Source organism: Paenibacillus kribbensis, assembly GCF_001705305.1.
In the GTDB taxonomy this organism is placed as follows: Bacteria; Bacillota; Bacilli; order Paenibacillales; family Paenibacillaceae; genus Paenibacillus; species Paenibacillus kribbensis_B.
On sequence record NZ_MCBP01000004.1, the window covers coordinates 402,835 to 459,719 of the forward strand.

The 56,885-nt window shown below is 47.0% G+C and carries 60 protein-coding genes and 1 pseudogene (2 of these 61 only partly in view); 46 read left to right on the forward strand and 15 right to left on the reverse strand.

The window, feature by feature from the left end; all coding sequences use genetic code 11:
• The 7 genes from BAZ21_RS10500 to BAZ21_RS10530 form a co-directional block, all read left to right on the forward strand.
• Positions 1-546: the final stretch of a DHA2 family efflux MFS transporter permease subunit gene (locus BAZ21_RS10500; protein WP_068499702.1), read on the forward strand. Its footprint begins 972 nt before the window's first position; the window shows 546 of its 1,518 coding nt (coding positions 973-1,518); the start codon falls outside the window, past its left edge; its stop codon occupies positions 544-546.
• A gap of 70 nt (positions 547-616) precedes the next feature.
• Positions 617-2,083 carry an efflux RND transporter periplasmic adaptor subunit gene (locus BAZ21_RS10505; protein WP_068499705.1) on the forward strand — a complete coding sequence of 489 codons (1,467 nt, stop codon included), beginning with the start codon at positions 617-619 and terminating at the stop codon, positions 2,081-2,083.
• A 279-nt stretch (positions 2,084-2,362) separates the two neighbouring features.
• Positions 2,363-3,205 (forward strand): STM4015 family protein, encoded by an 843-nt coding sequence (locus tag BAZ21_RS10510; protein WP_068499707.1) that lies wholly within the window; start codon positions 2,363-2,365, stop codon positions 3,203-3,205.
• Positions 3,206-3,223: 18 nt separating this feature from the next.
• Positions 3,224-4,564 (forward strand): STM4014 family protein, encoded by a 1,341-nt coding sequence (locus BAZ21_RS10515; protein WP_068499710.1) that lies wholly within the window; start codon positions 3,224-3,226, stop codon positions 4,562-4,564.
• On the forward strand, positions 4,557-5,339 hold the full coding sequence (locus BAZ21_RS10520; RefSeq protein ID WP_068499712.1) for an STM4013/SEN3800 family hydrolase: 783 nt from the start codon (positions 4,557-4,559) through the stop codon (positions 5,337-5,339). The genes BAZ21_RS10515 and BAZ21_RS10520 overlap by 8 nt, the downstream gene beginning before the upstream one ends.
• Before the next feature lie 47 nt (positions 5,340-5,386).
• Entirely contained in the window at positions 5,387-6,814 is a 1,428-nt protein-coding gene (locus BAZ21_RS10525; protein WP_068499714.1) for an STM4012 family radical SAM protein, read from the forward strand.
• The gene (locus tag BAZ21_RS10530) at positions 6,811-7,668 is read left to right on the forward strand and encodes an STM4011 family radical SAM protein (protein WP_068499716.1); all 858 of its coding nucleotides are present in this window, start codon (positions 6,811-6,813) and stop codon (positions 7,666-7,668) included. The genes BAZ21_RS10525 and BAZ21_RS10530 overlap by 4 nt, the downstream gene beginning before the upstream one ends.
• A 163-nt stretch (positions 7,669-7,831) precedes the next feature.
• Here BAZ21_RS10530 and BAZ21_RS10535 read toward each other — a convergent pair whose 3' ends face one another.
• From BAZ21_RS10535 to BAZ21_RS10550, 4 genes are all read right to left on the reverse strand, one after another.
• Positions 7,832-8,110: a YxcD family protein gene (locus BAZ21_RS10535; RefSeq protein ID WP_068499719.1), complete on the reverse strand. Its 279-nt coding sequence runs from the start codon at positions 8,108-8,110 to the stop codon at positions 7,832-7,834.
• Between the two features lie 3 nt (positions 8,111-8,113).
• On the reverse strand, positions 8,114-8,569 hold the full coding sequence (locus tag BAZ21_RS10540) for a hypothetical protein (RefSeq protein WP_068499722.1): 456 nt from the start codon (positions 8,567-8,569) through the stop codon (positions 8,114-8,116).
• A gap of 158 nt (positions 8,570-8,727) precedes the next feature.
• Positions 8,728-9,300, reverse strand: coding sequence for a PadR family transcriptional regulator (locus BAZ21_RS10545; protein WP_068499725.1), 573 nt, complete (start codon positions 9,298-9,300; stop codon positions 8,728-8,730).
• Positions 9,301-9,635: 335 nt separating this feature from the next.
• Positions 9,636-10,199 (reverse strand): beta-class carbonic anhydrase, encoded by a 564-nt coding sequence (locus BAZ21_RS10550; RefSeq protein WP_068499727.1) that lies wholly within the window; start codon positions 10,197-10,199, stop codon positions 9,636-9,638.
• A gap of 257 nt (positions 10,200-10,456) precedes the next feature.
• On the opposite strand from BAZ21_RS10550, the gene BAZ21_RS10555 reads away from it, so the two are divergent.
• The 5 genes from BAZ21_RS10555 to BAZ21_RS10575 all read left to right on the forward strand — a co-directional run bounded on the left by BAZ21_RS10555 (position 10,457) and on the right by BAZ21_RS10575 (position 16,043).
• Positions 10,457-11,974 carry a carboxypeptidase M32 gene (locus BAZ21_RS10555; RefSeq protein WP_068499730.1) on the forward strand — a complete coding sequence of 506 codons (1,518 nt, stop codon included), beginning with the start codon at positions 10,457-10,459 and terminating at the stop codon, positions 11,972-11,974.
• Between the two features lie 237 nt (positions 11,975-12,211).
• On the forward strand, positions 12,212-13,300 hold the full coding sequence (locus BAZ21_RS10560; protein ID WP_068499733.1) for an ABC transporter substrate-binding protein: 1,089 nt from the start codon (positions 12,212-12,214) through the stop codon (positions 13,298-13,300).
• Positions 13,297-14,109, forward strand: a complete 813-nt coding sequence (locus BAZ21_RS10565; protein WP_068499736.1) for an ABC transporter ATP-binding protein — start codon at positions 13,297-13,299, stop codon at positions 14,107-14,109. Before BAZ21_RS10560 ends, BAZ21_RS10565 begins: the two co-directional genes overlap by 4 nt.
• Positions 14,110-14,117: 8 nt before the next feature.
• A complete protein-coding gene (locus tag BAZ21_RS10570; protein WP_068499739.1) occupies positions 14,118-14,951 on the forward strand; it encodes an ABC transporter permease in 834 nt (277 codons plus the stop codon).
• Between the two features lie 135 nt (positions 14,952-15,086).
• Positions 15,087-16,043 carry an aromatic acid exporter family protein gene (locus tag BAZ21_RS10575; protein ID WP_068499741.1) on the forward strand — a complete coding sequence of 319 codons (957 nt, stop codon included), beginning with the start codon at positions 15,087-15,089 and terminating at the stop codon, positions 16,041-16,043.
• Between the two features lie 25 nt (positions 16,044-16,068).
• Here the strand turns inward: BAZ21_RS10575 and BAZ21_RS10580 are convergent, their stop codons facing one another.
• Positions 16,069-17,382, reverse strand: coding sequence for an amino acid permease (locus BAZ21_RS10580; protein ID WP_068499744.1), 1,314 nt, complete (start codon positions 17,380-17,382; stop codon positions 16,069-16,071).
• 115 nt (positions 17,383-17,497) lie between these two features.
• Between BAZ21_RS10580 and BAZ21_RS10585 the strand changes: the two genes are divergently transcribed.
• The 16 genes from BAZ21_RS10585 to glnA all read left to right on the forward strand — a co-directional run bounded on the left by BAZ21_RS10585 (position 17,498) and on the right by glnA (position 37,812).
• Positions 17,498-18,394: a LysR family transcriptional regulator gene (locus tag BAZ21_RS10585; protein WP_068499748.1), complete on the forward strand. Its 897-nt coding sequence runs from the start codon at positions 17,498-17,500 to the stop codon at positions 18,392-18,394.
• A gap of 126 nt (positions 18,395-18,520) precedes the next feature.
• Positions 18,521-19,078 (forward strand): outer spore coat protein CotE, encoded by a 558-nt coding sequence (locus BAZ21_RS10590; RefSeq protein ID WP_068499751.1) that lies wholly within the window; start codon positions 18,521-18,523, stop codon positions 19,076-19,078.
• A 121-nt stretch (positions 19,079-19,199) separates the two neighbouring features.
• Complete coding sequence (locus BAZ21_RS10595) at positions 19,200-20,465, forward strand: putative amidoligase domain-containing protein (RefSeq protein WP_068499753.1); 1,266 nt, start codon at positions 19,200-19,202, stop codon at positions 20,463-20,465.
• 105 nt (positions 20,466-20,570) lie between these two features.
• Complete coding sequence (gene mutS, locus BAZ21_RS10600; RefSeq protein ID WP_068499756.1) at positions 20,571-23,396, forward strand: DNA mismatch repair protein MutS; 2,826 nt, start codon at positions 20,571-20,573, stop codon at positions 23,394-23,396.
• Between the two features lie 67 nt (positions 23,397-23,463).
• Complete coding sequence (gene mutL, locus BAZ21_RS10605) at positions 23,464-25,677, forward strand: DNA mismatch repair endonuclease MutL (RefSeq protein ID WP_068499760.1); 2,214 nt, start codon at positions 23,464-23,466, stop codon at positions 25,675-25,677.
• Positions 25,678-25,689: 12 nt separating this feature from the next.
• The gene (locus tag BAZ21_RS10610) at positions 25,690-26,541 is read left to right on the forward strand and encodes a class I SAM-dependent methyltransferase (RefSeq protein ID WP_068499763.1); all 852 of its coding nucleotides are present in this window, start codon (positions 25,690-25,692) and stop codon (positions 26,539-26,541) included.
• Positions 26,525-27,505, forward strand: coding sequence for a tRNA (adenosine(37)-N6)-dimethylallyltransferase MiaA (gene miaA, locus BAZ21_RS10615; protein ID WP_068499766.1), 981 nt, complete (start codon positions 26,525-26,527; stop codon positions 27,503-27,505). The genes BAZ21_RS10610 and miaA overlap by 17 nt, the downstream gene beginning before the upstream one ends.
• A gap of 20 nt (positions 27,506-27,525) precedes the next feature.
• Positions 27,526-27,771 (forward strand): RNA chaperone Hfq, encoded by a 246-nt coding sequence (hfq, locus tag BAZ21_RS10620; RefSeq protein WP_007430690.1) that lies wholly within the window; start codon positions 27,526-27,528, stop codon positions 27,769-27,771.
• 184 nt (positions 27,772-27,955) lie between these two features.
• Positions 27,956-30,616, forward strand: a complete 2,661-nt coding sequence (locus BAZ21_RS10625) for a PBP1A family penicillin-binding protein (RefSeq protein ID WP_068499770.1) — start codon at positions 27,956-27,958, stop codon at positions 30,614-30,616.
• A 164-nt stretch (positions 30,617-30,780) separates the two neighbouring features.
• Entirely contained in the window at positions 30,781-31,338 is a 558-nt protein-coding gene (locus BAZ21_RS10630; RefSeq protein ID WP_068499773.1) for a DUF402 domain-containing protein, read from the forward strand.
• Positions 31,335-32,030: a YdcF family protein gene (locus tag BAZ21_RS10635; protein WP_176718134.1), complete on the forward strand. Its 696-nt coding sequence runs from the start codon at positions 31,335-31,337 to the stop codon at positions 32,028-32,030. Before BAZ21_RS10630 ends, BAZ21_RS10635 begins: the two co-directional genes overlap by 4 nt.
• Before the next feature lie 115 nt (positions 32,031-32,145).
• Positions 32,146-33,129 carry an AAA family ATPase gene (locus BAZ21_RS10640; RefSeq protein ID WP_007430686.1) on the forward strand — a complete coding sequence of 328 codons (984 nt, stop codon included), beginning with the start codon at positions 32,146-32,148 and terminating at the stop codon, positions 33,127-33,129.
• A 120-nt stretch (positions 33,130-33,249) separates the two neighbouring features.
• Positions 33,250-34,536 (forward strand): GTPase HflX, encoded by a 1,287-nt coding sequence (gene hflX, locus BAZ21_RS10645; protein WP_010345913.1) that lies wholly within the window; start codon positions 33,250-33,252, stop codon positions 34,534-34,536.
• A gap of 112 nt (positions 34,537-34,648) precedes the next feature.
• Positions 34,649-35,902 (forward strand): methionine gamma-lyase family protein, encoded by a 1,254-nt coding sequence (locus BAZ21_RS10650; RefSeq protein ID WP_068499777.1) that lies wholly within the window; start codon positions 34,649-34,651, stop codon positions 35,900-35,902.
• An 83-nt stretch (positions 35,903-35,985) separates the two neighbouring features.
• A complete protein-coding gene (locus tag BAZ21_RS10655) occupies positions 35,986-36,399 on the forward strand; it encodes a MerR family transcriptional regulator (RefSeq protein ID WP_007430683.1) in 414 nt (137 codons plus the stop codon).
• 84 nt (positions 36,400-36,483) lie between these two features.
• On the forward strand, positions 36,484-37,812 hold the full coding sequence (gene glnA, locus BAZ21_RS10660; RefSeq protein WP_068499780.1) for a type I glutamate--ammonia ligase: 1,329 nt from the start codon (positions 36,484-36,486) through the stop codon (positions 37,810-37,812).
• Positions 37,813-38,063: 251 nt separating this feature from the next.
• Here glnA and BAZ21_RS10665 read toward each other — a convergent pair whose 3' ends face one another.
• The 3 genes from BAZ21_RS10665 to fabG form a co-directional block, all read right to left on the reverse strand.
• Positions 38,064-38,606, reverse strand: a complete 543-nt coding sequence (locus BAZ21_RS10665; protein ID WP_084011568.1) for a GNAT family N-acetyltransferase — start codon at positions 38,604-38,606, stop codon at positions 38,064-38,066.
• A 157-nt stretch (positions 38,607-38,763) separates the two neighbouring features.
• Positions 38,764-39,069 (reverse strand): transposase, encoded by a 306-nt coding sequence (locus BAZ21_RS10670; RefSeq protein WP_444939610.1) that lies wholly within the window; start codon positions 39,067-39,069, stop codon positions 38,764-38,766.
• Between the two features lie 75 nt (positions 39,070-39,144).
• Positions 39,145-39,915: a 3-oxoacyl-ACP reductase FabG gene (gene fabG / locus BAZ21_RS10675; protein WP_068499783.1), complete on the reverse strand. Its 771-nt coding sequence runs from the start codon at positions 39,913-39,915 to the stop codon at positions 39,145-39,147.
• A gap of 488 nt (positions 39,916-40,403) precedes the next feature.
• Between fabG and BAZ21_RS10680 the strand changes: the two genes are divergently transcribed.
• The 5 genes from BAZ21_RS10680 to BAZ21_RS10695 all read left to right on the forward strand — a co-directional run bounded on the left by BAZ21_RS10680 (position 40,404) and on the right by BAZ21_RS10695 (position 43,328).
• On the forward strand, positions 40,404-40,859 hold the full coding sequence (locus BAZ21_RS10680; RefSeq protein ID WP_068499786.1) for a phage holin family protein: 456 nt from the start codon (positions 40,404-40,406) through the stop codon (positions 40,857-40,859).
• Positions 40,837-41,793 carry a GH25 family lysozyme gene (locus BAZ21_RS10685; protein ID WP_068499790.1) on the forward strand — a complete coding sequence of 319 codons (957 nt, stop codon included), beginning with the start codon at positions 40,837-40,839 and terminating at the stop codon, positions 41,791-41,793. The genes BAZ21_RS10680 and BAZ21_RS10685 overlap by 23 nt, the downstream gene beginning before the upstream one ends.
• Before the next feature lie 2 nt (positions 41,794-41,795).
• Entirely contained in the window at positions 41,796-42,356 is a 561-nt protein-coding gene (locus tag BAZ21_RS10690) for a phage holin, LLH family (RefSeq protein WP_068499793.1), read from the forward strand.
• 405 nt (positions 42,357-42,761) lie between these two features.
• Positions 42,762-42,869: a sporulation protein YjcZ gene (locus BAZ21_RS27825; protein ID WP_084011570.1), complete on the forward strand. Its 108-nt coding sequence runs from the start codon at positions 42,762-42,764 to the stop codon at positions 42,867-42,869.
• Positions 42,870-42,995: 126 nt separating this feature from the next.
• On the forward strand, positions 42,996-43,328 hold the full coding sequence (locus BAZ21_RS10695; RefSeq protein ID WP_305953035.1) for a hypothetical protein: 333 nt from the start codon (positions 42,996-42,998) through the stop codon (positions 43,326-43,328).
• Here BAZ21_RS10695 and BAZ21_RS28940 read toward each other — a convergent pair.
• Entirely contained in the window at positions 43,309-43,449 is a 141-nt protein-coding gene (locus tag BAZ21_RS28940; RefSeq protein ID WP_167383755.1) for a hypothetical protein, read from the reverse strand. The two genes, BAZ21_RS10695 and BAZ21_RS28940, sit on opposite strands and share 20 nt — an antisense overlap.
• A gap of 47 nt (positions 43,450-43,496) precedes the next feature.
• Positions 43,497-43,658, reverse strand: coding sequence for a hypothetical protein (locus tag BAZ21_RS28945; protein ID WP_162833907.1), 162 nt, complete (start codon positions 43,656-43,658; stop codon positions 43,497-43,499).
• A 173-nt stretch (positions 43,659-43,831) separates the two neighbouring features.
• Here BAZ21_RS28945 and BAZ21_RS10700 point away from each other — a divergent pair, with 173 nt between their 5' ends.
• The gene (locus BAZ21_RS10700) at positions 43,832-44,029 is read left to right on the forward strand and encodes a hypothetical protein (protein WP_068499795.1); all 198 of its coding nucleotides are present in this window, start codon (positions 43,832-43,834) and stop codon (positions 44,027-44,029) included.
• 27 nt (positions 44,030-44,056) lie between these two features.
• On the opposite strand, the gene BAZ21_RS10705 is transcribed toward BAZ21_RS10700, so the two are convergent.
• Entirely contained in the window at positions 44,057-44,266 is a 210-nt protein-coding gene (locus BAZ21_RS10705) for a YqaE/Pmp3 family membrane protein (RefSeq protein ID WP_068499799.1), read from the reverse strand.
• A 286-nt stretch (positions 44,267-44,552) separates the two neighbouring features.
• Between BAZ21_RS10705 and BAZ21_RS10710 the strand changes: the two genes are divergently transcribed.
• The 5 genes and pseudogenes from BAZ21_RS10710 to BAZ21_RS29575 all read left to right on the forward strand — a co-directional run bounded on the left by BAZ21_RS10710 (position 44,553) and on the right by BAZ21_RS29575 (position 46,922).
• On the forward strand, positions 44,553-44,867 hold the full coding sequence (locus BAZ21_RS10710; RefSeq protein ID WP_068499802.1) for a DUF2500 domain-containing protein: 315 nt from the start codon (positions 44,553-44,555) through the stop codon (positions 44,865-44,867).
• 531 nt (positions 44,868-45,398) lie between these two features.
• Positions 45,399-45,488, forward strand: a pseudogene (locus BAZ21_RS30095) (YolD-like family protein); the annotation flags it as partial.
• 108 nt (positions 45,489-45,596) lie between these two features.
• On the forward strand, positions 45,597-46,319 hold the full coding sequence (locus tag BAZ21_RS10715) for a hypothetical protein (RefSeq protein ID WP_256020494.1): 723 nt from the start codon (positions 45,597-45,599) through the stop codon (positions 46,317-46,319).
• A complete protein-coding gene (locus BAZ21_RS30205; protein ID WP_176718135.1) occupies positions 46,270-46,800 on the forward strand; it encodes an accessory gene regulator ArgB-like protein in 531 nt (176 codons plus the stop codon). The genes BAZ21_RS10715 and BAZ21_RS30205 overlap by 50 nt, the downstream gene beginning before the upstream one ends.
• Complete coding sequence (locus BAZ21_RS29575) at positions 46,791-46,922, forward strand: hypothetical protein (protein WP_256020496.1); 132 nt, start codon at positions 46,791-46,793, stop codon at positions 46,920-46,922. The genes BAZ21_RS30205 and BAZ21_RS29575 overlap by 10 nt, the downstream gene beginning before the upstream one ends.
• A gap of 227 nt (positions 46,923-47,149) precedes the next feature.
• Here BAZ21_RS29575 and BAZ21_RS28950 read toward each other — a convergent pair whose 3' ends face one another.
• From BAZ21_RS28950 to lexA, 3 genes are all read right to left on the reverse strand, one after another.
• Positions 47,150-47,290, reverse strand: coding sequence for a hypothetical protein (locus BAZ21_RS28950; protein ID WP_176718136.1), 141 nt, complete (start codon positions 47,288-47,290; stop codon positions 47,150-47,152).
• 51 nt (positions 47,291-47,341) lie between these two features.
• Complete coding sequence (locus tag BAZ21_RS28955) at positions 47,342-47,503, reverse strand: hypothetical protein (RefSeq protein WP_176718137.1); 162 nt, start codon at positions 47,501-47,503, stop codon at positions 47,342-47,344.
• A 326-nt stretch (positions 47,504-47,829) separates the two neighbouring features.
• Positions 47,830-48,456, reverse strand: a complete 627-nt coding sequence (lexA, locus tag BAZ21_RS10720) for a transcriptional repressor LexA (RefSeq protein ID WP_007430665.1) — start codon at positions 48,454-48,456, stop codon at positions 47,830-47,832.
• A gap of 189 nt (positions 48,457-48,645) precedes the next feature.
• On the opposite strand from lexA, the gene BAZ21_RS10725 reads away from it, so the two are divergent.
• From BAZ21_RS10725 to BAZ21_RS10740, 4 genes are all read left to right on the forward strand, one after another.
• Positions 48,646-49,026: a LysM peptidoglycan-binding domain-containing protein gene (locus BAZ21_RS10725; protein ID WP_068499968.1), complete on the forward strand. Its 381-nt coding sequence runs from the start codon at positions 48,646-48,648 to the stop codon at positions 49,024-49,026.
• A 107-nt stretch (positions 49,027-49,133) separates the two neighbouring features.
• Positions 49,134-49,340, forward strand: coding sequence for a DUF896 domain-containing protein (locus BAZ21_RS10730; RefSeq protein WP_007430663.1), 207 nt, complete (start codon positions 49,134-49,136; stop codon positions 49,338-49,340).
• A 124-nt stretch (positions 49,341-49,464) separates the two neighbouring features.
• Positions 49,465-49,974: a hypothetical protein gene (locus BAZ21_RS10735; RefSeq protein ID WP_068499807.1), complete on the forward strand. Its 510-nt coding sequence runs from the start codon at positions 49,465-49,467 to the stop codon at positions 49,972-49,974.
• 162 nt (positions 49,975-50,136) lie between these two features.
• Positions 50,137-50,931, forward strand: coding sequence for an HAD family hydrolase (locus tag BAZ21_RS10740; RefSeq protein WP_218061421.1), 795 nt, complete (start codon positions 50,137-50,139; stop codon positions 50,929-50,931).
• A 105-nt stretch (positions 50,932-51,036) separates the two neighbouring features.
• On the opposite strand, the gene BAZ21_RS10745 is transcribed toward BAZ21_RS10740, so the two are convergent.
• Complete coding sequence (locus BAZ21_RS10745) at positions 51,037-51,579, reverse strand: 1,2-dihydroxy-3-keto-5-methylthiopentene dioxygenase (RefSeq protein WP_068499813.1); 543 nt, start codon at positions 51,577-51,579, stop codon at positions 51,037-51,039.
• Between the two features lie 282 nt (positions 51,580-51,861).
• Between BAZ21_RS10745 and metH the strand changes: the two genes are divergently transcribed.
• The 3 genes from metH to BAZ21_RS10765 all read left to right on the forward strand — a co-directional run.
• Positions 51,862-55,302: a methionine synthase gene (gene metH / locus BAZ21_RS10750; protein ID WP_068499815.1), complete on the forward strand. Its 3,441-nt coding sequence runs from the start codon at positions 51,862-51,864 to the stop codon at positions 55,300-55,302.
• 78 nt (positions 55,303-55,380) lie between these two features.
• Entirely contained in the window at positions 55,381-56,310 is a 930-nt protein-coding gene (rnz, locus tag BAZ21_RS10755) for a ribonuclease Z (protein WP_068499818.1), read from the forward strand.
• A gap of 520 nt (positions 56,311-56,830) precedes the next feature.
• Positions 56,831-56,885: the 5' end (the start) of a TIGR01457 family HAD-type hydrolase gene (locus tag BAZ21_RS10765; protein WP_084011576.1), read on the forward strand. It continues 752 nt past the right edge of the window; the window shows 55 of its 807 coding nt (coding positions 1-55); it begins with the start codon at positions 56,831-56,833; its stop codon lies off the right edge, out of view.

The following is a 56,885-nucleotide window of genomic DNA, read 5'->3' on the forward strand; positions in this document are numbered from 1 at the left end:
ATGCCTATTGCCGGGCGGCTGTTTGATAAGTTTGGTATTGTGCCTCTGGGTCTTGTAGGTCTGACGCTAACCAGCTTTATGACGTATCACCTTCATCAGCTTACGCCAGATACTTCGCATGCCTGGCTGGAAACGGTAATGGCGTTACGGGGGCTGGGAATTGGTATCTGTATGATGCCATTATCCACGGTCGGCATGAACGCTGTTCATCCGAGCAAGGTAGCCAATGCATCTACAGCATCCAATCTGGTACGCACCGTGGCTGCATCTATGGCGATTGCGGTGCTGACCGCGATTATGCAAAGCCGTTCGGCAGCTCATGCCCAACAAATTTCCGAGTCCATTACACAAGACTCGGCTCATACGCTACAAGCGACACTGGGCAGCTCATGGATGTCATCCATAAGTAGTTTAATCACACTGGATGCTACATCGAGAGGAATTGGGGATACGTTCCTTATTTCATCTATACCGCTGTTTTGCACGATTCCACTCATCTTTTTGTTTATTCAGAGGAAGAAAGCAAAGACACAGCCGGAAGCTTAATCAAAGAAGTACAAAAATATCGACTGAATGGCTTACATTATTTCCACGGACAGAAAGAAAGGGAATTATCATGAAAATATTGAGAGTAGAAAGTACATTAGCGGCTTTGGTCCTCGGCGGCGCAGTGTTGGCAGGCTGCTCCAGTAATAGCGGAGCAGCGCAGGACATGGTTGTTCCGGTTAAGATCAGCCAAGCACAGCAGGGTATCATCGGACAGGGAAACATCTATACAGGTACTGTCACACCTTCGGAGACGGTGAATATCGTGCCTAAAGTAGGCGGTAAAGTGGTTGAACTGCCTGTAGATATCGGCTCGGAGGTCAAACAAGGTCAAGTGTTGTTCAAACTTGATGATAAGGATATGCGGAACAATGTTGCGAAAGCCCGTGCAGCAGCAGCAGCAGCGGCAGCCGGGGTAAGCAGTGCTCAAGCATCCCACGAATCATCCTTGGTTCAAGCCAACTCTGGCGTGGTACAGTCCAAGAGCGGTGTGATTCAATCCCAAAGTGCAATCAATCAGGCGCAGGGCGCTATTAATCAGGCCACTACAGCAGTAGAACAGGCGACACATGGTGTCTCCTCGGCAGCCAATACGGTGAAACAAACACAGCAAGCTTTGGCAGATGCTCAGAAAAATGTGACACGTACACAAAGCCTGTTTGATGCAGGTGCAAGCACCCAAGCTCAATTAGAACAAGCAAAAACAGCTGTCGTGAACGCGCAAACGGCTTACGAAAATGCACAAAATGCACAAGCTAATGCTCAAGATCAGCTGGTAGCTGCTCAAAAGGCACTCACTACAGCTCGTAACAGCTATGATACGGCAAAAAATAGCTACAGTAATGCCAACAGCGGCTATAGCAATGCGCAAAATCAGCTTAAGGTATCTCAAAATACTGCGGTCATTGAGTCCAGTCAGCAATCTTTCAAACAGGCCCAACTGAATGTTAGTATTGCGCAAGATGCACTGGACGACACCGTAATTACATCACCGATTAACGGTATTGTAGGTACAAAGAATGCAGAAGTTGGCGAAATGGTATCCGCTCAGGCTCCTGCGCTGGTCATTGCCAATCTGAGTACAGTCAATACACTGATCTATGTTCCAGCTGAACAGATCAACAATGTTAAAGTGGGTGACAAGGTACAGGTTCGTGTAGCAGCATCCAATATTGTAACAACAGGTACAGTTAAAAGTGTAAGCCCGTTAGATGCCAGCGGCAAAGGCTACCCTGTGAAAATCTCGGTAGCGAACCCGGATATGAAATTGAAATCCGGTATGTTGGCTGATATCAGCTTCGTCGCTGCCAATGCGCAAGAAGGCATTGTTGTTCCTACCGCAGCAGTTCAAAAGGATCAAGGTAAAGAATATGTATATGTTGTAAACGGAGACCATGCAAAACGCAAGGAAGTGAAATCCGTTCAAACATCAGGCTCGCAAACACTGGTTACCAGCGGCTTGAGCAATGATGAGAATGTAATTGTGAATAACCTGGCGCTGCTATCCGACAATTCACCAATTACAATCAGCCAGTAACTTGGTTCTGAAATCTAAGTTTTGTTTTTCGTACTATATATTCTTACTATATAAATAGTAGTAGAGATTTATGATGAAGTACATGAGCAGGCCAGATCGATACAACTTATCGGTCGGCCTGTTTTTATTTTATGACGCATATTTTACATAGGATTAATGTCGGAAAGAGGCTATTTTTGACGAACATTGGTATGATAGGATAGACTAAATTGGAAATAGATAGTCTACTAGACAGGGATTTATTACATTCTCAGATGAACGATCGGAGGAATTGTAACAATGGAAGTAAAATTGGTAGTGGATTTTGATGCTTATGAGAGTGGACAAACGATGGCTAAATTGATTGAAGAGCTGGCAACCAAGCCGGAGAGCGCGGAAATTACAGATCTGATTATTGGGGATTGGGGCGGAGCCTATGAAAATTCACCTGAGGATTTTATCCCGGTGCTGGTGAAGCATAAAGATCAATTTCCGAAGCTACGCAAGCTGTTTATCGGTGATATGGAATATGATGAGTGTGAGGTTTCGTGGATTAATCAAACGAATCTGTCCCCGCTGCTAGAAGCGTTTCCAGCATTGAAGTCTTTTTATGTCAAAGGAAGCCAGGATCTGAGCTTGGAGCCGCTTCATCATAGCCACCTTCAGGAATTGGTTATTATTTGCGGTGGTCTGCCTGCCAGCGTCCTCCAGCAAATATATCATGCCGAACTGCCTGAGCTGTGTAAGCTGGAGCTGTATTTGGGTGTGGATGAATACGGTTTTGACGGCGGTCTGAAGGATGTTTTACCGTTTTTGGACAACAATCCTTTTCCCAAGCTTACATATTTGGGGCTAAAGGATAGCGAATTACAGGATGAAATTGCGATTGCAGCAGCGAATGCCCCAGTGATCGGACAACTGGAAGTGCTGGATCTGTCCCAGGGTACGTTGTCAGATCAAGGAGCAGAGGCTCTATTGGCTAGTGAGAGTATCAAAGGATTGAAGCATCTGGATTTGAGCTATCATTATATGTCCAGTGAAATGATGCAGCGCTGGAAAAGCTCTGGATTATCTGTGAACGTGGATGATCAGCAGGAAGCAGACGAGGAAGATGATTGGCGTTATCCATCATTGACGGAGTAATTCTATTGAGGTGGCTTTATGGTTGAGATATCAAACAGTAGTGCCAGCGAGCCGTTTATTTTGTTCGGAAATCCGGGTAATCGTCGGACCACGGGACTACAAGCGGCGCGTAGCAAATTGAAGCTTTCCCCCGCGGTGGAGGTTTCCTATAGAGATGTGCTGCGAGCCATTCGGGAGAAACGCAGTCTGGGTGAGCTGATGGTTCAAATAGCAGCACAAGCTACATCAGATCACGTGCATGGCAGTGTGCATGTGCAACAAAGCATCGTTCGAGTACTGGCGGGGCAGGCGGGCAGTAGTCCGCTGCTCCGACTGGATGCACCAGGGGAAAGCTTTGAGGTAGAGCGTGAGCTGATCGCTCTTGGCGCCCCGGATGCTGAAGGGGATGATTCACTGTTGCCATGCTCGGAATGGACACAAGGTACAGGTATTTCGACGGCAGAAGCGCGGCGTCTGCAGGAGCAGCACGGCCGTATTTGGCACCCGGCGCAATGGTTCCGGGGCTATTGTCGTCTGCTGGCCTGGCTGCGGCATGAAGCGGCGCTGCTATGGCCCTTGTCACGCTGGATGAATGATCCGGCGGAAGTGGCAGTGATGTTCGATAAGCGACGTTGCAGCGTCATATTAGGCAAGGCGGGCATAAGGGTTCCGCCAGTGCTTTTACCCTCAGATGGAGTATTTCGTGATACTTCCGATCTGCATACGGCAATGAAGGTGAGCGGATTTCACCGTGTATTTGTGAAAATATTTTGTGGCTCCGGAGCATCTGGAGTGATGGCTTATCAGGTACATCCCCAGACTCAGGCAGAGCTGGCGGTGACCACGATTGGAACGGAAATCGTACAAGGCCAACGAGTGTATTACAATGTGGGACGCCTGCGCCGTTATACAGACAAGCAGGATATTCATGCCATCCTGACCTGGCTATGCATGGAAGGGGTACATGTGGAGCGCTGGATTCCCAAAGCAACCCTGAATGGGCGCGTGTATGATGTGCGCCAGCTCGTATGCGGAGCAGAGGCTTGCCATGCGGTTTTACGTTTGAGCCGCAGCCCCATCACGAATCTGCATTTACGTAATGAGCGGCTTTTGCTGGAGGAGGCTGGCTTGTCACCAGGCACGGTGGAATCGATCCGGCTTACTGCGGAAGCCGCCATGAGTGTTTTTCCGGCTTCCAGCGTCGCTGGGCTAGACGTGCTGGTTCCAGCTCATGGCGGTCGTCCCTATGTGCTGGATGTTAATCCGTTCGGGGATTTACTGTACCGGGTACAACATCAGGGCTGGAATCCGTATGAATGGGAAATGCTGCAGCTGACCAATGGAAGTGCGGCTTTGAAAGGAAAGACTGATGATGACTAATATGAACCAAATTGTCGGCTCTCATGATATTGTCATGATTACGCTTGATACGCTGCGATATGATGTAGCGAAGCTGGAGGAAGAGAACTGCCCGAATTTATGCGGCTCTGGACCGTGGGAAAAACGCCATACACCCGGAAGCTTTACCTATGCCGCACATCATGCTTTTTTTGGCGGATTTTTGCCGACGCCTGCGAATACGGATAAGGGTTCGCATATCCGGTTGTTTCACACCAAGGATACAGGACTGCGCACGCATCCAAACACCTGGCTGTTTGATGCTCCGGATATCGTGTCCGGGCTGGAAAACGAGGGCTATCGGACCATCTGTATCGGTGGTGTTATTTTTTTCACTAAGAAAAATAAGCTGGCCAAGGTGCTGCCGGGGTATTTTCAAGAAAGCTACTGGCGTATGACCTTTGGCGTGACGAATCCCCGCTCGACGGAGCATCAGGTGAGTCATGCCTTGAAGCTGCTGGAGAAGGCGGACCCGGCACAACGGCTGTTTTTGTTTCTGAATGTATCAGCGATCCATGGGCCTAATCATTATTTTGTGGAGGGTGCCGTTAAGGATTCAGTGGAGTCCCAGCGAGCCGCCTTGCGGTATGTGGATGGACAGCTTGGACGCTTGTTTGATGCTTTACGGAAGCGGGGCAAGACGTTTTGTATGGCTTTTTCCGATCATGGTACGGCTTATGGGGAGGATGGCTACGAAGGGCATCGTCTGGCACATGAGGTCGTATGGAATGTGCCTTATCGCGAATTTATTTTGTAAGACTAAAGAAATATAGAAATCAATCCAGCGCGAGGAGGGAGCAGAAAATGAAAGCCATGAATCCGAACCATCCATATCCAACAGGAGCAATTGTCGATACCCCTTCGGGGAAGGACGAAAGCTCGACAGCGTCTAAGTTTTCGTGGTCTGAGAACCCTGCGCAATGGGCACGAGCGATCCGTGAAGCTCCTTACCGTTCCTATTTGTATTCTTATCCGCACAAAACGGCTTATCGGGCGTTTGATACTCCGCTTTCATTACGAGAATTGTGGGAGCAGGAGGAGCTGGAGAGCTACTTTTTGTATATGCATATTCCGTTTTGCGCAGCTCGCTGTGGCTTTTGCAACCTGTTCACCTTGCCGGACAAGCGGCTGGATGTACATAAGGAGTATGTGGATGCGCTTGAAAGACAAGCCCGGCAATGGGCACCTATTATGAACGGGCGGCCTTTTTCGCGTTTTGCCATCGGCGGCGGTACACCGACATTGCTGGAAGCTCCTTTGGTGGAGCGCCTGTTTGACATTGCAGAGAATATAATGGGACTGAACCCTAAGCGTGCTTCCATTTCGGTGGAAACCTCTCCCGATACGGTGACCGAGGATCGGCTGGAGGTGCTCAAACGCCGCGGGACAGACCGTGTCAGCATGGGAATCCAAAGCTTTGTGGAATCAGAAAGTGCGGCCATTTACCGACCGCAGAAGCCCAAGCTTGTGCGTGAAGCGCTCGCACGGCTGGTGGAGTATAATTTTCCTTTGCTGAACGTGGATCTGATCTATGGTCTGCCTGGTCAAACGGTGGACACCTGGCTGTATTCATTGGAAGAAGCCCTGTCTTACTCTCCGGGAGAGATTTTCCTTTACCCGCTATATATACGAGAAAATACGATTTTAAAGCCGGGTTATACCGGACTGGAGCATGATATTCGTCTAAGCTTGTACGAAGCAGCACGCGAAAGACTTAAGCAGGCAGGATATATACAATATTCCATGCGCCGTTTTGCTAAAACTGAGGGTGCGTCCGGCAAGGAGCTTTTGCCATATAGCTGTCAGGAGGAAGGCATGGCGGGTCTGGGCTGTGGCGCACGCTCTTATACACGCAATGTGCACTATGCCAGCCGGTACGGTGTTAGCGCCGCAGCTACTCGCAGTATTATCGCAGATTTTGTTGCAGCGGAGCGTCATGATCTGGCGGACTACGGTTTTATTTTAAATGAGGAAGAGAGCAAACGGCGTTTTATTTTAAAAGCGCTGCTTCATCGGGAAGGTTTGAAGCTGTCTGCCTACGCAGAGCGTTTCGGTGTATCTTTGCCGGAAGATTTTACTGGCATGTCGTTGCTGCTGGAATCGGGTATGGCGGTCGTTGAGGAGGGGACACTGCGACTCACGGAGGAAGGAATGGCCTATTCTGATGCGATTGGTGACTGGATGATCTCCACGGCTGTACGGGAACGTATGGAAGGGTACGCAGGAGCATGAGAGCAACCCTATATTATCGTGGTTCGTTGACCTCCTGCAACTATGCTTGTCCTTACTGTCCGTTTAGTAAAAACGTGGATAGTCGGGAGACGTTGGACAAGGATCGGGCACAGTTGGAGCGTTTTGCCGATTGGGTACGAGAACAGGGAGCTTTGGGACATCGACTCTCCATTTTTTTTAATCCGTATGGAGAAGCCTTGATTCATTCTTGGTATCGCAGGACTATGATTGAATTTTCCCATATGGCGCATGTGGAAAAAGTGGCAGTACAGACGAATCTATCGGCCAAGCTGGATTGGACGAAGGAATTGAATCCGGAGACTGCTGCATTGTGGGCTACATATCACCCTGGAGAGACGAAAGAGCAGGCCTTTATATCACACGCTATGAAGCTATATGAGCTTGGTATTTCCTATAGTGTCGGTACAGTCGGATTAAGACAGGCATTCCCGGCTATTCACTCCTTGCGATCGAAACTTCCAAAGGATGTTTATTTGTGGATCAACGCCTATAAGGATCGACCCCATTATTATACCGATGCCGAGATTGAGGAATTGGCCGCAATCGACCCCTATTTTCAATGGAATTTGCAGGATTACAGCAGTCAGGGACGAGCATGTCGTGCCGGAGAGGATGTATTTTATGTCCAAGGCGACGGACGAGTAAAGCATTGCTATCAGGATCGACGTGTGATTGGACATCTTTACAGAGATGGTCTGGAAGGTCTGAGCGCCAAGCGCCCGTGCCAGATGAAAGAATGCGGCTGCTATATCGGCTATATCCATATGGAGGAGCAGCCGTTTCGGCAAATGTACGGTAGCGGCTTGCTCGAAAGGGTGCCCGCTATTGATTAGCAAGATGATATTCCATCGGCTTTGTGAAAAGATAGGATGCCAACCATCAGAGCTTAAATTTCTAGGTGGCTACAATCCAAAAAAGAACCGACCTTGCATCAAGCAAAGGTCGGTTCTGCTGTTTTGTAACATGCTCAGTAAGACTATTCTGTGCAGTATATGTTTAGGTTTGGACAATAGCCGTAATTTCTTCATCCAAATCCAATTGGACCTGCTCGCGATAGGCACGAATATTGTATTCGGAATGCAGATAACGCAGGATAGCCTCAATCATGTTCGCCTCTACCAAATACTGACTGCGGCCCTGTACATGAACTTCGGCTGTATAACCGGTGTCCTCTTCCCAGCTTAGTTCCACAACCACATCGGTGGGCTGAACGCCCTTGCGTTCAGCCATATGCAAACAAATGGCGTTAATAATCTCATCCATACTCAAAATCATGGCTTAGTAACGTCCTCCACGGGAGTCATCAGGTCTGCGGCGATTTTTGATGGCACGGTAGATACCTACACCAACCATGATCAGGACGTATATGGCAAGAACGTTGACGGCAAGGCCGAGCAAGCTGCCCAGTGCACCCATGTTGCCAAACAGTCCGCCAAAGAGCATACCTGCCAAGCCACCCAGCATCATCCCTTTGAGGAACCCGCCGCCACCGCCGAGGAATCCACCGGTTCTGCTTGTGTTGCCCGTAGCTGCACTGGATTTAGTTCCGCTATCAGACTTATTGATGCCGCTGCTGTCATTCGCCTTGCTTGGTGTAGATTGATATGATTTTGGACCGGATTTAAATCCGCCACTTCGCCTCGCATCAGCTGTAGACGGTGCAATCATAGCAATCAACAATGTAAAAGCCATCATTAGCATCATCATATTTTTTAAAGTAAATGTTTTCTTCATGTAAATATAATCCCCCTTAGTGGTAAATTGCTTTGATATTGGTCAAACAACCGCTTACCCGTAATACGATATGAATGGAAAAGGGTTTCAAAGAATTTAAATTTTTAAAATTTAATGATAACGATACCTGAATCCCATGCTTGAATGGACTAATCCATTCAGCCTTGCGATTTAAGCGCAAACGGATTTGTGTCCGGTCTGACGTCCCCGGCAAGCAGCATGCGCAAAACTAACTGACACCATTCTAAACCTGCTTTGGCGTTCATAAGTCCTTTTTGCACTAAAATGTAGTCACCAAAGTTCTTACTGCCAAAATGTAAATCTTCTGCAGGAATGCGCTCCAGTATATCCTCCAAATGCTGGATTTTCTGAATGAAATGGCGTTTGCGTTCCTCCAGCATGCGGTTGGCACTGCTTTTGTCTGTCAACCAAAGGCAGAACAGTCGAAGACTTAATTCATCCCGTGTGATTGGAGCAGCCACCGATTCCTGAGACCATTGCTGAAGCATATGGATTCCCTTGTCGGTAATGGTGTATATTTTTTTATCAGGCTTGTCGGACTGTTGAATCCAGCGGGAGGCTAGTAGTTCCTTGCTCTCCATACGGGACAGCAGCGGATAAATCTGGCTGTGCTTGGCCTGCCAAAAAGGCTGGATACGCAACATCAGATCATAACCGGAGGATTCTTCTCTGGCGAGAAGCCCCAACAGACCATACGATAGTAAATTCATCGATCTTATCTCCTTCATCCATTATAGTAACGGTTGTAGCAGCTCTGTAACAGATATTCTGCAGCTTCATAAAAAGTGTACACTGAAACTGTATGGTTTGACAACTTTCACACAGAGCGTTCATCGATTTGTCTCCAATTGCTCTGATCATTTGGCCTGCACATATGATTTTTTTTTCATAAAAAAGGGGTGCCCCAAAAGCCATAGAAATGGCTATGGGGCGCCCCTTTGCTTAGAGAAGGATATTTGTCGGCACTTCAGATGAACGCTCCGCGAACAGACCGTTGTTCCAAGGACCAACGACAAGAGAATCGTTTTTATGGCTTTTGAAAAGCTTACTGCTGGTTTCCGTCAACGACAAGCGTTAACTCTCCGGTGTCCGGATGAATGACCATCCCGTGAACAGGTGTATTGGGCGGGAGAAGAGGGTGATTTTTGATAAGTTTCACAGTACTTCCGACCCCTTCCTCAATATTGTCAAAACCTTTCAGCCATTTGTTCAGCTTGATTCCCGAGTTTTCCAGCGTATTCAGCACTTCTTGCGAAATGCCGCGATCCAGCATTTCATTGACCATATGGTCGGCGTTCAGCGCAGCCATACCGCATTCATAGTGGCCTATAACGAGTACCTCGTCCGCTTCCAGCTCATACAGGGCGACCAGTACGCTACGCATTACACTTCCGAAAGGCTGGGAGATGATTGCACCGGCATTTTTAATAATTTTGACATCCCCGTTGCGCAGATTCATGGCTTTAGGCAGCAGCTCGGTTAGCCGTGTATCCATACACGTAATGATGACCATTCTTTTATTAGGGAACTTGCCTGTACGATAGGCCTCGTATTCCTTGTTTTCAACGAAAACACGATTGTATTCCAAAATCTCTTTGATGTGATCCACGATAGTTCCCTCCGTAACCTATTTATTTTTTAATTATGATTAGCGACAGACCAGCATGGAAGAAGCCTAATTCCGGTCAGCACAGGCCGTAAATCAGGCTTAATTCCTTTATCGATATGTAGTTCTGATGTCTTTTAAATGTGTATCAGAAGCTGGCTGTGCATGGTGTGTGTTGATTATACTTTTTAATATCATTATCATCAAGTATAAGCATTGTAAAGTTTTATCCATTTTTAGTTAAAGAGGTGACTTCAATAATGGAGCAACAGACGTTGGAGCAATTAACGGCATTAAAGGAGCTTTCTCACAAAATCAGCAGTTATGGCGAAGCAGTGGGGCTGCTGCACTGGGATTTACGTACAGGTGCTCCGCGTAAAGGTGTTGACATTCGTTCGGAAACGTTGGGGATATTGTCCACTGAAATGTTCAAGCTGATGATCTCGGATGAAATGGGACAATTGTTGCAATTTTTTGCCGCAGAGGACAAGCTGGAGCAATTGGAAGACAATGATCGCAGATTAGTGAACGAATGCCGTAAAGATTATGATCTGAATCGCTCGGTTCCGGCAGATCGTTACCGGGAATACAGCACTCTTGCTGCGCAGGCCGAGAGCAAATGGGAGGAAGCGAAGGGACACAGTGATTTTGCCGGATTCGAACCGTATCTGTCAAAAATCGTGGATATGAAGCGTGAATTCATCGGTTACTGGGGAATCAAGGACACGGAATATGACACGCTTTTGGATCAATATGAGCCGGGTATGACCGTTGAGAAGCTGGATGTCGTGTTTGATCGGCTTAAAAAGCGTCTTGTACCGTTATTGTCCAAAATCCAGGCTTCACCAAACCAGCCGGATAAGAGCTTTCTGGACGGTGTGTTTGATGTGAAGCAGCAGGAGAAGTTCAGCCTGTTTATTTTGGGACAAATGGGTTATGACTTTGACGCAGGTCGTTTGGATGAAAGTGTACATCCTTTTGCAACAGGATTAAATCCGGGTGATGTGCGCATAACAACACATTATTTGCAAGATGATGTGATCAGTGCTATTTTCAGTTCACTGCATGAAGGTGGTCATGCGTTGTATGAGCAAAATATTGCCCCTGAACTGGCAGGATCGCTCCTGTCAGGAGGAACCTCCATGGGGATTCATGAATCCCAGTCCCGCTTGTGGGAAAATAAAATCGGACGCAGTCGTGCTTTCTGGGATCGATATTACCAAGACTTGCAAATGCATTTTCCTGATCGTTTGGCGAAGGTTACGGCAGAGCAATTCTACCGGGCTGTTAACCGCGTGGAAAATTCATTAATTCGGATTGAAGCGGATGAGCTCACATATAACTTACATATCATTATCCGCTATGAAATTGAAAAAATGTTGTTTAATGATAAGCTGGATGTGAAGCGCCTTCCAGAGGTGTGGAATGCGAAATATAAGGAGTATCTGGGGCTTCTCCCGCCAAATGACGGGCTGGGCGTACTTCAGGACGTTCACTGGTCCGGTGGTGATTTTGGCTATTTTGCCTCTTACTCGCTTGGCAATATGTATGCGGCGCAAATTTTGGCGACGCTGCGCAAGGAGTTGCCGAACCTGGATGAGCTGATTGCTGCTGGAGAGCTTGAGCCGATCGGGCAATGGCTGACCGAACGGATTTATCGTTATGGCAAGAGCCGGACGCCGTCCGAGCTGATTGTAGCCATTACGGGTGAGGATCTGAACCCGGATTATCTTGCCGACTATCTGGAAGAAAAATATACATCCATATACGAGCTGTAATGTGATCCTATGTGCACCTACCCCGCGTTCCTGGGCGAACGCGGGGTTTTTAGATTATAGAATGGTTCAGCAGAGCTGAACGATTTTATAATCGCAAGAAAAACTTCCGCTAAACGCGGTCTGGCTTCCCTGAAAGTACGTCGCTGGACGTTTTTCTTATGTGCGATTAACCATTATATAGACAGATGCATAACAATATATGAAATCAACGATGAAAAAGGTGGGGAGGGAACAAGGATGAAAACCGGCGCTCGTTGCAAAGCTGTGGTGGCTGCGGCACTGCTCGGATTGTTGCTGCTCAGCGGGTGCGCACCCAAAGGGGAGCAGATGATTGAGATCAGACTGGGTGAGGTAGCCCGCACGGTCTTTTATGCGCCGCAGTATGTGGCCTTGAGCCAGGGGATGTTTGCTCAAGAGGGACTGGATGTCCAATTGGCGACCATTCCCGGTGGTGATAAGGCAATGACGGCGTTGCTGTCCAATCAGGCGGATATCGCACTGATTGGCGCAGAAACATCCATTTATGTGTATCAGCAAGGGGCAGAGGACCCTGTTATTAATTTTGCCCAACTGACACAGAAGGACGGAACGTTTCTGTTTGCTCGTCAAACGCAGGGGAGCTTTGACTGGGAAAAGCTGAAAAAACAAAATTTTCTGGGGCAACGCAAGGGTGGAATGCCACAAATGTCGCTGGAATTTACGCTGCGCAAGCACGGCATCGATCCTCGTCAGGATTTGAAGCTGATTCAAAATATTGATTTTGCCAACGTGGCCTCTGCTTTCGGCTCCGGGACAGGGAATTATGTGCAGTTGTTTGAGCCACAGGCATCTATTTTTGAAAAGGAAGGCCGTGGACGGGTAGTTGCCTCTATCGGTGTGGAGAGTGGCGAGCTGCCATACACGGTATATATGGCTAAACAAAGCTATCTGAACACGAATGCCGCGACTGCGCAAAAATTTACAAACGCTGTATACCGGGCCCAGCAGTGGATTGCTACACATTCACCTGAACAGATTGCCGAGGCGATTACGCCCTTTTTCAAGGATACAGATTTGGCGATTCTGACGAGCAGTATCAAGCGTTATAAGGAACAAGATACCTATGCTTTGAACCCGATTATTGAAGAAAAGGAATGGAAGAATTTACAGGATGTCATGAGCTCGGCGGGAGAGCTGAAAAGCCCTGTTGCACTGGATAAGCTGGTGAATACGAGCTTTGCACAGCAGGCCATTTCGGCAGATTCTGCCGAAAACACCGACTCGTCTGCAAAAGCGAGCAAGACCGAAGCTGCGGATGCAGGTGCCGACACCGGAGGTTCGCCATGATCGAGGATCGAGGCGATCACCCTTCGGATGTATCGGTCCCGATGGTGAGACTGGAGCAAGTGACGCATGTGTATGTAACGGATCGGGAAGCTTCGCTGGCGGTTGAGCATATTGATTTTTCCGTGGCGGCAGGAGAATTCGTCAGCTTGGTCGGCCCGAGCGGTTGTGGCAAAACGACGATTCTGTCCATGATCGCCGGGCTGCTACGTCCAGCAGCGGGCCAGGTGCTGCTGCAAGGACGGCCAGTAAACGGCCCGAGCCCGGAGGTTGGCTATATGCTACAGCAGGACTATCTGTTCCCTTGGCGGACGATTATGGATAACGCTTTGCTGGGTCTGGAGCTGGGCAAAAGGGTAGATGAGGCTTCGCGCGAGCAGACACGGCTGCTGCTGGAGAGCATGGGCCTGGGAGGGAAGGAGCATCTGCATCCGTCCCAGCTGTCTGGAGGAATGCGCCAGCGTGTGGCGCTGGTGAGAACGCTGGCGACCAATCCGGGACTGCTGCTGCTGGATGAGCCGTTCTCTGCGCTGGATTATCAGACCAAGCTGCAACTGGAAGACCTGATTGCCGAAACCTTGCGTAAGCGGGGAAAGACAGCTATTTTGGTTACACACGATTTGGCCGAGGCGATTGCGGTCAGCGACCGAATTATTGTGCTGGGCCGTAATCCGGGCCATATCCGGCGTACCTTCGACATTCCAGAATCCATTCGAGAAGCTCAACCTTTTTATGCACGTGAGCAGCCGGGCTTTAATGAGCTTTTTCATGAAATATGGGGCGAACTGGAGGTTTCGGGAGCAAAGGAGTGAGTTGAACCATGAGGGATGAAGAGGATCGGCTTGAGCAACGCTGGATTCAAGAATTGCACCAGAAGTATCGGCTTGACAGGCGTTCGCAGCGGCGATTGGTGACAGGCGTACAGACAGCTATTTTATTGCTTTTATTTGTACTATGGGAAATTGCAGGCCGGATGAAGTGGATTGATGTACTATTGTTCAGCTTCCCGAGCAAAATATTCACTCAGATTGGCAAGGATGCGGTCAGCGGTGAGCTATGGGGGCATGTCGGCGTTACGGTGGGAGAGACTATGGCAGGTTTTTTACTCGGGACGCTGTTAGGCACACTGTTAGCTGTACTTATCTGGTGGTCTCCGTTTTTGTCGAAGGTGCTGGACCCCTATATGGTCGTGTTCAACAGCATGCCCAAGGTGGCACTAGGGCCGATTTTTATCGTCATGTTTGGGGCGGGGTTTACGGCTATCCTCATGACGACCCTCTCCATTACAGTTATTATTACGACGTTGGTCGTGTATAACAGCTTTCAGGAGGTCGATTCGAATCTGATCAAGGTGGTGCGCACGTTTGGGGGATCGCGGCGCGATGCGTTCCAAAAAGTGATTTTGCCTGCATCCTTCCCCGCTATCGTCTCTACGCTGAAAGTGAATGTGGGTATGGCATGGGTTGGCGTGATTGTCGGTGAATTTCTGGTGGCCAAAAACGGGCTGGGCTATTTGATTATTTATGGTTTTCAGGTATTCAATTTTACGCTGGTGATGTCCAGTCTGCTGATCATTGCCATCGTAGCCACGCTGATGTATCAGGCGGTCGTGTATGTGGAGCAACGCCTGTTGTCCGGTCGTCCTCATCGGTAAAAATAAAATTTCTGAACATTTGTGTAAAACATGAAAATAAAGTACCATGAAAATGAAATTACTTAAAATTTATGAATACGAGCATTTTGCATAAATGCTGACACAGATTTCATCTAGAGAGGACAGAGTTTTTTCATGGGCTTTCGTACAATTAAAACGGCTATTGCCGCATTAATGGCCGTACTCATTGCGGATGGTTTTGGCATTCATGGAGCTACCTCGGCAGGGCTTTTGGCTATTTTGGGGGTGGATGTCACACGCAAGAGAAGCCTCCGTACCATTTCAGCGAGATTTTTTGCATCCGTTGTGGGGCTTCTTTTTGCTTGTGTTTTATTTGTTGTTTTCGGATTCCATGATTGGGTTCTGGCATTATATATCTTGACAGCGTTCCCGGTCATTGTACGCGTAGGCTTCAAGGAAGGGATCGTCACGGGATCGGTTGTCGTTTTTCGTGTATTCAGCGGCGGTGTGATTGATATGGAGGTGCTTCTGACCCAACTGGCTCTGCTCGTTATTGGACTGGGCTCTGCCATGGTGGTCAATTTGGCCTATATGCCGCGTTCCGATAACACGATGCAGCAAATTCGGCAGGAGGTTGATCGGACATTTTCCGTGATATTCAGAAATATGGCCAATACGCTGCGCAGTCCGGCATACATATGGGATGGCAAGGAAATTATTGAAGCGAACAGCGTCATCGCCAAAGGGGTAACCGAGGCGAGCCGTTCATTGGAAAATCAGATGCTTCGTCCCCAAGAGGGCTGGAATGTGTACTTTTATATGCGCAGGGAGCAGCTGGATTCGATTCAAAATATGATGCAGCTGATCGCGCAAATGTACCAGCACATGCCACAGGCCAAGCTTCTGGCCGAGCTGTTCGACCAGCTTAGCAATGATGTTTTGGCCGGACATTATACAGGTCAGACCGAGAAGCTGCTGGAACAGGTTCGTGAGGAATTTAAAGAAATGGAGCTCCCCGCGACACGGGAGGAGTTCGAGATTCGTTCGGCACTCTTGCAGCTTACGCATGAGCTGTATCAGTATTTGAAAATCGCCAAAAAGGACAAGGCCCCTACTCCGGTGAAAAATTAGAGTAAAGGCCTTTAGCGGCTGCTGTCTAATGATGGACAGTGGCTTTTTCTTGTTCAATAATGGCAGAGGCCGTAGTAGGCAGGGAACGTTTGCGCCGAATACGTCCTGTGATCCATAGGGCAATGCTGATCAGGCCAGGATAGAGCATTGCCCAGCCGACAAAGGGAAAAACGACCGCTGTTGAGATGAACGACACGGAGCAGATCGCGACACCCCAGCGACTGCCCCGTAGAAGCTTAATTCCCGCCGCACAGCCGCCGAGATAGGTCAGAATGAAGGTGGCGTTCGGGAACTGGATGAGGTTGGTAAGTGAAACGGCGCCACTACTGTACAGAGACATAATGATCACGAAGCAAACGGTAAGAAAAGCGATGCCCCCGATCGGTGTATGGAAACGTCGGGATAATATGCCCATCCAGCCAAAGGCGTGTCCTTGTCGGGATAAAGCATACGCGACCCGAGAAGCGGCACCAACATAAGCAATAATCGTTGCAGTACAAATAAAGATACCCGTCAAGCCCGCGATGACTGCGCCCCATGGACCGATAGCTCGGCTGATCACCCACACAAGGGAAGCATCCGAACCTCCCGCAAGGTAGCTTTGTGTCCCGATCGTAGCCAATGCAGTCAGGAAATAAAGCAGCCCAACGATGATAGCAGCAATGGTTACACCTTTAACAGCCGCTCGCTGGGGATTGGTAAATTCCTCTGACATATGGGATACGGCCTCCCAGCCGATGAAGCACCAGAACAGAATCGCGGCTGCTTGACCGACAGGGAGCCAGCCATGAGGAACGAAGGGGATGAAATGTACGCTTTTCATCTGGGGAAGTGCTGCGGCAATGGCGAATATTAGGACAGCGACAATTGCAATGACGACAGCAATCTGAATGCGTCCAGCCACCTTCATGCCGATCCAGTTGATCACCAGCCCCACAGCCAGCATGGCAGCGGCTAGTATAATTCGGCTTTCCTCTCCCCAGCCCATGGCAGCGGTCATATAGCCAGCTCCGGTGAGTGCGGCAACAGGTGCCCCAATCGGAACGGACATGAGAAAAAACCATCCGATATAAGCACCGGCACGTGGTGAAAAGGCCAGCGTGACAAAATGCGATACCCCTCCTGCATTCGGAAATTTGGCGGATAAGAGGCCCATCGACAGTGCCATTGGCAAGATGAGCAGGGTCATAAAGCCCCATGCCAGCAGTGATGCCGGTCCTGCCATTTGGGCGGCAAGACCGGGTACAATCAATATACCCGAACCCAGCACAGCTCCGATATAGAGCGCAATGGCCTGTGGAAGACCAATGGTGGATTGTAGCTTGTGTTGATTTGTCATGCAGAAAATCCTTCTTTCTCTTGTCATTTCCTTCAGCTTATCAGATAATCAATCTATCGGAAAAACGGAATATAATGATAGATTGCATCGAAAAAAACGATGGAAGGAGTAGATTATGGAATCACGCCATTTATTTACGTTTTTAAATGTGGTTGAAGCTGGCAGTTTTACACGAGCGGCGCGTATATTGGATTATGCACAGTCGAGTATCACGGCTCAAATCCAAACGCTGGAAACCGAGCTGGGTACGCCGTTGTTTGACCGCATTGGCAAGAAAATTATGCTGACGGATGCCGGACGGCGTCTGCTGCCCTATGCGCAGGAAATTTCCAAGATGCATGCGATGGCCAAGGATGCGCTTTGTTCAGAAACGGAGCTGACGGGCACGCTGAAAATTGGAGCGCCAGAGTCGCTGGCTGCTTTTCGGTTGCCGGGCTTGATTCGTGAGTACAGGGAGAGGTATTCGAAGGTTAAAATCGTTCTTAAGCCCGGCGAATGCTGGGAATTACGCGATATGGTCCGCTCCGGCGAGCTGGATTTGGCTTTTTTGCTTCAGCCTGAGACGGAGGACAGGGAGCTGCATGTGACCACGCTCATCCACGAGCCAATGGCACTGGTCGCGCCACTTAAGCATTCACTGACTACTTATACAAGGGTAGAGCCTTGCGATTTAAAGGATGAAACCATTTTGCATACGGAATCCGGCTGTACGTACCGTATTTTGTTTGAGCAGTATTTGAACAGACACGGTATTTTTGCGGACCCGAGTCTGGAGTTTTGGAGCATTGAAGCCATCAAGCAATGTGTCATGGCTGGCTTGGGGATTGCGCTGCTTCCGCTGGTCACGGTACAAAATGAGCTGCGTGAAGGGAAAATGACACGCTTGGCGTGGGACGACAGTGAGCAACAGGTGGCTACTCAGGTCACTTATCATACGAAAAAATGGAGATCCCCGGCACTCAGTGAATTTTTACAGATATTAGAGCAGCATGTGGCACATTGGCGTGCATGAGTTCAAGCCATTGCGGCATATGCTTATACAAATAATATTTTTTCCTTTTCGCCTATTCACTCAACATTCGCCCACAACCTGCATACATATGTATGGAATGATTGATTGTATGGAGGAGGTTCAAGAATGGCATTAAGTCATAAAAATCGTAGAGAGATTATTACTAAAGCGATCTGTGGAAAAGGTCGCAGATTCTCTACCGTAACCCATACCGTAACTCCGCCCAATAGTCCAACCAGCATTTTGGGGGCATGGATTATTAACCACCAGTATGAAGCTGTGGCGGCCGGGGACGGCATTGAGGTCGTCGGGACGTATGACATCAATATTTGGTACTCATACGATAAAAACTCGCAGACCGATGTGGCTAAGGAAACGGTGTCGTACGTGGAACATGTGCCGCTTTCGTATCTTGATCCGAAGCATCGGGCATCTACAGTGGAAGTATCCGCCGAAGCTACACAGGAGCCGAGCTGCGTTGAGGCCAGTGTATCTTCCGGGGGCGGCAGCGTAATGATCCGGGTCGAGCGGGAATTTGCGGTGGAGCTGGTGGCGGAAACGAAAATTGTTGTGGAAGTATTCCCGAATGGCAGCAGTGATGATTTTGACAAGGATTATGATTTTGGAGCGGAAGAAGGGGACTATGAGGAGCTCGACCCCGACCTCATTGACGACGAGCTCTGACGGAGGTAAACAAAAAGAGGGCCGCTTTACTCTTTGCGCCGGCTGATTCTGCGCAGGGGGCAAAGGCCCTCCTTTTTGTTGTTATGCAGATAATCCATACGTAATCCGTAGGGAGGGAAGCATGATGCAGCAGCCGGGACAGGCGCTCAGACGCTTTAGACAGATGCCGAATGATGAAAAAAAGCGCAGGCTGGAGCGTTCGGGTATACGAGTTTGTTGGATGGATGACAACACAGCGGATTTTGCGATAGGCTATGCAGCGCAAATCCATCAATTGCAGGTGCTGGAAATTCGAAGACGTACCATTCCAGGGCGTTTCCATAAAGACCTTTTCCATGAAGGCCGTCCCGAAGTTCACGCATATGATCCGTCTGCGCTGGATCGTAATTCACAGCTATACATCCGGATGGAGCGGCTGGCAGTGCGTGCGCTGTACACACTTGGTTTGGATAGCGGTGAGGTAGTGCTGACGCTGCTGGGGGAGCGCAGCTGTCAGGTGCGTGATGTTGAGGCACAGCCATGGCTGAATGACAGACGCTTGGATGCGCTTTATGAAGCTGCAGCGCGTGAAGAAGAGGCTCAGGAAGAGGGATTTCTAGCGGAACACGGGAGAAATCGGCTGCTGATCGGCATGGACCCCGAATTTTTGCTGGTTCGGATGCCCGAGGGACGGATAGTTCCGGCCTCAAGGTATTTGAGCCGCATTGGCGTGGCAGGCTGCGATGCCGTATCGCGCCGAGGACGGACGCTATATCCAGTGGCTGAACTTCGTCCTGCACCGAGTGGCGATCCAGCCCTACTGCTGAAGCACCTGCGTCAAGCTTTTGCAACAGCAGCCCGGCGTATTGCCGACCGAACGCTCATCTGGCAGGCAGGAGGGATGCCACAACCGGGCTTTCCTCTGGGCGGACATCTGCATTTCAGCGGGGTTCCGCTAAACGGGGCGCTGCTGCGGACGCTGGACAATTATTTGGCGCTGCCTTTGGCGCTGCTGGAAGACAAGCGCGCGGCTCGGCGCAGACCACATTATGGAAATTTGGGAGACTTTCGCCGTCAGTCGTACGGAGGCTTCGAATATCGAACTCTGCCCAGCTTTCTGGTATCGCCTCAGCTGGCAAAAGGCGTAATTGGAATGGCTTTTCTTATCGCGTCTCAATACTCTCGTTTGCAGCGAAGCCCGCTGGATGAGGAGGAGGCTCACCGGGCCTTTTATGAAGGAAACCAGATTTTACTTAAGGAGTATATGGAGCCTCTTATTCCCGATATCGTTTCACTAGAGGTATATCCGCAATATGAAGCTTATATCGGTCCTTTGCTGGATAGCCTCCACAAGGGAAAGCAGTGGGATGAGTCGCGGGATCTGCGTCCATTTTGGAAACTTTCGTAAAATCAGCCGGCGACGGCCGGGATGCTTTCATGTTATCGACTGTCATTTTTGTTATAATGATAGGTAATGCAAGTTTTAACGGAAAAGTGTGGGGGTTAGCAAACAATGTCCAATTATACACCGATGATTCAGCAATATTTATCTATAAAAGAGCAGGCCAAAGACGCATTTTTGTTTTTCCGCCTGGGAGATTTTTACGAGATGTTTTTTGACGATGCCATTCTTGCATCCAAAGAGCTGGAAATTACACTTACAGGCCGTGAGGGTGGCGCCACGGAAAAAATTCCGATGTGCGGCGTGCCTTACCATTCGGCGGAAAATTACATACAGCGCCTTATTGAGAAGGGCTATAAGGTAGCCATCTGTGAACAAATGGAGGAAGCCTCAGCTACGAAGGGGATGGTGCGGCGGGATATCGTCCGCGTTGTGACTCCGGGTACGGTCATGGAAGGCAAGGCGCTGGGCGACAAGTCCAACAACTACATGGTCTGTGTTACGGAGACGGCCGGGATGCTGGCATTGGCGGCGTGCGACTTGTCGACAGGTGAGCTGTATGTGACCTCAGTGCCAGATTCGAAAGAATGGCTGCTGGATGAAATCAACATTTATGAGCCGTCCGAGATGTTAGGGGATGGTCATCTGCTCGATTTTGTGACATCCCGTCTGTCACCTGTTGGGCGGCGTGTTGTCTATACAGCCTGGGACAAGTCCAAGGATGATCTTGTGCGAGATCAATTTGGCGAAGCTGCGTGGGCAAGGCTTACGGAGGAACGCAGACAGTGTGTATCGCGTCTGATTGCTTATTTGAATGAAACGCAAAAAAGATCGCTCGGCCAGTTAACCCAAATCTCGGTGTATGAGCCGAACCATTTTATGATTCTGGACCCGTTTACCCGTCGGAACCTGGAGCTGGTAGAGACGGTCCGTGAACGCTCGAAGAAAGGCTCGCTGCTGTGGCTGCTGGATCGGACGGAGACATCGATGGGAGCGCGTCTGCTCCGCCGCTGGATCGACAAGCCGCTGCTGAACAGCCATATGATTGAGGAACGGCTGGAGGCGGTAGACAAGCTATACCACCAGTTCATTTTCCGTGAAGATGTGCGTGCCCAGCTCAAAGAGATTTACGATCTGGAGCGTCTGGTTGGGCGTATTGCCTTTGGCAGCGCTAATGCACGCGATCTGATCGCTCTTAAGCTGTCGCTGGCCCGGATTCCGGGTTTGCGCGAGCTGTGCGCCGAATCGCCTTCACAGACGCTGAGACGAATTGCCCAAACGCTGGACAGCTGTACAGACCTGTGCGCGTTGATTGAGGAGGCGGTAGCGGATGAGCCGCCAATCTCCGTAAGGGACGGGGGGATCATTAAGGAAGGCTATCATCAGCGCCTGGATGAGCTGCGGGAGGCGAGTGTGAATGGCAAGCGCTGGATCGCCGAGCTGGAGGCCAAGGAACGTGCAGCAACGGGCATTCGGTCGCTCAAAATTGGATACAACAAAGTGTTTGGCTATTATATCGAGGTGACCAAATCCAATTTGGCCTCATTACCGGAAGGGCGGTATGAACGCAAACAGACGCTGGCGAACGCAGAACGGTATATTACCCCAGAGCTGAAGGAAAAGGAATCCTTGATTTTGGAAGCGGAAGATAAAATGGTCGATCTGGAGTACACGCTTTTCTCCGAGCTTCGCAGTAAGCTGAACGCTGAAATTCCCCGTCTGCAAAAGCTGGCGGAGCAGGTGGCTGAAATTGACGTATATCAGTCCATGGCATCCGTGAGTGCAGAGCGCGGCTTTGTGAAGCCTGAACTGACAACGGGGTACGATTTTGTGGTCGAGCAGGGGCGGCATCCCGTTGTGGAAGCTGTAATGAAGGATGGCAGTTTTATCGCCAACGGCACTGCGCTGGAGGAAGCGGATGCGCATATTTTACTGATCACGGGTCCAAACATGGCTGGTAAAAGTACGTATATGCGTCAGGTCGCACTCATTGCAATTATGGCTCAAATTGGTTGCTTCGTCCCGGCTGCACGTGCTAAAGTACCGATGCTGGATCGCATTTTCACGCGTATCGGCGCGGCGGATGATCTCATCGGCGGGCAGAGTACGTTTATGGTGGAAATGGCTGATATCCAAGTGATGACGGACAAGGCGACTCCACGAAGCTTGATCATTATCGATGAACTGGGACGCGGTACGTCCACAAGTGAGGGGATGGCGATTGCACAGGCGGTTATCGAATTTGTCCATGACATAATCGGCTGTAAAGCGCTGGTGTCTACGCATTTCCATGAGCTGGCTCATTTGGAGCAAAGTCTGTCTTCGCTGCGGAATTACTCCATGGCAGTACAGGAAAGCGGAGACAAGGTAAACTTCCTGCGTAAGCTAATACAGGGAGCAGCCAGCAGCAGTTATGGTATTTATTGTGCCCGGCTGGCAGGTTTGCCAACTGATATTATTGAGCGTGCAAATGGGCTATTGCATGGCTTTGAACAAGCGGCAGCCCAAGTAACGGCAGGCACTGAGACCGTAGCGGGAGCAAAGGAAGCAACAGCTCATCGTGCACTCTCGGGGACAGGGGCGGTTTCTTCTTTGAATGGGAACAATTCAGCCCAGACGTTGCGAGAACAGGGAGCAACCGCATCACAAGCCCAGTCTTTATCGCAGCAAGCCACTCTTGTAAAAGAGGATACTGTACAGGCTACGGAAGATTCCAGCGCGTTAGTGCAGGAAGCAACCGGAGTGATCCAGCTGTCTATTTTTGGAGAGCAGGAGCTTGCCCCGGTCAAGTCGCAGTCCGAGTCAGAGACGGCTGAGGCTAATCCGGTTGTACGCCAAATTTTGCGCAAGGTGAAAAATGCTGATGTTATGAACATGACTCCCTTGCAGGCGATGCAGCTGTTAAACGAATTAAAAAACAAGGCCAACGGCCTGTAGTGAAAATAAATGACGTGATTAATTTCTTGTTTTTCATCACACTTTGAGTCAGGAGGAGGTTCAAAGGATGTCTAAAATTCGGGTACTGGATGAGCATATTGCGAACCAGATTGCTGCTGGCGAGGTCGTGGAACGTCCGTCCTCCGTCGTGAAGGAACTGGTGGAAAATGCGATTGATGCAGGCGGTACGCGTGTGGACGTATCTGTGGAAGAAGGCGGGCTGCAAAGTATCCGGGTTACGGATAACGGCAGCGGCATTGAGCCTGAAGACGTGGAAACGGCGTTCTATCGCCATGCGACCAGCAAAATCGGACATGGCCGCGACCTGTTCCAGATTACGAGTCTGGGCTTTCGGGGTGAGGCGCTGCCAAGTATCGCCGCTGTATCGAAAGTGGAGCTGCTTACGGCAGCCGGTGACGATGGGCGTGCGCGTAAATTGGTGATTGAGGGCGGCAAGCTGATGCTTCACGAGGATGCCGCCGCCCGGCAAGGCACGGATTTTACCGTTCGGGAGCTGTTTTATAATACGCCAGCACGGCTGAAATATATGAAAACGATCCAGACGGAGCTGGGGCACATTTCGGATGTGCTGTACCGAATGGCGCTCTCGCACCCGGAAGTTGCCTTTACCTTGCGACATAACGGAAATACATTGCTGCAAACGCTGGGCAATGGTGATCTATTGCAGGTGATTGCCGCGATTTACGGAACTTCTGCGGCGAAGTCCATGCTGCCCCTGGAAGGAGAGAGCCTCGATTACCGTATAAGCGGCTTTGTCAGTCGACCGGAGTGGACCAGATCGAATCGGAAAGCGATTTCAACCGTAGTGAATGGTCGCTTTGTGCGCAGCTACGGGCTCAATCAGGCGCTGCTTAAGGCGTATCATACGCTGCTGCCGATTAATCGTTTTCCGCTGGCAGTGATCCAGCTGGAGATGCATCCTTCATTGGTAGATGTTAACGTTCATCCCGCCAAGCTGGAGGTGAGGTTTAGCAAGGAAACCGAACTGTTTCAGCTGGTTGAGGATTCGGTAAAAGCTGTTTTAGGGCAGCAGGTGCTGATTCCGAAGGCAGTCAAGCGCGAAATCGGCGGCAAGGATAGTGGCTCGTTTGTACAGGAGCAGTTCCATTTCTCGAAGGGACATAGTACTGGATATGACACAGAAAATGATACGGGAAATAACCCGGAAGATGCTGCTTCTTCCGGCAAAGACCGGGGACTGGCACAGCCGCTTTCTGTGGCCTCGCTAAAGGGGCAGGAACCGCGGCAATCCAATCGCTTGAACGGGAATGAGGAGAAAAGCAGGGTTAGCCCGGAGCGTGAGCAGCGACCGTATAGAGAGGGCGTTCCTGCCATTGACCGGGCAAGAGCTCTTCCAGGGACAAGTGTCAGCGATGAGGAGCTGAATGCAGATTTTGTGGATGAAAACAATGGAAGCGTAGGCGGATCACTCCCTGATTCTGCTATGCAGTTGCCCGGTACTGAGGGGATGCAAGGTGATAAGGCTGTAATGGGTACATCTTCCGTATATAGCGGAGCTGTTCAGGAAACGGCCGTCTCTGCCGCCTATCACACTTCTGTGGCTCCGAGTGCAGGAAATGCTGCGGACTCGCGCTATTTCGCCGATGAGAAGCCACGTCAGCCACGGCTGAATGCCGAGCAGCTGGCAGCGATGTCTGGTGAAGCTCCCGAGCTGCCCACTTTCCCTGAGCTGAATTTAATTGGTCAGCATCATGGAACTTATCTGATTGCGCAGAACGATCAGGGTTTGTATTTAATTGATCAGCATGCTGCGCATGAACGGGTTAATTACGAGTTTTATTATGAAAAGTTTGGAAAACCCGAGTCCGTATCGCAGGAGCTCCTCCTGCCGATTACACTGGATTTTACGCCTTCTGAGACGGAAAAGTTGAAAACGAGGCTACACTGGTTTGAACAGGCGGGAGTGTATTTGGAGCATTTTGGCGGTCAAACCTTCCGTGTCAGCTCTTATCCATATTGGCTTCCCAAGGGGGAAGAAGCGGATGTCATTGAGGAAATGGCCGGATGGGTACTGGAGGAAAAAGCCATTGATCTTGCCAAGCTGCGTGAGGCAGCCTCGATTATGTGCTCCTGCCGAGCTTCGATCAAAGCCAATCAGAAGCTGACCGATCGACAGGCTGTCGTCCTGCTGGAGCGTTTGGCAGCGTGCAAACAACCGTACACTTGCCCCCATGGGCGTCCTATCGTCGTTTCCTTTTCCACTTATGATTTGGAGAAGTTGTTTAAAAGAGTAATGTAAGGGAGTATAAATATGTTGCAGGATTGGGAAAACCGTGAAGAAGAAAAGCAGACAAGGCTTCGTGAGAAGCAAGCTGAATTACTGGTGACGACGGGGGATGCTCCCTCGGCTGAGGTTGTGCAGCGAGCAGAGCTGCTTGCAGCCGAGCTGGGGGTGCTGTATGCCCCCCGTCGTGGCATATCGGTAGCTAAGCTAATCGCTGCTCATAGAGTTCGTCAGGCTCTGGTACTGGTGCAGAGCGGAGTGAGGCTGATTGGCCCGGAACAGCCACCGATGGCTTTTCACCCGAGTATGGGCTTCATTCGTGCCAAGCGGGTATTAAAAGGTGAGCCTGACCCGATGTTGACTGCCGCCAGGCTCGTTCCGGGCGATACCGTGCTGGATTGCACCGCAGGACTCGGAACGGATTCCCTCCTGTTTTCCATTGGAACGGGAAGTTCTGGACAAGTAACGGCTGTGGAAAGTTCTTTTCCCGTCTATGCTTTAATCAAGGATGGAATGAAGCATTACCGTTCCGGTAACTCCGCGGTGGATGAGGCATTTTCCAGCATTGATGTTCGTTTTGGTCACCATCTGGACTTTTTGTGCAGCTTGCCGGATCGCAGTATAGATATTGTTTATTTTGACCCGATGTTCCGTGATCCGTTGCTCGATTCCAGCGCAATCAGTCCATTGAGAGGGTTGGCTAACCCGGACGCATTAGATGAGGAAAGTATTGTTCAGGCCAAGCGAATTGCACGGAAAACAATTGTATTGAAGGAAAAACGGGGCAGCCGGGAATTTGCCCGCCTCGGCTTCCGTGTGGAGCAACGGGGCACAACGAAAACAGTGTACGGAGTGATTGATATTGACAGCGGCATCTAAGCCTAAACTACTTGTTCTTGTTGGCCCGACTGCAGTCGGCAAGACGAAGCTAAGCATTGAGATGGCACGACAATGTGACGCGGAAATTATTTCCGGTGATTCCATGCAGGTGTACCGTCATATGGACATTGGAACAGCCAAAATTTCCACACAGGAAATGGAAGGAATCAAGCACCATTTAATTGATATTCATGAGCCTGAATACCCATATTCCGTAGCTGCATTTCAGGAGGATTGCCGTCGCCTCATACCGGATATTCAGTCCAGAGGAAAATTGCCGTTTATCGTAGGCGGAACAGGCTTATATGTGGAATCGGTCTGCTATGAATACCAGTTTTCCGAGGTGGGAGCTGATGAAGCATTTCGTCAGGAACAGCTTGATTTTGCCGAACAGTTTGGGGCCGAAGCGCTTCATGCGCGGCTGCAGGCGGTTGATCCCGAAAGTGCGCTTCGTTTGCACCCCAATGATCGTCGTCGTGTCGTTCGGGCATTGGAAATTTACCATGTTAGCGGAACGACACTTAGCTCGCAACTAGCCACTCAAAAAAAGGAGTCTCCCTACCAATTGTGCATCGTAGGTTTGACAATGGATAGGCAAATGCTTTATAAACGTATTGAAGACCGAATCGACGGGATGCTCGATCAAGGGCTTGTTGCTGAGGTAGCCTCCTTAATGGAACGGGGAGTGCGAAGCGATGCCATCTCCATGCAAGGTCTAGGCTATAAAGAGATATCCTCCTACCTGCGGGGAGAGGTGTCTTTGGAAGAAGCGGTGACTTGGCTAAAACGGGATACGCGTCATTTTGCGAAGCGACAGCTCTCGTGGTTTCGCCATATGAAGGATATCCAGTGGGTAGATGTCACTGATTTCGGAAATTTTTCTGCTCATGCAGCCCAAATACACGAAATTATAGCAGGAAAGTTCCGGACAGACCTTGAATATACTTCAAAACAATCCAAATGATTATTGGGGGTACGGCTAAAATGAACAAGTCTATTAATATCCAAGATACGTTTCTGAATCAATTGCGCAAGGATTCTATACCCGTTACGGTATACCTGATCAATGGATTTCAGGTGCGGGGAACGATCAAGGCCTTTGACAATTTCACAATTGTTATCGATTCCGATGGGAAGCAGCAGTTGATTTACAAGCATGCTATATCCACCTTTACACCGCAACGCAATGTATCGCTTGTACAGCAACAGGATAATATCGGCGATAACTGATTAGGGCTTGACGGTCGCCAGGTTGATGAAACTTTTCGAGCGTCCGTCTCGTCTAACTGTATAGGAATGTGACCGGGAGCAACCTGAACAGGGTTGTTCTTTTCATTCCGTTTTGATTTCATGCTACCAAAAGCAAGGTACATGTTCGGCAACATATGATTATTCGCGAAAGGGAGTCAGGGGAATGCCAAACGATTCATTGTCCAGATCCGGCAATCGCAATAGAAACACACCTAAAGAGAAGCCGAAGGGCAAGAAAAAGAAAATTACAGGTAAGCGAATTGGATGGACGCTGTTTATTACGGCAGCGTTAGCCATATTTTGCGCACTTGCCGGATACTTGTTCGTCATGGTCAATGGCGAGCAGATTTACAAAGCCAACAAGGATAAAATTAACGTGAATGGGACATCGAAGGTTTATGACCGCAACGGTGTGCTTATGGGTGAGCTGTCTGTGCAAAAAAGCGATCCTGTCACAAGTGAAGAAATTCCACCATTGCTCAAAAAAGCTTTTGTAGCAACGGAGGATAAACGATTTTACGAGCATCAGGGTGTCGATATTTGGTCCATTGGCCGGGCGGCTGTTAAGGATATCGTAGCCCGTTCAGCAGTGGAGGGCGGCAGTACGCTGACCCAGCAGTTGGCCAAAAACCTGTTTTTGTCGCGTGACAAAACCTTTTTCCGTAAAGCGACTGAGGTATCCATTGCCATGGCTTTGGAACGGAATTTGACAAAAGATGAGATTATCACACTTTATCTAAACCGGATTTGGTTTGGACGTTCGTATTCCGGTATTAAAGCAGCATCGGAAGGTTATTTTGGAGAGACAGATTTAAAAAAATTAAAATTGTGGCAGATTGCTACACTGGCAGCCATTCCAAAAGGGCCTTCCAAATACAATCCGATCAGTAACCCGGAAGACTCGAAAGCCCGGCGTGCGGTGGTTCTTCAGCTGATGTTCGAGCAGGGGATGATTGGCAAGCAGGAGATGGAAGAGGCCAAAGCTGTAAATTACGATTACAAGCAGCCGGAAAAAGTGCAAAAGTATCAGAATTTTATGGAGTATGTGATGAATGAGGCAGAGGATGCCTTGCCAGGAGTCAGCGGGAATGATCTGATCATTGGCGGTTATCAAATTCATACGACCATGGATGCTCAGGCTCAAAATGCGCTGGATCAGGCGATGGCAGATGATGATATGTTCGAAAAAAGCCCGGACGATCAGCCTGTTCAAGCCTCTATGGTTATTATTAACAACCAAACGGGCGGAATAGCCGCAATGGCACCCGGACGGGATTACAAGAGGGGAACCTTTAACCGTGCAACACAAAGCCGCAGACAGCCAGGCTCGGCCTTTAAACCTATTGCAGCGTATGCGCCGGCTCTCGAATCCGGCAAATTTACGATGGACACCCCTTTAAGTAACGAACGGCAGAGCTTTAACGGGTACAGCCCGAAAAACTTGCATGGTTACTCTTCAACCATCAGTATGACCGATGCGATTACAAAGTCTGAAAATATCCCGCCTGTATGGTTGCTGAACCAAATAGGCGTGGAAAAAGGGGTTCAATTCGCGGAAAGCCTAGGCATTCCGATGGATAAGAATGACCACTCGCTTGCTATCGCATTGGGTGGATTAAGCAAAGGGACAAATACCCTTGAAATGGCACAGGCGTACAGCGCTTTTGCCAATAAGGGACAATTCCAAAAGGCTTATTCCATTAAGCAAATTAATAATAGTGATGATCAAGTGATTTATACTCATGAAGAGGAATCCAAGCCTGTAATGAGTGAGAAAACAGCTTACGAAATGACACAGATGATGCAAAATGTAGTCAATAGCGGCACAGGCCGCAAAGCACGTATTGACTGGCCTGTAGCAGGTAAGACGGGCACGACGCAAAGTGGAATCAGTGGCAACAGTGGCAACCGGGACATCTGGTTTGTCGGTTATACGCCAGAGTATACCGGAGCCGTATGGATGGGATATGACAAGCCTGACAGCAAGCATATGCTGAGAAACTACAGCGGACAGTCCGCAGCCTTTTTCGGCAGAGTCATGGGCGATGCGCTCAAGGGACATCCGGTTACACAATTCTCCCAGCCGAAGGGATATGAGCCGCCGGTTGAAGAGAAACCGGTTGAGACTGTTCAGGCTACTGCTCCAAGCGGTTTGAACGGATCTTATAGTCAGGATACGCAAATTGTATCCCTATCCTGGACTGCAGCTGTGGGAGATAATGTGCAATATCGTGTGTATCGCAAAGGGTCTTCCGATGCAGGCTTTACGCCGATTATGGAGGCAATGCAGGGCACAAGCGGTGAAGATACGTCTCCCGTGCCAGGAAATACGTATGAATATTATGTAGTCGCTTATGGACCGGATGGTAAGGAATCTGATCGTTCCAATACGATTAGTGTGGAAGTTCCGGCAGACACCACTCCGGTGGACCCACAACCGGGAACTGATCCGAATCAGGATGGAACCTTACCGGACAATGGTGGAGTTACAGATGGGCAAAATGGTACGGATCAAGGAAATACAGCTCCTGGTGGCGCCGATAACGGCACTGGCACGGATCAAGTTCCGATGACTCCTGGGGACACCAGTGGAAATGGCACTGGGGGTACAGGCAATGACAATGGAAGCTCTGGTAACGGAATTGATCCAAACCAAGGGAACGGTCAGACAACTATACCGGATACAGGGACTGTCAATGGTGAGACAACGGTGAATGCGAATGATATCGGTACGTCTACTACAGGAACCCCGGCGGATGGAGGTCAGGAGAACAATTCCAACGGCCATTCGAACTCCAATCGTGGACACCGCAATCGGAATTAGTAAGCTTCGCTTTATATAAATTGGCTCGTTTTTAAGCTTAAGGTATTTTTAGACCGTTTTACGGTCTGAGAATACCTTTTTTGTTGTAGATTGAGGTATCTTTTTTGAGTGTACAGTTTAAATATGGTAAGCTGGTTTTACCAATGTTGGAGAGGAACATCATTATGAAGCGCAAATTCGGAGACCGGGCCAACTGGCGCAGAATAACGAATCGCAAGTTTGCTTGCCGGTATGTAGAAAGTGACGCGTTTACAGGATATGTGACCCTGTATACCATTTTGAGTCTCAAGGAGCCGTTATGGAAAAGCTACGGTGGTCATACATTTTGCATAGCCGATAAAGGTTATTCCTGGCTGCAGTATTATCCAAAAGGTGAGCATTATGTGGTGACGGCTATGTTTGACAATCGGGAGCAGATCGTGGAATGGTACATTGATACCTGCCGAAATCAGGGTGTAACCGATCAGGGTGTCCCTTGGTTTGACGATTTGTATCTGGATGTCGTGGTTCTCAAGAATGGTGAAATCTTCCTAGTGGATGAGGATGAGCTGGAAGAGGCGCTACAACGCGGGCATATCTCAACGCAAGAGGCAGAATTGGCTAGCCGTACAGCAGCTGATGTGCTGCATCGGATAGATGCCCACATGTTCCCCTATTTTAAAATGTCGCTGAAACACCGGGCGGAATGGTTTCATAACGGTGATTTCAAAAGGGATCGGTGAATGTTTTGCAGTGGATGGGTAACATCGGGCCAAAACGCCCTGAGCCTCAGAATAGGCTAAGTCGCCCAGGGAAAAGAGGTATCTTACTCAAGCGTCTCGTACTTTGCTTGCTGATGGTTATATTGATCGGATTGGTATGGGCAGGCTTCCGAGTTTGGAACATGAATACAGCCGCCTCTACCTCTCCGCTCCAGCAAGCACAAATCGGAATCGTGCTGGGGGCTTCCATGTGGGGAGCAGAGCCAAGCCCTGGATTAAAGGAGAGGCTGGAAGAAGCCTTGCGGCTATACCGCAATGGGACCGTCAAGCGTCTGATTGTAAGTGGAGGGCTGGATAAGCCTGATTTTCCGTATACAGAGGCCGAAGGAATGCAACGCTATTTGGTAGATAGGGGTATCCCTGTCCAGCATATTGTACTGGAGAACCATGCTACCAGTACCTACGAAAATCTGCTGTATAGCCAGCGAATCATGAAAGAGTATGGCTGGACCTCGACTGTGATCATTACACATAGCTATCATGGCCCTCGTGCGCTGGAGATCGCTCAATTTTTGAATTTCGATCATCCCCAGATGGCTCTGACAGAATCCAGAGTATTGAATATGCCGCTTCATCAATCGAGAGAAGTATTGGCTTACGCTAAATGGACGCTGCAACGGTGGTGGATCAGCGCTCAAACCTGGTTGGCCTGAACGGGAAGAAATGCCTTGTGTGCATTCCCGTTGCTTTTGTGCTAATAAGGACATGCCGGACCGAATACATTAATAGGGTAAGCTGTGCCTGAAGAAATGTTGAGGTGATGGATGCATGAACGGACGGGGAATTGCCGCGGGCAAGCGGTCGGAGGAGAGACCTTCCAGACAAATCAATGTCGTGCTGCGTAGCCCGGAGCCGACAGCTTCGGTAACTGTGGACGAAAAGGAAGCAGCAGCTTCAACCAAGTCGCAGGCGCTACCGCAGTATCTCAGTCTTTATCAGGAAATTCAGAAAGAACTCGATCATCTCGTTGGCTTGGATAACATCAAAGACCTGGTATTTGAAGTATATGCTTTTTTGCAAATCACCCATATGCGCACGGATGCGGGGTTGCTGAGTAATGCCCATGTATATCACATGATTTTCAAAGGGAATCCAGGTACGGGGAAAACGACGGTAGCCCGCATTATCGCTAAAATGCTGCAAAAAATGGGAGTACTAAGCAAAGGTCATCTGATTGAGGTGGAAAGAGCTGACCTGGTAGGGGAGTATATTGGGCACACCGCGCAAAAAACGCGGGATCTGGTCAAGAAATCCCTGGGCGGTGTGCTGTTCATTGATGAGGCCTACAGTTTGGCACGCGGAGGGGAAAAGGATTTCGGCAAAGAAGCGATTGATACCTTGGTAAAGGCTATGGAAGACCAAAAAAATCAATTTATTTTGATTCTCGCTGGGTACTCGGGGGAAATGGACTTTTTTTTGCGAACAAATCCAGGGCTGCCTTCTCGTTTTCCGATCCAGCTGGATTTTCCTGACTATACCGTCGATCAGCTTATCCAAATTTCCGAGATGATGGCTAAGGAACGGGATTATATTCTTATGCCCCAATCCATACTCAAAATGAAGGAGCATTTGCTGAACGAGCGCAATGACAGTCTTCATGCATTCAGTAATGCGCGTTATGTCCGTAACGTGATTGAAAAAGCGATTCGACATCAGGCCGTCAGACTGCTCAATCAGTACAGAAGCGGGCAGCCCGGAAAGCAAGAATTGATGACGCTGCGGCCAGAGGATTTGAAATTGGACAAAAGATAGGCGATAATAGGAATCTGAATCTATGAATCACATCGAATTACACGACATTGAATGGGGCCGGCCTGAATATCAGGTCGGTCTCTGTTCGAGGGTTGATATGAAAATAAAGGAGCTAACAATATGGCGAACTCCACTCATGATACACAAACCGAAATGCAGGACAAGGCGGTACTGGTCAGTCTGATTACGGATGAAGTCAAACGTTCTGGCATCAATACGGAATATTCGCTGGATGAGCTGGTGAAGCTGGCTGAGACAGCGGGAGTTGAAGTGCTGAGCGTCCTGACCCAGAATAGGGAGACCAAAGACTCCAAATGGTTTATTGGTAAAGGTAAAGTAGAGGAATTACGTGCGGTTGCCGAGGAATTGGGAGCGAATACAGCTATTTTTGACCAGGAGCTATCGGGAGCTCAGGTACGAAATCTGGAAGAAAGTCTGGATCTCAAGATTATTGACCGGACACAGCTTATTTTGGATATTTTTGCCCAGCGTGCGAAAACGCGTGAAGGTATTATTCAGGTTGAGCTGGCACAGCTGTCATATTTGCTGCCGCGTCTGTCCGGACACGGTAAAAACTTGTCACGGCTCGGGGGCGGAATCGGAACGCGTGGTCCTGGTGAAAGCAAGCTGGAAACAGACCGTCGTCATATCCGTGACCGTATCAGTGATCTGAAACGTCAGCTGGAAGAGGTGACCCGTCATCGGTATTTGCACAGGGAGCGAAGACAAAAAAGCGGTATTGTACAGGTAGCGTTGGTCGGCTATACCAATGCAGGTAAATCAACGCTGTTAAAACAACTGACGGCTGCTGACGTATATATTGAGAACCAGCTGTTTGCAACACTGGACCCTACCTCCAGAACGATGGAGCTGCCGAGTGGCAAGGAAGTTATACTTACAGATACGGTTGGATTTATTCAAAATCTGCCTCATGATTTGGTTGCTTCCTTCCGGGCTACTCTGGAGGAAGCTAATGAAGCTCATCTTATTTTACATGTCGTGGATGCCTCCTCCGATATGCGCGACGAACAGATGAAAGTTGTAGAGACGATCTTGCAACAGTTGGGTGCTGCGGACAAGCCTCAGATTGTATTATTTAACAAAAAAGACGCTTGTACCCCTGAGCAATTGGAAATGCTTCCTTCCGGGGAGGGGTATTTAAAAATCAGTTCATTCGATGAAGGAGATTTGCTGCGCATCCGTGAGCTGGTCCAAGAGCATTTGAGCGGTGATACACTGAGATTCCGTATTCCTGCGGGACGTGGCGACCTGACATCGGTGCTTTATCGTATCGGGGATGTGCTGCTGACGGAGTATGATGGCAATGATGTCATATACGAGGTGGAAATTCAAAGAGGCGAGTATGAAAAATATGGTCATGCACTTAGTGAGTTCACAGAAGCTTAACATCTGATGACGTTTTTGGGTCAATAAAATGATAAGGATCATCGTTCAAAGCGAACAATAATATAACATCAATAGCCTAAGGCTGCGTAAGAGAGAGGGTCAAGAGGGGAAAATGGTAGTTTTCAGTCCGGAAATTCAACAAATGCAGGAAATGGTAGAACAAAAAATACAGGAACGTATACGGCATATAGATCAGATTGTTGATGCAAATCAGTGGAAGGTTATTCAGTCTTTCCAGCGGAAGCAAGTAAGCGATTTTCATTTTGCAGGTTCTACGGGATATGCTTACAATGACCGGGGACGTGAGGTGCTGGAAGAGGTCTATGCCGATGTATTCGGTGCGGAGGCAGCGTTGGTGCGTCCGCATTTTGCTTCGGGCACCCATACAATCGCCACTGCTTTGTTTGGTGTGTTGCGTCCGGGAGATGAACTGTTGTATATCACCGGGCGGCCTTATGATACACTGCATAAGGTGATTGGCAAGCCCGGCGACGGAACAGGGTCATTACAGGATTTTGGTGTTACTTATGGAGAAACAGCATTAACAGCAGAAGGCAAAGTGGACTGGGAAGCGGTAGAGGCCGCAATCCATGCCAATACCAAGGTGGTCGGTATCCAGCGCTCTCGCGGCTACGATTGGAGAGCTTCCTTTAGTGTAGCTGACATTGAGGAAATGACAGCGCGTGTTAAGGCGATAAAACCTGACGTTATTGTCTTTGTGGACAATTGCTATGGCGAATTTACTGAAAAGCTGGAGCCTACTCAGGTCGGTGTCGATTTGATGGCAGGTTCGCTGATTAAAAATCCCGGTGGCGGCATTGCCGAAACGGGTGGATATATTTGTGGTAAACAAAAGTATGTAGAGCTGGCAGCCTATCGACTAACAGCACCTGGAATTGGCGGAGAAGTAGGAGCCATGTTGGGGACCACAAGAGGCATCTTTCAGGGCTTATTCCTCGCCCCAACACTGGTTGGGCAGGCGGTTAAAGGCAGTATATTTGCAGCTGCGGTTTTTGAAGAAATGGGTTTTGAGACTAAGCCGGCTTGGCATGAGGAGCGCACGGATTTGATTCAGGCCATCTCTTTTAGCGGACCAGAACATCTCATTGCTTTTGTGCAGGGAATTCAGCGTGCCGCCGCCGTGGATAGTCACGTGGTACCTGAGCCGTGGGATATGCCAGGCTACGAGCATCCGGTTATCATGGCGGCGGGTACATTTATACAAGGGGGAAGTTTGGAGTTATCCGCAGATGCACCGATTCGTGAACCCTATATTGGTTACATGCAAGGGGGCTTAACCTACTCTCATGTGAAATATGGAGTGCTTATGGCCCTGCAAACGATGAAAGAACGTAAATTATTGTGAGTTTTTCTAACATGTCATTGACACTTTGCATCAGCTAAATGTACAATAAGGTGAATAATAGATCACTGGAAGGTTGATGACAAATGGGCGACGAAATTCGCAGAAATATGGCCTTATTTCCAATAGGTATTGTCATGAAGCTAACGGACTTGTCAGCACGTCAGATTCGTTATTATGAGCAGCATAACCTGATAGTTCCTGCCCGTACATCGGGGAACCAACGCCTTTTTTCTTTTAATGACGTAGAGCGATTGCTTGAAATCAAGGCGTTGATTGAAAAGGGTGTTAACATTGCGGGAATTAAACAAGTCATGAATCCGGTCACCAAAGAATCGGAGGAGGCTACGGTTATTACTGCAGACACGGAAGTCAAACGCCGTGAAATGTCCGATACTCAGCTTCACCGCTTGCTGAAGCAACAGCTTGTGGCAGGCAAAAGACCGGGACAGGTATCCCTGATCCAAGGGGAATTATCACGTTTTTTCAATAAAAGATAATGCTATATTCTACATCTTGGACTCATCATTTAAGAAATTTATGAAACAGCTGATTACTGTTGCTACAGAAAGGGAGAGGTTCGTGTGAGTTATACCAGAGAAGATATACTTCGGATTGCGAAAGAAGAAAATGTTCGCTTTATTCGTTTGCAGTTCACAGATTTGCTTGGTACCATTAAAAACGTTGAAATTCCAGTTAGCCAACTGGAAAAAGCATTGGACAACAAAATGATGTTTGACGGTTCTTCCATTGAAGGTTATGTGCGTATCGAAGAATCTGACATGTACTTATACCCAGATTTGGACACATGGGTTGTATTCCCTTGGGTAACCTCAGATCGTGTAGCTCGTTTGATCTGTGATATCTACAAGCCGGACGGAGTTCCGTTTGCAGGTGACCCACGCGGTATTTTGAAACGTGTACTTAAGGAAGCGGAAGAGCTGGGATACACTTCGATGAATGTTGGACCTGAACCGGAATTCTTCCTGTTCAAAACAGATGAAAAGGGCGAGCCGACCACAGAACTGAATGACCAAGGCGGATATTTTGACTTGGCACCGATGGATCTGGGAGAAAACTGCCGTCGTGAAATTGTTCTTAAACTTGAAGAAATGGGCTTCGAAATTGAAGCATCCCATCATGAGGTTGCACCTGGTCAGCATGAGATTGACTTTAAATATGCGGATGCGATCAAAGCTGCCGATCAGATTCAAACATTCAAGCTCGTCGTTAAGACGATTGCACGTCAGCATGGCCTGCATGCTACCTTTATGCCAAAACCTTTGTTTGGTGTGAATGGCTCCGGTATGCACTGCAACCAGTCGTTGTTCAAGGGAAATGAGAACGTATTTTATGATGAAACGGACGAACTCGGATTGAGTCAAACAGCCCGCCACTATATGGCTGGTATTCTCAAGCATGCACGTGCAATGGCCGCAATCACGAATCCGACGGTGAATTCATATAAGCGTCTCGTACCAGGTTATGAAGCGCCTTGTTATGTTGCCTGGTCCGCAAGTAACCGCAGCCCGATGATTCGGATTCCTGCATCTCGTGGACTGAGTACTCGTGTCGAAGTTCGTAACCCTGACCCGGCTGCGAATCCATATTTGGCCTTGGCTGTGATGCTGAGAGCTGGCTTGGATGGCATCAAACGCCAGTTGCCTTTGCCAGCTCCGATTGATCGTAACATCTACGTTATGTCCGAGGAAGAGCGCATCGAAGAAGGCATTCCAAGCCTGCCAGCAGACTTGAAGGAAGCCTTGTCTGAGCTCATTCGGAGCGAAGTTATTTCCGACGCATTGGGCGACCATGCTCTGGCTTACTTCTACGAGCTTAAAGAAATTGAATGGGACATGTACAGAACCCAAGTACATCAGTGGGAACGCGATCAGTATCTGACGCTGTATTAAAATACTCGAAGCCTTGGTATCGCTGCTTTTTGAGCATGCCAGGGCTTTTCCTTTTTAGTTCGGGGAAAGGTGGATTTTTACTTTGACCGCGATTTTGACCGCGAATAATTAACTTGGGGATAGCTCTTATAAGCGGCATAATTATCTATGCTACGTACTTCAATAAATTCAGTGCTCCAGACTCTAGCACTATCGCTTTAATCACAACAGCTTGCTCCTCATCCGTGACTAAGGAAGGAGAGAGCGAGAAACTAGATATCCTCTGACGGATTTATAATCGCCAGAACCTGATGATCCTCCCACTCTCCGTTGATCTTTACGTTGCTTCGAGAGATGCCTTCTTTGTGAAAGCCAGCCTTCTCAAGCACACGGATTGATCCTGGATTCCGAGGAGAGGCTTCCCCGACGATCCGGTGAAACTTTAGCTCATCGAAAGCGTAGCGAACCACTTGCTTCACCGCCTCCGTCATATAGCCATTGCCGTTATAAGCCTGATCTAAACTGTATCCGATCATACAGCTCTGAAGAGGCCCTCTCTCGACAAAGAACAGATTAACATCACCAATAATTTGGTCGTTCTCTTTGTTGCACACCACAAAGGAATATTTCCTATCCGCTTTCCTGTCAGTCTTACTATTTATTATTGCTTGGAGTTGGTGCTCCTCCGTGTAATGCTCCTCTAGATTGCTTGGCGAAAACTTCTCAAACAACTCCTGATTACGCTTGTACATCGCTGTTAATTCTGCGGCATCCGCCTCCTCAGAGAACCGGACGTATACTCGCTGCTCCAACATCTGCACCATCCTTCATTACTATGATATTAAGAGAATTATATCACAGGATGAAGATACGGTAATTGATTTGATGAGTGGTGTATATCAGGATCATTTTTTATCAAGTTACAAAAACAGTCTCAGATATTCGCCCGCCCCCCAGTCTACAACTTTATTTTTAGTCTATTATTGCCTTTCTCTTTGCCATACCTCGTTCAACTAATCTCTTATAATAAACACGAAAACTATTTTCACTTATCTTCGGAGATATTAACAAAAGGGTCATTAGAAATAGAACCCTGTGAGTATCCCGAACGCCTTCATATGCCTGCCTGCTCTTAAATACTGATGTGCCCGAGATTTTATTTTCAGCCGCAATACCAAGATACTTTTTGAATTCTAAATATGTTGAGAAACGTTCTATGTCACCAATCGCACCGATAAAGGTACACGCGATAGATTCGCTCATGATGGGGAAAGACATAAGTAAGCTTCTTCAATAAGCCACGTTTGCCGTTCAGCTAGGTGTGGAATGTTAAAGCCATAAACCAACTTGAAATTAAAAACCTCCAATAGAAGATTCAGGCAAGCTCTGTCCTCCGTCGATAATAATCGTTTGTCCCGTGATGAAGCCAGCCTCCTTGGAAGCAAGAAATGCAGCTGCATATCCCATTTCTTCAACAGTTCCAAACCGTTTCAATGGGATTGCTGGAAGCATGGTTTCAATGTACTCTGGGGTTGTTTGAATCAGTTCAGTCATTGTATTACCGGGCATGATTGCATTGATTGTAATACCAAATGGAGCTAACTCAAGCGCTGCACTGCGAATAAAACCGAGTTGGGCAGCCTTACTAGCACCGTAATGCGACCATCCTACAAATCCTGTCACCGGCCCCGTAATCGAAGATGTTAGCACCACCCTCCCATATTCAGCATCTTTTAAGAATGGCAGACAAGCCTGTATAGAGAATAATGCTCCACGCACATTAGTATTCATCATACTATCCCAATCTTCAGCAGTCATTTCTTCAATTGTAGTCATAGGGCCAATACCTGCATTAGCACATAACACATCAATGCCGCCAAAGGCCTTCGATACTGAATGAGCCATCATTTCCATAGAGGATCGATCCGTGACGTCACCTCTAAAGCCTTGTGCGTATCCGCCGGATACTCTGATTTCGGCAGCGCATATCTTGGCCTCATCTAGATTACGAGAAATAATGGCTACTTTAGCCCCCTTTTTGGCAAAGACTTTGGCGATCCCTTTACCGATTCCCTTACTGGAACCAGTTACAATAACCGACTTGTTTTCAAATGAATTTTCCATTAACTCTTTTCCTCCTTTAATTAATTCGGCTCATTTTACTGTAGCTAATTGCGCTAAATTGATAAAAAAAATTTATCTTATAATAATATTGATGGATTGCATTACTAGATCGATCTTTTCCTCATTATATTACCAATTCCAATTATTTATTAAAGCACTTACGTAGGTAGCATGTAGTGCTTTAAAAAGAGCCTTAACTCAATCTAAGCACTAAGAAAATACTTTATTTTTTCTCGACAAATTCATCCTCTTATTGTTAAGCCAATTCTCAGGTTCAATTAATTCATATGGATTTAAGGATTCTACCTGTATAAAAGCCTCTGATAACTCAGGAAAAGCTTTCTGAACGGAGAGACAGGGGAAAGAAGGTTGGATAAGTGGGAGATTTTTAATTGTGGAGAAAATAGAAAGATTCTGAGCGTGCTCATCTGATGCGCTATTTTTATGGCTTTTCGCCTTATATTGAGTAAAAAGAAAGGGGGAAGCAAGTGGACAAGTCGGAGATTTATAAATTTAGCGCTGCCTTTGGTGGAAGCGCGATAACGTATCTTTTTGGAGGATGGTCATTTGCTCTGGCTGCACTTCTTACATTTACAATAATTGATTATGTGACAGGGCTCTTTGCGGCAGCAGCAGAAGGTAAAAGGGGGACTGGCCTCGGTTTAAAAAGCAAGACTGGCCTGCTTGGTATTTCCCGCAAGGTTTTTATTTTTGCGATGGTAGCCGTTGGTCATATTGTGGACGGTATTTTGGGAGATAGCCATTTGTTTCGAGACACGGTGGCCTATTTCTACCTTGCTAACGAGTTACTGTCCATTTTGGAGAATGGTGGTAGGCTGGGCGTACCCATCCCATCAGCGCTCCGGCAGGCTATAGAGGTTCTAAAAAGTAAAAGCGGGGAAAAGGAAGGGGACGGAGAAAATGCAGGCAAGAAAGAAAAGTAACGCACAGGGCATTGACGTAAGTAGGTATCAAGGGAAAATTGATTGGAAGGCGGTCAAGGCGGACGGTATTTCATTTGCCTTCATCAAAGCAAGTCAGGGGCAACGTTATGTTGATCCAACATTTATTTCTAATGCAAAAGGGGCCAGAGCAGCCGGGGTACTGTTAGGGGCTTACCATTTTGTAGACGCAACCAGCGTTGAGGCAGCCAAAGCGGAAGCAAGGCATTTCGCCGAGGTGTTGAATCAGGTTGGCGGCGCAAAAACGCTGGACCTTACGCCAGTGATGGATTATGAAAATAATCCGGGGAACCTGTCCAAAAAGCTTATCAGTGCGGTGGCGTTAGCCTTTCTGCTTGAGTTGGAACGCCTTATGGGACGCAAGCCTATCATTTATACGGGTAATGCCTTCGCAGCCAATTTTAACGCTTCATTGGGCGGTTACCCGCTATGGATAGCCCGGTACAGTGAAACACGCGTGCCGACTGATACAGCGGCGTGGAAACAATGGGATATTTGGCAATACAGCGACAGCGGCAAGGTGGCCGGGATAAAAGGTAACGTGGATCTGAACGAATTTGACGGAACGGTGGACGAACTGCGTACGCGATTCAGTGTTGCTGCGCCTGCACAGGACACAGAATCTGTTACATCCGGCATATTCCGCGTCAATGGCAAGGAAGCAGGCAAGTCGCTGCTATACGGCTCCAGAACCTATGTCCCACTGCGGTCTTTGGCAAACGCCTTAGGCCTGTCTTATCACTGGGACAACATCCGCAAGGAAGCCTATCTGAACGGAGCAAAACTGCAATCTGTCCAACTGGTCGAAGGTGAGGTATATGTACAACTCAAACCAATTGCAGAGGCTTACGGGGCTGTAGTGTCTTGGGATTCTAAAAATAAAAATGCTGGTCTGAGAACGAAAGGGGACAAATAATCATGCAAACATTAATCGAAGGTGTACAGCCATATGTGACCACTATTGTTACAGGCGTTGTAGGTGTACTCACGACATTCGTTTTGGCTGGATTGAGCACAGTTAAGGTAAAAGTAAATTCATGGTTGGAGGCCCGTACAACGGCTACACAGAGGGAAGTAATCCATAAGATAGCAGGGGAGGGCTTTGCTTTTGCTCAAACGGCGTTCAAACAAGCTGGAGGTGAGCGAAAGCTTCAGGAGGCTTTGCAGTACGCTACACTACGGCTTGCCGAACAAGGTATTACGGTATCAGCGGTTGAGCTTCAGGCCGCAATTGAGAAGGCATATCTGGAGTATAAAGCCAAGACAAAGACAGTGTTGACTACCGAAGCACAGCCGAGTGAAGAGGCAACACAGGCGGCAGCTAAGGAGACCGTATCTGGCTTGGCTGCAAAGCTTAATGATTTCTTGGCCCAAGCAACAGCGGATGTGGCGCCCGTCGTTCAAGGGCAGGTGCAATCTGAACCTGAGTCGATTTCAGCATCGGCAGAAGCTGTTCAAGCACCTGTATCTACTGAATAGAGGAATTGCACTTATAACAACACATACGGAAGCACCGTTGTGCAATCCGAAAGCATCGGTTACACCCTTCTGGCTCAAGCCGGTGGGGTGTTTTTTTTGTTTTCCTGGAAGTCCATTCCCTAAGCAATGCCTCGCATAGCCTGTGGAGTAAACAAAGGAGGCGTTACGTGTGAGGGAAATAGAAAGTGGTTGCGGAGAAACTGCCGGAAAAGTTTGGACATCGATAGCTGCTGTCTTGGCATTGTTTATTTTATTGGTAATCACCTTGAGATTAATTCTATTATAAAGATTTTTAGGCCCCACGGGTTTATCCGGTGTGAGCTTTTGTTTTGTTTGCCTGCTTGCCCTGTCACAGAATGTATTTATTCATATATTAAGGTATCAACGAATAAAGGAGGTTAAAGCATGGGTGCATATGAAGGTGCAGGTGGCGGCGGTGTATGGACTTCTACAGCGGCAATTTTGGTGCTCTTTATCCTGTTGGTTATAATCACTAAAGCATTTTGGGTTTAATTTCGTTGGGTGCTATACCCTATCTTTTGGTTCAAAGACGGCTCTACTGGCGTAATGCTGGCAGAGCCTTTTTTTGTTGGAGGGATTTCCGCGTTATCCACCGAATAGCTGTTTGGGGTAATCAGCTTGAGCCATACATATAAAGTGTTAGAGTCGGATATCGAATTGTTTGCAGCAGCATTAAGCCAGGTAAGAGTATATGTAGTAAATCCGTTGAGTGATGATATGGTGGAAGTTGTAGATTATGGTGAAGCGGTAGAGAAGATAACGCCAGATTCCATTAAGATTAACGGATGCTATTTTATGAGAGAGCAGTTTAAATTTAGAGTAGATGTAAAAAAGGACTCCACTGGAAAACATGAACTGTGTGGAGTTCTTTTTTTTGGCGATAGATGTAACAAAAAAAGCGGGAAGGGAATCCTCCCCGCTGAAAACATTATTAATGTTTTTTCTTTTTGACATTTACGTTGAACAGATTGGCAGCCAGCGCATTGCCTTGTGCACGCGCAAACGCTTTTTGTTTTGACCAGATAGATAAGCTTTTTCTTTTCACATGGTGTTTGGAATGTCTTCTACTCATGGATGTCACCTCCCTTCACAGAAAATGGAGGTACAGATGGGATGGTCTTAGTGGTGCTTTTTGCGTTTGGAAATTTTGATGTTCAGTGCATTGGTTGCCAGCGCATTACCACTTCTTGTTCTGGCATCTGCGGATTGAAAAATTTTCACGACCAGGAATTTGTTTTTACCGACACGGTGTTTGAACGTTTTTACTCTTGTTCTGATCATCTGCATGTCCCCTTTCCTTAGGTCTGCTTTATTTATATGTAAGTGGCGATAGCGAAGTATCAGCATGAATCTATTAATAGCAAAAAGAAACTATTACCTAATAGATAGATTTCCTCGGTCAAAATGCAGTCGTCAATGCGTGTTGCTGTTCCTAAAAGGAATTTTATTCAGCTATGAAGGAACTGGAGATAAAGACAGGGAGACGTGTAGAGGACATACGGGCCGGGCTGCTTGAACTGGAGAGGGACAACTATATTGTATGGGAAGATAAATTAGACACAAGTCATATCGTCATCTTAGAGGGATGGGATCGTGATCAAAAGATCATCATGCCTACCGGGAACCGAGAAAGGTACTTCACGCAATATTAAAACCCCAGATTGCTCCAGGGTTTCTGGTTACCTAGGGAATTGTCTGGCTTGCCTTACTGCTCTAATAAGTTCCTCATTTCGCGTATCAGCTTTATAGTTATTCACTACCACTACCGCATGAATTACTGCTGGAACCCAACCAATACAGCACAAAATGACATTTAAAAATGCCTGCCAAGGCTTTCCACATAGAATGATAGCTAATGGGGGAAGAAAAATAGAAAAGAAGTACTTCATAATAACACTCCTAATTTTTTATTTAAGATAACAATTAATAATTTATAAAAGTAGTATATATTACCTGGCAATATTTTTCTATTAATATTTACAAAATAGTCCAATCGGATTATATTTTTAATCCAACGCATTCGGAAGCACTGTTGTGTAATTTCAAAGCATCGGTGACACCCTACTGGCTACGCTGGTAGGGTGTTTTGGTATTCACTTTCATTGAATATCAAAATAAACAGTTAAAAAGCCGATATCATAGTTACTAACAAATGAATAATTAGGAGGATTATTGATGAATTGGGGTTTTTGGATTCCTTTACTTTTAATCGTGGGACTTATTCTTTCAGCGATTATAAGCGCTGATCGTACAGCCCGAAAAAATCGTAAACAACCTAAAATAGAACGAATAGGTGAGGTGGTTGATAAAAGGATAGACTGGACTGAAGGATCATCTTCTAAAACATTCTATATAACATGCGAGTTCGAAAACAAAGAGCGCCAAGAAATTTCAGTTAGTGACGATAAATACGGCCTTTTTGTCGTTGGGGATAGGATCAAAGTAACAAGCCAAGGTACTTGGAACTGGACAGAACGCATCATTACGTGAGGCGATTAGTATGAATCATTCCTATAAGTAACTTAAACGAACATCGAGTTTTATGCAGCTGCGTTAAGGCGCTAAGCCAGGTAAGGGTATATATGGTCCGGCCGTTGAGTGAGGATATGATGGAGATTGTAAACTATGGTGGAGTAGTAGAAAAGTTTTCTTCTGAGTCGAACTAGAAAAGGCTTGGGTGCGAGGTGTAGAACAGGTAAAAGATTCGACAGACACTGTAATACATTATCCTGATCGTAAAGCATTTACATTAGTAGCTGTTCCTATAGCTCGAAAGAAGTACGGGGACATCACAGCCAACTTACTTCAACATTCACTCAAGTGATGGGTCTATTGCAATTGAAACTGATAGAGATTTATATAATGCTTTTCACAAAATGAAGTACATAATAGAAGGAACATATGTAAACGGGAAATGGAAAATTACTACAATATATGATGATATATATAATTTCGAGTATAATTTTAAACAAATGTTTACTGGAGACAACAAACTCGGTTGGGCTGCGGCCAATCTAACAAATCAACACCACTAGATGCGAAGTAAAGCTGTCACGTGGGGAAGAGTATTTTAGTTGGATTAAGCTGGAGGATATTATATCTGCATCTATAGAAAATATTTACCTTACATATATCATAAATATTTCCAATTGTACGGTTAATTGCATTGCCACACACCGAAAATTAAATATACAATAGTAGAAGCTTAATTCAAGGACGGTGTTTCATTTGTTATCTGCTTTATTGTATATCCTACTCGGTGTGTTTGATGCCATAGCATCTGTTACTTTGGTTCTGAAGCTTTATATGCTACCTCTGTGGGAATATCGGAAAAGAATACTTATTTATGCAATAGTTATAGCTTTATTCTCCTATTTGATGCGGGTAGTTGTTGGGATGCCAAAGTTAGATTTGCCACTACAATATATTTTTATGATTATATTCTTTAGGTTTGGGTTGGGAATAAAAACACATTTGGCAGCCTTCTCAGCTGGAGCTGGGTTGACGGCATATATAAACTTGCAACTCATAGTATTTTTATTTGCAAATTTCTTTGGAATAGCCCAGCCTGAGGTAATACATGATACTGATGGACTCTCCATTTACTTTATACAATTGATTTCCATCGTTGTTGTTTTTCTAATTTCATTTCTAATGAGCAAATATAATTTTGGATTTTCGTTTATCGTACAACCTCCGCATGATTTTCTGAGAGGAAAAAATTACTCTTCCTCCTTAAATAAAATGTTGATTTTTGGTGCGATAATATCTGCTATAACTATATCTTTAACTTTATACATGCTCTACAATTCTATTGCAATAGGTCTTCTTTCCATTTCTTTATTAACATTTGGTATATCTTATTTCTTTTCAGAGAAAGGGGATTATGAGGATGCTAGAAGCGCTATCCAGGTGCATCGCGGCAGAAATAAAGAGAGCTGATCCTGATGGGCCAACTAGTTTAGAGGTGATGGAATATGCGCTTGCAATAAAACTTACTGAAATCTCAACGATACTTTTTGTTTCTATTACAGGATGGTTTACAGGACACTTTTTCGGAGCATTATTGGCTCTTGGAAGCCTGATGCTAATTAGAAGATTCTCGGGAGGAATTCATTTTTCCAACCTTAATTTCTGTGTTTTTTTTACAACGTTAGTATGTACCATCATTCCTTTTATTCCCCTGAGTTTGTCGGTAATTTTAATTACTAATGTTTGCTCATTGCTGATATTTATTGCTTATGCACCGAATCATTTTATTTATATTAATAAGACTGAAAATCACAAATATTATAAACTAATATGTATTTTTATTTGCATGTTGAATTTTTTCGTACAATCACCCATAATATCCCTATCTTGTGTTGTACAATCTTTCAGCATTCTGCCTTTATGGAGAGGAGGTGAACGTAAATGGATATGAAATTGGCAAGATTATTGAATGTAAAATTGGGTAAATACGCTGATGAATCAACCAAAAAAGAAAAAACAATTTTCGGAGCTAAGCCAGTACCAGCAGTGTTGAAGAAAAAAGAAAAGAACTAATTATTTGGATTGTCTTGATCTCCTTTTTAGAAGGAAGTGAAAAGGGTACTCGATCAATATGATACCATACTAAAATGTGAAATCTCTTAGCGCTCTGAGCGTTGAGGGATTTTTTTAGAGGAGGGACGATGCATTTGAACAGTAGTATGAGGAGCCTCTGGCAAGGAGGACGGTGTGACACAAAAAAAGCAGGAAGAATCCTTCCCGCTTTTTGTTGACAACGGCTATTAGCGTCTGCGTTGTTTATCATTTACGCTAAACAGATTAACAGCCAATGCATTACCTCTTGCACGTGCAGTGGCACTTTGGTTGGAACGGATGTTTAATCTTTTTCTTCTCAAGTCGCGTTTAGAATCTTTTCTGCTCATCATAACACCTCCCTTCAATTACAATGAAGGTACGGTTGAATCTTAGCCATCTTAATGCTTACGCTTGCGCTTGGAAATTTTGATATTCAGTGCATTGGTTGCCAAGGCGTTCCCGCTTCCTGTTTTAGCGGCTGCGGCCTGAAAGACTTTAACGATCAGATATCTGTTTTTTCCGATGCGCTGCTTATATGTTTTGACTTTACTTCTGATCATCTGGCATATCTCCTTTGCTTAGGTCTGCTTTATACATATGTCAATAGTGCTAGTAATGTATAAGCATAAATCTATTAAAAGCAAAAAGAAGCGAATACCTATGATTCTAAGATTTTATGAAAAAACGTATAGGTATAAAATGAGTGAAGAATCCTTTGAAAGTGGGAGGATTTTTATAGCTGATAAAATAGTTTAAGCCATAGCTTGCTGAAAAGGAAAGAATAGTTATTAGTTACATAGATGAACATAAAATCAATACAAAACCGGCTTGCCCTAGGCAGCCGGTTTTTGAGGTAGTGGATAAAATAACGGGGAAAAATGATAAATCAGTGGAAGTCCCGGAAGAGTCCTACAACCTTGCCCAAAATGCTGACGTGCTTCAGGCGAAGCGGTTCAAAGGCTGGGTTCTCCGGTTGAAGCCGGATATGATCTTTTTCTTTGTAGAAGGTTTTAACCGTTGCTTCATCTTCATCTGTCATGGCTACAACAATGTCACCGTTATCGGCAGTCTGTTGCTGACGTACAATTACATAGTCACCGTTAGCAATACCAGCTTCAATCATGCTTTCGCCTACAACAGACAACATGAATATTTTATCCTCACCAACGAAATGTTGGGGAAGAGGAAAGTAATCTTCGATATTTTCTGTCGCCGTAATAGGAAGACCGGCAGTTACTTTACCGACAACGGGAACACGACTGATGGAGTAATTAATCAAGTTGCTATTATCCGCCTCGTCTTGGCCAAGTAACTCAATGGCCCGTGGTTTCGTTGGATCGCGACGGATGAGTCCTTTTTTCTCTAAACGATCCAAATGACCGTGGACCGTAGAGCTGGAGGCTAATCCGACAGCCTCGCCTATTTCGCGTACAGAAGGGGGATAGCCCTTTAGACGCACTTCATTGCGGATAAATTCAAGAATGGCCTGCTGGCGGCTCGAAATCTTAGACATACCGTATCAACCCCATTTAGTAACGTTTGGGAAAATTATAGCATAGAACCTCCGTTCGCACAAACATAAGTTCTAAATAATCCCTAAAAATATTTACGAACTTTTGTTCTGTTGTCTATTGAACAAAACAAACGTTCGTGTTATATTGTGAAAAACATAAGAACAAACGTTTGGAGGACTCAGCCAATGATGAGATATAGCACATATCAGAGTATTTTTCCGATGAATTTAGAAAAGATGGAGGAGAATCAAAAGAAAGGGAGCAAAGGATTTTCACAATTGGTTGCACAGATGATTACCAATACTCTTTTACTTAAGCTTCTCATTCTAGTGATTGTTGTCTGGATTGCAGGTGCAGGCGTTTTGACAATTTTCGCAGCACCTTCAGTTCCGAAGGTAGAGGTAACCAAGCTGACGGTACAGCCTGGGGACACATTGTGGCAGATTGCAATCAAACATAAACCGGAACGAATGGATACACGGGTATATATAGAAGGAATTGTACGGATTAACGGACTGGAAGATCGGGGAGTGCAGGCAGGTCAGGTGCTCAAGCTTCCGTACTTCTGATCTATACACCATTAGAGCTTGTCAGGGGCGTGATGTGGGAACCTTGACAAGCTCTTTTCTACATGTCAAAGTGTATTATATCTTTGCTTTTATGGAGGGGACACAATTTGGATATAGACAGCTTGGTACAGCGCATCAATGAATTAGCGCGCAAAGCAAAATCCGAGGGTTTGACGGAAGAAGAAACTACAGAGCGCGCCAATCTTCGGGAAATTTATTTAGGTAACATTCGCCGTAATTTTCGGCAACAGCTTGAGACGATTGAATTTGTGGACGATGATACGCCAAAGGGTAATGGCGGGCTTAAGCATTAATATCGCTAAAGTGGCTTGACCTGCATAATTTGACTTTTGTTTTTAGGTATCTTTCGCGGTATCTATATAGATTAGCTTTCAGGCAAACGTTTTGATGCAATATATATGGGAAGGGAATTGACAGATGGCCCGATCATTTGAAAGAAAAGTACGCAAAAACACAGCGCATTTAAACAAAACGCGCAAAAAACAAGGCATGCAAACCATTAGCGGTACGGGTTCTGCAATGGATATTTTCCGTGGCCGTAATATTACTGTGCCTATCATGCTGGCTGGCCTTGCCGTATTATACATGCTCATGAGTTACTTTTTGACCAAGACCGGTATGAGAGGAATGGATTGGCTTGTATTCGGCTTGTACTTGATGCTGGCTGTTATCTTTTTCATCCGTCGTCCTTATTTGAAGGTCGGGAAGAATACGCTGTATATGCTTAAAGGCGGCAGAGAACGTCCGATGACGGCAGAGGATATGAAAACCATTAAGATTGAAAAGGGTTACGTAACGATTGAAAGAAAAGGTAAGGGCGGCAACTTTATTTTAACAAAAACATTGGGCCGCTATGACACGGATGCCATTGCAGAGCGACTTGAGAAGTTTGCGCTATCCAATCAGGTGCAGGTTGAGAAGAAATAACAGATATCACCTGTAGCTCTGTATGCAAGGCCGCATGATGTTATTTCATATAACACGTTGCGGCCACTTGCTTAATGTGGGCATACCATATCGGAATGCTTGTGAGACGCAACTATGCACAACAGGTGTACATATAACGTGGAAAGAGAGTGGATAATTCAGATGGCGATTCAGGCGGTAATGTTTGATCTTGATGATACGCTTTTGTGGGATGAACGTAGTGTGGAAGAGGCGTTTGACGCAGCATGCCAAACAGGCTCCCGGGAAGCAGGCGTTGATCCGAAGGCTCTGGAGGAAGCAGTTCGCAAGGAAGCACGCGCTTTGTACGAGTCTTATGAGACCTTTAGTTTTACTCAGATGATCGGCATTAATCCGTTTGAAGGGTTATGGGCGAATTTTACGGCAGGTGAGCAGCCTGAGTTCCGTCAGTTGGAACAACTGGCTCCTGTTTATCGCAAGGAGTCATGGCGAAGAGGTCTTCAGCAGCTAGGGATAGATAATGAGGAGCTGGCACAAAAGCTGGCCACCCAATTTGCTGCCGAAAGACGCGCACGTCCCCATGTATATGAAGAAACATTTGAAATTCTGGAGCAATTGAAAGGACATTACAAGCTGTTATTGTTGACAAACGGCTCCCCTGACCTGCAACAGGAAAAACTGGATGGGGTACCTCAATTAGCTCCTTTTTTTGATCATGTTGTCATTTCAGGTTCGTTTGGTAAAGGAAAGCCTGATCCGTCGATATTCCAGCATGCTTTAGGGCTTCTTGGTATCAAGCCTGAACATGCTTTAATGGTAGGGGATAAGCTGACAACTGATATTCAAGGGGCTTTGGCAGCGGGTGTGCACTCCGTATGGTTGAACCGAAACGCCAAAACCAATACGACAGAGATCAAGCCAAAGTTCGAAATCAAGCATTTGTCTGAATTGGATGGAATTATTCAATCGTTGAAGTAATAAATGAAGAGCTTTTTCCATAGAAACGATATTAAAAAAACTCCCTCCGCTCAGTGTGCTCTGAGTAGAGGGAGTTGCTTTATCTATAATTAGGATATGCTCGCATTAAGCTTTAATAAATGACGGATCTTCAAAAGGTTCGGCAATCCAGCCATTCTCTTCAATGAACAAGCGGACTGCGACGATCTTCTGATTTTCCATTAAGGTGAAGAAATGAGGGGTATTTTCAGGCACAGAAATAACGTCACCTGGTGAAAGCTCTACATTGAAATAGCCAATCTCTTCAGGACCTTTAATGATAAAAATGCCTTTGCCGGCAACAATGGCACGGATTTCATCCTCGGTATGGGTGTGGATTTGCTCAAATTTGGCCAGCAGCTCGTCCAGATTCGGTGTTGTTTCGGATAAAGTGATAACATCCCATATTTTATATCCGCGACGTGCGGCCAAATCCTTGATTTCAGGTGCAAAGGTTTGGAGAACAGCGGCTTTTTGTTCATCTGTCAGTATAAAATTTTCTTGTAGTTCCCTGGATAATTTGGAAACGTCCCAATGTTCATATAAGACTTCGTGACTTTCCAAAAATTCACGGACTTGTTCCTCACCGCTAATTCGTTCATTGGTAGTGCGAATTAAAATTTCAGCCATGGGTTTATCCCTCTTTTCCACTTGGTTTAATGTTGTATACAGGATATCATGTCTTGAATCGTTGCACAATATAGGATTACAACATTTTATGCTGGACATGACTCTAGCTAAAAAATACGGATTGAAGCCTGTCTTTCTAACACAGCAAATTATAAAATGGATTACAAGAATGGTTATTACGAAAGAGTAAGCTGTATAAAACGTATGTTTTTACTTCAATCTATCTAAATGATACGGTTTCTGCTAAACTAGGATTTAACGTTTTGCGGGGGTGAAGAGATTTTGGACAAAATTAGCTTGCAGGAAGCGTTACAACGAAGAATACTACTTCTTGACGGAGCCATGGGGACCATGATTCAGCAGGAGGACCTTTCCCCCGACGATTTTGGTGGGGAAGAGCTGGAGGGCTGCAATGAGATGCTGGTCTTAACGAGACCGGACGTCATTCAAGGCATCCATGAAGCATATTTGGAGGCTGGGGCAGACCTGATTGAAACGAACACATTTGGAGCTACATCTGTCGTTTTGGCGGATTATGATATACCAGAACGTGCACGTGAGATTAATTTGGCTGCGGCCAAGCTGGCGCGTAACGCGGTGGATAAATTCAACACTGCGGACAAGCCCCGTTTTGTTGTAGGAGCGATGGGACCGACGACGAAAACCTTGTCTGTAACAGGCGGAGTTACGTTTGCGGAACTGATTGAGAGCTATCAGGAGCAGGCCTTGGCGCTGATTGAAGGCGGCGTGGATGCACTGCTGCTGGAGACGTCACAGGATACACTTAACGTCAAAGCGGGAAGCATCGGAATTCGCCAGGCTTTTGAGCAGACGGGGATTGAACTTCCGCTGATGATTTCGGGTACCATTGAACCTATGGGTACGACGTTGGCCGGACAAAATATCGAATCCTTTTGCATTTCACTGGAACACTTGCATCCGGTATCGATTGGTCTGAATTGTGCAACAGGTCCAGAGTTTATGCGGGATCATATTCGCTCTCTTTCCGAAATGTCCTCTGCAGCGATTAGCTGTTATCCAAATGCGGGCTTGCCTGATGAAAATGGTCAATACCATGAATCACCTGAATCATTGGCTCGTAAAATGGCCGCATTCGCTGAAAAAGGTTGGCTCAACATTGCAGGGGGGTGCTGTGGTACCACGCCTGAACATATTCGGGTTATGAGTGAACAAATGGCACAATTTGAGCCGCGTCCGCTGGCAGGTCATCATCCTCCTGCAGTATCCGGCATTGAGCCTGTATATATTGAACAGGACAATCGTCCATATATGGTTGGGGAGCGAACGAATGTTCTGGGCTCCCGCAAATTCAAGCGTTTGATCGTGGAAGGCAAATATGAAGAGGCATCTGAAATTGCCCGTGCCCAAGTAAAGAGCGGGGCGCATGTCATTGATATTTGTGTACAGGACCCGGATCGCGATGAAATGACGGACATGGAAGCTTTTTTAAAGCTGGTTGTGAACAAGGTAAAAGTGCCGCTGGTGATTGACACCACGGATATCAAAGTCATAGATAAAGCGCTGCAATATTCGCAAGGCAAGGCGATTATTAACTCCATTAATTTGGAGGATGGTGAAGAGAAATTTGAGAAAATGGCTCCGCTTATTCATAAGTACGGCGCGGCTGTTGTAGTCGGCACGATTGATGAACGCGGTCAGGCTATTTCGCGTGAGGACAAGCTGGAGGTAGCCAAGCGTTCTTATGATCTGCTGGTGAACCGTTACGGTCTGGCAGCGGAGGATCTCATTTTTGATACGCTCGTATTTCCAGTAGGTACAGGTGATGAGCAATACATTGGTTCAGCGAAGGAGACGATTGAGGGCATTCGCATCATTAAAGAAGCGCTTCCCGGGGTTCATACCATCCTGGGCATCAGTAACGTATCCTTCGGTTTGCCGGAAGCGGGCCGTGAAGTGCTCAATTCTGTCTATTTGTATGAATGCACCAAGGCAGGTCTGGACTATGCGATTGTAAACACGGAAAAGCTTGAACGTTATGCATCGATTCCTGAGCATGAGCGGAAGCTTGCCGAAGACCTGATTTATAAAACGAATGACGATACTTTATCTGCTTTTGTGGCAGCTTTCCGTAACAAGAAAGTAGAGAAAAAAGAAAAGGTATCCAATCTTTCGCTCGAAGAACGCTTGGCTTCTTATGTCGTGGAGGGAAGCAAGGAGGGACTGATTCCCGATCTGGAGCAGGCACTCGCCAAATATTCCTCGCTGGAGATTATTAACGGCCCGCTCATGAAAGGGATGGAAGAGGTAGGGCGCCTGTTCAACAACAACGAGTTAATCGTCGCGGAGGTGCTGCAAAGCGCTGAAGTAATGAAGGCGTCGGTTGCCTATTTGGAACCGTTCATGGAGAAAAATGAATCCTCGGTAAAAGGTAAGATTTTGTTGGCTACGGTTAAAGGTGATGTGCATGACATTGGTAAAAATTTGGTGGAGATTATTCTATCCAACAATGGTTACCAAATCGTCAATCTGGGTATAAAAGTACCACCAGAACGCATTATTGAAGCTTACCGTGAAGAAAAGGCCGATTTGATTGGCTTATCCGGCTTGCTTGTTAAATCGGCTCAACAAATGGTACTAACCGCCCAGGATTTGAAAAATGCGAATATTGATATTCCGATCATGGTTGGCGGAGCTGCTTTAACACGCAAGTTTACTAAAAACCGTATCCGTCCTGAGTATGATGGTCTGGTAGCTTATGCAAAGGATGCTATGGATGGTTTGGACATTGCCAATAAGCTGATGAACCCTGAGTCCCGCAAAAAAATGGCGGAGGATATGGAGGCTGAACGAGAGGCAGAAGCGGCAGCAGTCGTGGAAACCAAGCAGCTTCCTAAGCTTACTCGGGCTGTGCGTTCTAACATTGCTCAGGATTTGCCGGTCTATATTCCACCGGATACGGATCGCCATGTACTGCGCAACTATCCGTTAAACTATATTTTGCCTTATGTAAATATGCAGATGCTGATGGGGCATCATCTTGGCTTGAGAGGAAACGTTGAGAAGCTGCTGGCGGAGGGTGATCCCAAAGCGACTCAGCTCAAGGATACGGTGGACAGCATCATGTTTGAAGCTGTTACAGACGGGATTATTCAGGCGCATGCCGTGTATCGCTTCTTCCCGGCGCAATCGCAAGGAGATCAAATCCTGATCTACGATCCGTCGGATATGAGTAAGGTATTGCACACATTTACGTTTCCACGTCAGCAGGTGGAGCCATACCTGTGCTTGGCTGACTTCCTAAAATCTGTAGAGTCTGGGGTCATGGATTATGTAGGTTTTATGGTTGTAACTGCCGGTCATGGAATACAGCAGCTCTCTACCCAGTGGAAGGAACAAGGGGATTACTTGCGCTCTCATGCGCTTCAAGCGGTAGCGCTCGAAGTGGCAGAAGGTTTGGCGGAGCGGCTTCATCATATTATCAGAGACAGCTGGGGCTTCCCGGATTCTGCCGATATGACGATGAAGCAGCGGCATGGGGCCAGATATCAGGGCATACGAGTATCCTTTGGTTATCCGGCATGTCCGGATCTGGAGGATCAGGGACCGTTGTTCCAGCTGCTAAAACCTGAGGACATTGGCGTTGAACTGACGGAAGGGTTTATGATGGAACCGGAGGCTTCTGTATCAGCCATGGTGTTCAGCCACCCTCAGGCGCAGTATTTTAACGTCGAAAAGGTCTAACACCTCTATCAGATAGGATAGCAAAGACCCTCCGAGCTTCGGAGGTTTTTTGCTGGTCAGTAGGAAGAAGGTTAACTTATGGAATTTTATTTTCTCGGTACAAATGCTGGGGTGCCGACGATTCAGCGGAATGTAACGTCCATCGCTCTTCGTTTGCTGGAAGAACGAAGAAGCATGTGGTTATTCGATTGTGGTGAAGGCACTCAGCAGGAGGTGCTGCGTTCGCCGCTCAAATTAAGCAGGCTTGAAAAGATATTTATCACTCATTTGCATGGAGACCATCTTTTTGGTCTACCGGGCCTGCTGTCGAGCAGGGCGTACCAGGGAGGTACGGCTCCACTGACAGTATACGGGCCACCAGGGCTTAAGCAGTACATTGAACTATCTTTGGGGATCAGCCAATCCCGGATCAATTACCAGCTGCATATTGTGGAGCATACGGGCGGGGTGTTGTTTGAGGATGGGCAGTTCAGGGTGGAATCAGCTCTGCTGGATCATCGGATCGATAGCTTTGGCTACCGAGTTGTAGAGATGGATAAGCCCGGCAAGCTCAACCAGGAGCTGCTGGAGCGGTACGGAATCAAGCCCGGTCCGATTTACGGTAAATTAAAGCGTGGAGAAAGCGTGGAGGTGGAGGGTGGAGTCATTCTTCATCCTCAGGATGTTTTGGGCTCACCGAAAAAAGGGCGCATCATCACCATTCTTGGTGATACACGACCTTGTCCCAATACAGTAGAACTGGCTCAAGATGCAACAGTTGTCGTCCATGAAGCGACTTTTCTGCATGAGCTGGCGGATACAGCGTACGAATATCATCACAGTACAGCGCTTCAGGCAGCGGAAGCTGCAAAAGCCGCAAATGCGGGGCAGTTAATACTGACGCATTTTAGTTCCCGATATAAAGATCAGGAACAGCTTGAGCCGTTGCTGGAAGAAGCAAAAAGCATATTTCCCAATTCATTGCTTGCAGAGCAGCATGTGCTGTTACCAGTACCCGATATCGGCTAATTAACGCTTGGAGTGTAGATATGCATGTGGGGGTGCCGGAGCTTGCTCCGGTGCTTTTGTTTTTCACCCGTAATTATTTTCCGGGAAAGCGCAGGATGCGACAAGAGACGAGAGCAGCCACTTGTTGGGGTGGAGTGATTTTGTGCTACCACATATGGGGACGTGTTATATTTGATTTTCTATATATCGAATTTGAAGGACTTTATTTCTTTGAGCGAGTGAGGAAATACAGGGAAATTCCTTTGAAGACATGGTCTCTTCGATGGATTTCGACGCTGATGTAAGCTTATTTCATGTGAAAGCGACGGCTTTTAGCGAGGAATAGTACTATTTTGGACGGTTTACCGGCAATTCATAGACTTCATTAGCATGTTTGACTTAAGATAGATAAGATGAAATAGAGATCCCAACTTATTTTATGACCTAAATGATTAAGGTGGTTAAATAAGTGGTGGGAACATCCTTCATAGGATGAATTATCATTTTGCGATGTTATGACGTTATAATGAATTGATTTGAAGTGGGGGAGGGGATTACGATAAAATCGTTACTGATTGATCTGGATGGTACCCTTT

What these genes read in the sequence shown, in the direction of transcription:
- BAZ21_RS10505 (WP_068499705.1), top strand. Translation starts at nt 617, where the DNA reads ATGAAAATATTGAGAGTAGAAAGTACATTAGCGGCTTTGGTCCTCGGC.
- BAZ21_RS10510 (WP_068499707.1), top strand. Translation starts at nt 2,363, where the DNA reads ATGGAAGTAAAATTGGTAGTGGATTTTGATGCTTATGAGAGTGGACAA.
- BAZ21_RS10515 (WP_068499710.1), top strand. Translation starts at nt 3,224, where the DNA reads ATGGTTGAGATATCAAACAGTAGTGCCAGCGAGCCGTTTATTTTGTTC.
- BAZ21_RS10520 (WP_068499712.1), top strand. Translation starts at nt 4,557, where the DNA reads ATGACTAATATGAACCAAATTGTCGGCTCTCATGATATTGTCATGATT.
- BAZ21_RS10525 (WP_068499714.1), top strand. Translation starts at nt 5,387, where the DNA reads ATGAAAGCCATGAATCCGAACCATCCATATCCAACAGGAGCAATTGTC.
- BAZ21_RS10530 (WP_068499716.1), top strand. Translation starts at nt 6,811, where the DNA reads ATGAGAGCAACCCTATATTATCGTGGTTCGTTGACCTCCTGCAACTAT.
- BAZ21_RS10535 (WP_068499719.1), bottom strand. Translation starts at nt 8,110, where the DNA reads ATGATTTTGAGTATGGATGAGATTATTAACGCCATTTGTTTGCATATG.
- BAZ21_RS10540 (WP_068499722.1), bottom strand. Translation starts at nt 8,569, where the DNA reads ATGAAGAAAACATTTACTTTAAAAAATATGATGATGCTAATGATGGCT.
- BAZ21_RS10545 (WP_068499725.1), bottom strand. Translation starts at nt 9,300, where the DNA reads ATGAATTTACTATCGTATGGTCTGTTGGGGCTTCTCGCCAGAGAAGAA.
- BAZ21_RS10555 (WP_068499730.1), top strand. Translation starts at nt 10,457, where the DNA reads ATGGAGCAACAGACGTTGGAGCAATTAACGGCATTAAAGGAGCTTTCT.
- BAZ21_RS10560 (WP_068499733.1), top strand. Translation starts at nt 12,212, where the DNA reads ATGAAAACCGGCGCTCGTTGCAAAGCTGTGGTGGCTGCGGCACTGCTC.
- BAZ21_RS10565 (WP_068499736.1), top strand. Translation starts at nt 13,297, where the DNA reads ATGATCGAGGATCGAGGCGATCACCCTTCGGATGTATCGGTCCCGATG.
- BAZ21_RS10570 (WP_068499739.1), top strand. Translation starts at nt 14,118, where the DNA reads ATGAGGGATGAAGAGGATCGGCTTGAGCAACGCTGGATTCAAGAATTG.
- BAZ21_RS10575 (WP_068499741.1), top strand. Translation starts at nt 15,087, where the DNA reads ATGGGCTTTCGTACAATTAAAACGGCTATTGCCGCATTAATGGCCGTA.
- BAZ21_RS10580 (WP_068499744.1), bottom strand. Translation starts at nt 17,382, where the DNA reads ATGACAAATCAACACAAGCTACAATCCACCATTGGTCTTCCACAGGCC.
- BAZ21_RS10585 (WP_068499748.1), top strand. Translation starts at nt 17,498, where the DNA reads ATGGAATCACGCCATTTATTTACGTTTTTAAATGTGGTTGAAGCTGGC.
- BAZ21_RS10590 (WP_068499751.1), top strand. Translation starts at nt 18,521, where the DNA reads ATGGCATTAAGTCATAAAAATCGTAGAGAGATTATTACTAAAGCGATC.
- BAZ21_RS10595 (WP_068499753.1), top strand. Translation starts at nt 19,200, where the DNA reads ATGATGCAGCAGCCGGGACAGGCGCTCAGACGCTTTAGACAGATGCCG.
- mutS (WP_068499756.1), top strand. Translation starts at nt 20,571, where the DNA reads ATGTCCAATTATACACCGATGATTCAGCAATATTTATCTATAAAAGAG.
- mutL (WP_068499760.1), top strand. Translation starts at nt 23,464, where the DNA reads ATGTCTAAAATTCGGGTACTGGATGAGCATATTGCGAACCAGATTGCT.
- BAZ21_RS10610 (WP_068499763.1), top strand. Translation starts at nt 25,690, where the DNA reads ATGTTGCAGGATTGGGAAAACCGTGAAGAAGAAAAGCAGACAAGGCTT.
- hfq (WP_007430690.1), top strand. Translation starts at nt 27,526, where the DNA reads ATGAACAAGTCTATTAATATCCAAGATACGTTTCTGAATCAATTGCGC.
- BAZ21_RS10625 (WP_068499770.1), top strand. Translation starts at nt 27,956, where the DNA reads ATGCCAAACGATTCATTGTCCAGATCCGGCAATCGCAATAGAAACACA.
- BAZ21_RS10630 (WP_068499773.1), top strand. Translation starts at nt 30,781, where the DNA reads ATGAAGCGCAAATTCGGAGACCGGGCCAACTGGCGCAGAATAACGAAT.
- BAZ21_RS10640 (WP_007430686.1), top strand. Translation starts at nt 32,146, where the DNA reads ATGAACGGACGGGGAATTGCCGCGGGCAAGCGGTCGGAGGAGAGACCT.
- hflX (WP_010345913.1), top strand. Translation starts at nt 33,250, where the DNA reads ATGGCGAACTCCACTCATGATACACAAACCGAAATGCAGGACAAGGCG.
- BAZ21_RS10650 (WP_068499777.1), top strand. Translation starts at nt 34,649, where the DNA reads ATGGTAGTTTTCAGTCCGGAAATTCAACAAATGCAGGAAATGGTAGAA.
- BAZ21_RS10655 (WP_007430683.1), top strand. Translation starts at nt 35,986, where the DNA reads ATGGGCGACGAAATTCGCAGAAATATGGCCTTATTTCCAATAGGTATT.
- BAZ21_RS10665 (WP_084011568.1), bottom strand. Translation starts at nt 38,606, where the DNA reads ATGTTGGAGCAGCGAGTATACGTCCGGTTCTCTGAGGAGGCGGATGCC.
- BAZ21_RS10670 (WP_444939610.1), bottom strand. Translation starts at nt 39,069, where the DNA reads ATGTCTTTCCCCATCATGAGCGAATCTATCGCGTGTACCTTTATCGGT.
- fabG (WP_068499783.1), bottom strand. Translation starts at nt 39,915, where the DNA reads ATGGAAAATTCATTTGAAAACAAGTCGGTTATTGTAACTGGTTCCAGT.
- BAZ21_RS10685 (WP_068499790.1), top strand. Translation starts at nt 40,837, where the DNA reads ATGCAGGCAAGAAAGAAAAGTAACGCACAGGGCATTGACGTAAGTAGG.
- BAZ21_RS10690 (WP_068499793.1), top strand. Translation starts at nt 41,796, where the DNA reads ATGCAAACATTAATCGAAGGTGTACAGCCATATGTGACCACTATTGTT.
- BAZ21_RS27825 (WP_084011570.1), top strand. Translation starts at nt 42,762, where the DNA reads ATGGGTGCATATGAAGGTGCAGGTGGCGGCGGTGTATGGACTTCTACA.
- BAZ21_RS28940 (WP_167383755.1), bottom strand. Translation starts at nt 43,449, where the DNA reads ATGAGTAGAAGACATTCCAAACACCATGTGAAAAGAAAAAGCTTATCT.
- BAZ21_RS28945 (WP_162833907.1), bottom strand. Translation starts at nt 43,658, where the DNA reads ATGATCAGAACAAGAGTAAAAACGTTCAAACACCGTGTCGGTAAAAAC.
- BAZ21_RS10700 (WP_068499795.1), top strand. Translation starts at nt 43,832, where the DNA reads ATGAAGGAACTGGAGATAAAGACAGGGAGACGTGTAGAGGACATACGG.
- BAZ21_RS10705 (WP_068499799.1), bottom strand. Translation starts at nt 44,266, where the DNA reads ATGAAGTACTTCTTTTCTATTTTTCTTCCCCCATTAGCTATCATTCTA.
- BAZ21_RS10710 (WP_068499802.1), top strand. Translation starts at nt 44,553, where the DNA reads ATGAATTGGGGTTTTTGGATTCCTTTACTTTTAATCGTGGGACTTATT.
- BAZ21_RS30205 (WP_176718135.1), top strand. Translation starts at nt 46,270, where the DNA reads ATGCTAGAAGCGCTATCCAGGTGCATCGCGGCAGAAATAAAGAGAGCT.
- BAZ21_RS29575 (WP_256020496.1), top strand. Translation starts at nt 46,791, where the DNA reads ATGGATATGAAATTGGCAAGATTATTGAATGTAAAATTGGGTAAATAC.
- BAZ21_RS28950 (WP_176718136.1), bottom strand. Translation starts at nt 47,290, where the DNA reads ATGAGCAGAAAAGATTCTAAACGCGACTTGAGAAGAAAAAGATTAAAC.
- BAZ21_RS28955 (WP_176718137.1), bottom strand. Translation starts at nt 47,503, where the DNA reads ATGATCAGAAGTAAAGTCAAAACATATAAGCAGCGCATCGGAAAAAAC.
- lexA (WP_007430665.1), bottom strand. Translation starts at nt 48,456, where the DNA reads ATGTCTAAGATTTCGAGCCGCCAGCAGGCCATTCTTGAATTTATCCGC.
- BAZ21_RS10725 (WP_068499968.1), top strand. Translation starts at nt 48,646, where the DNA reads ATGAGATATAGCACATATCAGAGTATTTTTCCGATGAATTTAGAAAAG.
- BAZ21_RS10735 (WP_068499807.1), top strand. Translation starts at nt 49,465, where the DNA reads ATGGCCCGATCATTTGAAAGAAAAGTACGCAAAAACACAGCGCATTTA.
- BAZ21_RS10740 (WP_218061421.1), top strand. Translation starts at nt 50,137, where the DNA reads ATGGCGATTCAGGCGGTAATGTTTGATCTTGATGATACGCTTTTGTGG.
- BAZ21_RS10745 (WP_068499813.1), bottom strand. Translation starts at nt 51,579, where the DNA reads ATGGCTGAAATTTTAATTCGCACTACCAATGAACGAATTAGCGGTGAG.
- rnz (WP_068499818.1), top strand. Translation starts at nt 55,381, where the DNA reads ATGGAATTTTATTTTCTCGGTACAAATGCTGGGGTGCCGACGATTCAG.